Raw genomic sequence first — 46,040 nt, 5'->3', positions numbered from 1 at the left:
GGACGTCCGCGAGCTGCTCATCGCGAACCTCGGTGTCGTCGTGTCGTGTTGCCATCGTTGCTCCATCGGCTCGAGCGAACCCGGTCCGACCCCCCGGCGGGCAGACGGTACGGAGGTCCATCACCGCACCTTTTCTGCCCGGCCACGTACCCTGCGGTGCACCAGATCAACCACGTGGCCGACATGCCGGCGAGGTGGTCCGGCAACGGGGCTGGGTACACGGTGCGGCGTGGAGTACGCCACGGGACCGGCGGATCGCGCCGGTCGACGACAGCGATGGAGGATGCGGACATGCGGGCGATCCGGGTGGGTGCGACCGGCGGACCGGAGGAGTTGCAGCTGTGCGATGTGGACGACCCGACGCCGGGTGCGGGGGAGGTGCTGGTCCGCGTGGCCGCCGCAGGCCTGAACTTCATCGACGTGTACCACCGGACCGGCAGATACCCGCTCGACCTGCCGACCGGCATCGGCCTCGAAGGGGCCGGCGTCGTCGAGGAGGTCGGCGCCGGCGTCACGGAGTTCGCTCCGGGTGACCGTGTCGCGTGGGCGAACGAGCTCGGCTCCTACGCCGAGCTCCAGACCGTGCCGGCCCACCGGACCGTCGTGGTGCCCGACGACATCGACGTGAAGGTCGCCGCGGGGGTCATGCTGCAGGGCATGACCGCGCACTACCTGGTCACCAGCACCTTCGCGCTGGGCAGCGAGCACACGGCGTTGATCCATGCCGGTGCCGGCGGCGTCGGCCAGCTGCTGGTCCAGCTCGCCTCGCGTGCCGGTGCGCGCGTGCTTGCGACCGTGTCGACTGCTGAGAAGGCCGAACTGGCGGCCGCCGCAGGAGCCGACGATGTCATCCGCTACACCGAGGTCGACTTCGCTGAGGAGGTCGAGCGCCTGACCGACGGCGGCGTCGACGTGGTGTACGAGTCGGTCGGCAGGGCGACGTTCGACCGGAGCCTCACCTGCCTGCGCCCCCGCGGGTACCTGGTCTTGTATGGCCAGTCCAGCGGGGCGGTCGAACCGTTCGATCCGCAGCGGCTGGCCGCCGGTGGGTCGTTGTTCCTGACCCGGCCGACCCTGTTCCACTACATCTCCACCACGGAGGAGCTGCGGTGGCGGGCCGGCGAGCTGTTCGACGCGATCGTCGACGGCGGTCTGACGGTGCGCATCGATCGCGAGCTGCCGCTGGCCGATGCGGCCGATGCCCACCGCTACATCGAGGGTCGTGGCACGCGGGGGAAGGTCCTGCTCGTGCCGTGACGCGGGCGCGTCGGGGTCTGGGCGTTCGAGACGTTGGGTACGCTGCCGTCCGCCGAGCCGGACGTCGAAGGAGTTCGTGACGTGATCTCAGGCAGCGACCGCGGGTCGTCGCAGGGTGCGACCTACGCAGAGCAGTTCCGCCGCAGCATCGATGATCCGGAGGGGTTCTGGCGGGAAGCCGCTGAGCTGATCACATGGGACACCGAGCCAGGCACAGTGCTCGACACCAGCGACCCGTCGCACCCACGCTGGTTCGCAGACGGGCGGCTGAACACCTGCCGCAACGCCGTCGACCGCCACCTCGGCGCCCGTGGTGACCAGCTGGCGATCGTCCACGACTCGCCGGTGACCGGCGGCATCACCCGCCTGACATACCGCGAGCTGCACGACCAGGTCGCGACGTTCGCCGGGGCGCTGCGCAACCTCGGGGTGGGGACCGGCGACCGCGTCATCATCTACATGCCGATGGTGCCGGAGGCCGCGGTCGCGATGCTGGCCTGTGCCCGGATCGGCGCCGTGCACTCCGTGGTGTTCGGCGGGTTCGCGCCCCGCGAGCTGGCCGTGCGCATCGACGACGCCAGGCCCACGGTCCTGGTCGCCGCGTCCTGCGGCATCGAGCCGTCGCGTGTCATCGAGTACATGCCGATCGTCAACAAGGCACTCGACATGGCGACCCACCAGCCCGACGCCTGCGTCGTGCTCCAGCGCGACACCGCACCGGCTGAGCTGACCGACGGCCGTGATCACTCGTGGGTCGATGTGATGGCGGCCGCCGAGCCGGTCGACTGCGTGACGCTCGCAGGCGATGACCCGCTCTACATCCTCTACACGTCCGGCACGACCGGCAAGCCCAAGGGCGTGCTGCGTGACAACGGCGGTCACGCGGTCGCCCTGCGCTGGAGCATGCCGAACATCTACGACACGCATCCGGGCGAGGTGTACTGGGCGGCGTCGGACGTCGGCTGGGTCGTCGGCCACTCCTACATCGTCTACGCGCCGCTGCTGACGGGCTGCACGACGATCATGTACGAGGGCAAGCCGGTCGGCACCCCCGATGCTGGTGCCTTCTGGCGGGTCATCGCCGAACACGGCGTGCACACGCTGTTCACGGCGCCCACCGCGTTCCGGGCGATCAAGAAGCAGGACCCCAAGGGGGAGCACCTCGAGGGCCATGACCTGTCGCGTTTCCGGGCGCTGTTCCTCGCGGGGGAGCGCACCGACCCCGACACCTACGACTGGGCAACGGACCTGCTCGACCGCCCGGTGATCGACCACTGGTGGCAGACCGAGACCGGATGGCCCATCGTGGCCAACCCGATCGGCATCGAGCAGCTGCCCATCAAGCCGGGCTCGGCAGCCGTGCCGGTGCCGGGCTGGCAGGTGGAGGTGCTCGACGAGAAGGGCCGGCAACGGGCCGCGGGGGAGGAGGGCGCGATCGCGATCGCCCTGCCGCTGCCGCCCGGCGCGCTGCTGACCGTGTACGGCGACGACGAACGCTACGTCGCCGAGTACCTGTCGACCTATGACGGCTACTACCTGACCGGCGACGGCGGCTACATCGACGACGACGGCTACGTGTTCGTCATGGGACGTACCGACGACGTCATCAACGTCGCCGGCCACCGGCTGTCGACCGGCGCGATGGAGGAGGTGGTCGCGTCGCACGCCGACGTCGCCGAGTGCGCGGTCATCGGCGTGGCCGACCAGATGAAGGGCCAGCTACCGGTCGGCTTCGTGGTCCTGAAGGCCGGCGTCGACGCCGACCACGACCGGCTGCGGACCGAGCTCGTCCAGATGGTACGCGACGAGGTCGGCGCGGTCGCGGGGTTCCGCGACGTCCGGGTCGTCGACAGACTGCCCAAGACGCGATCCGGCAAGATCCTGCGACGGACCATGCGCAACATCGCCGACGGCAAGGACTATGCGACGCCCTCGACGATCGAGGACGCTGATGCGCTGGCGACGATCGAGCGGGCTGTCGGCCGTTCCTGACCACCCTCGCGCCGCCGCCGCGCCCGGCCGGATGGGCGAGGTGCAGGCCCGACAGCGCGTGTGCGAAGATGTACACGGGGCATCCTCCTACTGCACTCGAGGACGGGCGGAGGCGGCGTGAGGTTGAGCAGTGCTGCGGGAACGCACGTCGGGTTGATCCGCCCGCAGAACGAGGACAGCTACCTGTGCGCGCATCCGGTCTACGCGGTCGCAGACGGCCTCGGCGGCCACGCGGCGGGGGAGGTCGCCTCGGCGCTCGTGGTCGAACGCCTCGGTGAGCTCACGTTCGATGAGGACACCACCGCCGACGCAGCGCAGCAGGAGCTCGCGGAGGCCGTACGTGACGCCAACCGCACGATCCACCGCTCTGCCGCCCAGGACCCACAGCGGGCCGGCATGGGCACGACCGTGACCGCCGCGGTCGCGGTCGGTGCGACGGTGTGCTTCGCCCACGTCGGCGACAGTCGCGGCTACCTGCTGCGTAGCGGCGAGCTGTCACAGATCACCGAGGACCACACGCCGGTCCAGCGTGCGGTGCGCGCGGGCGTGATCTCCGCCGAGGAGGCGCAGCACCACCCGAGCCGGCACGTGCTGGCGCAGGCCGTCGGGCTCGACGTCGACGTCGAGGTCGACACACCGCGGGTCGACCTGCAGGCCGGTGACCGGATCGTGCTGTGCACCGACGGCATGACCGATCCGATCCCGGACGTCGACATCCCCGGCGTCATCGGCGACGCCGACACCCCGGACGCCGCCGTCAAGGCGCTGATCGACGCGGCCCTGCAGCGCGGCGGGCCCGACAACGTCACGGTCGTCGTCCTCGACGCCACGGCGTGAGCACCGTGACCACGTCGCGCAGCCGGTCGGGTGGCAGGCGGCGTGGTGGACGGGGGGCCCGTCGGACCGACGACGGGCACGGCTGATGCCGGCGCGCGGCCGGACGTCGCTCGTCGAGCGCGCGGCCGCGCTCGGCGTGACCGACCAGCGCGTCCTCGACGCCATGGCCCGGTTGCCCCGGGTGGCGTTCGTGCCGCCGAGCGCCCGGCTGATCGCCAACCGCGATGCGCCGATCCCGATCGGGCACGGACAGACCACGTCGCAACCCACGTTGATCGCACACATCGTCGCGTCGCTCGAGCTCGGCCCGAACGACCGGGTGCTCGAGGTCGGGACCGGCCTGGGATACCAGACCGCACTGCTCGCACTCGTCGCCGGCCAGGTCTACAGCATCGACCGCTTCACCGACCTGGTCGAGAGGGCCCGCGGCAACCTCGCCTCGCGCCAGATCCACAACGTGGTCCTCACCGTTGGTGACGGGACCCTCGGCTGGCCCGAGCACGCACCGTTCGACGCCATCGTCGTGTCCGCCGCGTTCGCCGAGGTGCCGCCGCCGCTCGTCGAGCAGCTGGCCGAGGGCGGGCGACTGATCCAGCCGCTCGGTGAGCAACGCGGCGACGACCTGGTGCGCTACGTCAAGCGTGACGGTGCCCTGGTGGTCGACCGACACCTCGGTGCGGCGCGCTTCGTGCCCCTGCGCGGCACGCACGGCCTCGCCGACGACTGACCCATCGCGGGCGTTCGATCGCCGGGGCGAGTCGGCTGCGCGCTAGCCTGACGGCCATGCCCGTGCTGGTGACCGGAGCCGAGCACGGCCTCGGTGCCGCCGTGACGGAGCAGCTGCTGGCGGCCGGCGGTGAGGTCCGTGCCTTCCTCGACGCGACCTCCGTCGGCGACGACGTCGCCGCCGCACTCCGCGCGCGTGGCTGCAAGGTCGCCGTGGGTGAGCTCGACGATGAGGGGCACATGGAGGCGGCACTCGCGCAGGTGCACACCGTCGCGCACTGCGTCGTCGGACCGCTGGAAGATCCGGCCGCGCAGGTCGCGGACGCCGCGACGCTCGCGAGTGCGCTGCTGGGGGCCGGCGTGCGGCGGCTGGTGTGGGTCCGCGAGCTCGCCGCCGACCCGGCGAATCCGTACCTTGCTGCTCTGGACGAGATCGACGATCTGTTCGAGGACCTGCCCGTCGAGACCGTCACGCTGTCGACCGCTGTGCGGTACGGGCCCGCCGACCCGCTCACCAGGCGGCTCGCCGCAGGGTGGGTGCCGGCCACCGCGGTCGACCTCGACACGCCGCACGCGCCGATCCACCTCGGCGACGTGGCCCGCGCGGTCATCGCAGCCGATCGGCAGCGCGCCGCGGCCGCAGACCTGCACATGCGCCTCGGCCTGGTGGGACCCGAGGCGATGTCGCTGGGTGAGCTGCTCGCGCGGCTCGGGGCCCCTGCCGAGGAGCCTGCGGCGCGGCGGGCCGACGCCGCGCCCGCGTGGCTGACCGACTGGCTGTCGCACGCTGCCGTCGCGCCGCCCGACGGTCCCGCGCCCATGAACGTGGCGCGCGGCGCGATCCACCTCCCGACCCCGGCGGCGCGATGACGCCGTGTTAGCGCTGGCATCGCAACGGGGTACACGCACACGGCGTGCCCATCGAACCCAAGGCGGTCCGCAGTGAACGACGAGTACCACTGGTGTCATAGGCACAACCGGGTTGAGGCCAGCGGTGAGACGTGCCCGGAGCGCTACCTGCTCGGTCCCTACCCGACGGCCGCCGCCGCCCGCAACTGGAGGCAGCAGCGCGACGCACGCGAGGATCGTTGGGAGGCGCAGGACGAGGCCTGGGAGGGCGAGTGATGGCCGACGGCGGTGAGCGGCGGATCGGTGACCACGTCGTGCTGTCGCGGTCCGGCGACCGCGTGGTGACCGTGCGGATCGATCGCCCGCCTGTCAACGCGCTGAACTTCCAGGTGTGGGATGAACTGCTGGAGGCTGCGACAGAGCTGGCGACCGACACCGAGGCCCGCGCGGTCGTCCTGTGGGGTGGCGAGCGCGCGTTCGCAGCGGGCGCGGACATCAAGGCGATGGCCGACGAGTCGTTCCAGAGCTTCGCTTCGCGCGCCGCGCGGCTGCAGGAGGCCCTGCGGGCGGTCGCGCAGCTGCCCCAGGTCGTGATCGCGGCGGTGACCGGCTACGCCCTGGGCGGAGGGTGCGAGCTGGCGTTGACCGCGGACTTCCGCTTCGCCGCCGCGGACGCCAGCCTGGGCCAGCCCGAGATCCTGCTCGGCATCATCCCCGGTGCCGGGGGAACGCAGCGCCTGCCGCGCCTCATCGGCGTCCAGCGCGCCCGCGAGCTCGTGTACACCGGTCGGATCGTCGAGGCCGCCGAGGCACTCGACATCGGCCTCGTCGACAGGGTGTGCTCCGCGGACGAGGTCTACGATGCGGCGCTCGAGCAGGCGCGGACCTACGCCCGTGGTCCGTTCGCCCTGCGGTTGGCCAAGCAGGCCATCGATCAGGGCATGGAGCTCGATCTCGACGCCGCACTGCGTCTGGAGTCGGCCCTGTTCACCGCCTGCTTCGCGACCGACGATCGCGAGATCGGCATGCGCGCGTTCATCGAGCACGGGCCCGGCAGGGCGGAGTTCACCGGCCGCTGACGCCGTTCAGCGGGGTCTCAGGACGCAGAACTCGTTGTCCTCCGGATCGGCGAGCACGACCCACGTCACAGCGTCGGCCTGGCCGACGTCGGCGGGCCGGGCACCAAGCCCCCGCAACCGCCCCACCTCTGCGTTCTGGTCATCGTCTGCGGAGGGTGCGATGTCGAGGTGCACCCGGTTCTTGCCGGGCGTCGGATCGGCGACCGCGACCAGGTCGAGCGCTGGCGGCCGTTCGTCGGGATGGCACAGGGTGGCGACCAGATGGCTCACCGCCCGGATCTGCCAGCCGCTGGCGGCTGCCCAGAAGCGGGCGAGGCGGCCCGGGTCCACCGCGTCCACGACGACGGCTGCGAGGGTGCCAGGCTCGTCGAAGCGCGAGTCCGGGGCCAGGACGCAGAACTCGTTGCCCTCGGGGTCGGCGAGCACGACCCAGCTGACGTCGCTCTGCCCGATGTCGGCGTGCCGCGCGCCGCGGGTGATGAGGCGCTCGACGATGGCGTCCTGGTCCGCGGTCGTGGCGCTGGCCAGGTCGAGGTGAACGCGGTTCTTCCCCACCTTCGGCTCCGGCACGGGCACGAAGACCAGCCCGACGTCGGCCTCGAGGCCGCCGGCCGGCTCGACCGCCGCCTCCCGGTCGTCGGTGTGCACGACCGACCAGCCCAGGGCCTCGGCCCACCACCGGGCCTGCGCGGCGTGGTCGGTGGAGTCGATGACCACGGAGTACAGCCGTGTCCCCATGCGCGCAGCCTCGCACCGTGGCCGGGTGACATGCAACCGCGCATGGGCGTCCCGCGCACGCGGCGACGAGCTAGGCTGCCCGACCATGGAGCACCGGGAACTCGGTGGGACGGGCCGGACCGTCTCGCGGATGGGCATCGGCCTCGCCGCGCTCGGGCGCCCGGCCTACATCAACCTCGGGCACGCCGACGACCTCGACGGCGACCACGACGTCGACGCGATGCGTCGCGGGACCGCCGAGGTGCTCGACGCCGCGTGGGATGCGGGCATCACCTACGTCGACGTGGCGCGGTCCTACGGCCGGGCCGAGGAGTTCCTGGCGTCGTGGCTGGACGGCCGCGACAGCGACGAACGGCCCGTGATCGGGTCGAAGTGGGGGTATGCGTACACGGGTGGGTGGCGGCTGGATGCCGACACCCATGAGGTCAAGGACCACTCCCCGGCCATGTTCGAACGTCAGCTGGCTGAGACCCACGCGCTGCTCGGACCGGCCGTCGACCTGTACCAGGTGCACTCGGTGACACCCGACAGCGGGGCGCTCGACGACCCCGACCTGCTCGACGCGCTGGCTCGGCTCCGCGACGCTGGGACCGCGGTCGGTGCGAGCCTGTCGGGTCCACGCCAGGCCGATGCGCTCGCACGGGTCCTGGCGGTCGAACGCGCCGGCGTCCGCCTGTTCTCGACCGTCCAGGCGACCTGGAACGTGTTGGAGCCGTCGGCGGGCGCGATGCTGCGGACCGCCCACGAGGAGGGCGTCGGCGTGATCGTCAAGGAGGCGGTCGCCAACGGGCGTCTGACGCCACGCGGCCACGAGGAGGCGGTCCGCGGGGTGCTCGACCCGATCGCCGCACGGCATGGCGTGACCGTCGACGCGGTCGCGCTGGCCGCGATCCTGGCCCAGCCATGGGTCGACGTCGTGCTGTCGGGCGCTGCGACCGTCGAGCACCTGCGGGCCAACCTGTGCGCGTTCGACGTCTCGCTGAGTGAAGGCGAACGCGATGCGATGGAGGGCCTGAGCGAACAGGCCGGCGCCTACTGGGACCACCGTGGTGAGCTGCCATGGGCGTGACGACACCATCGTCGCATCCGGGCGTGGGCGGCACGCGACGCGACATGTTACCGTCGGGTAACCACGACAGCCGGAGGAGCTGTGAGGATCATCTGCCCAGTCAAACGGGTACCGGACACCGCCGCGACCAAGCGGGTTGATCCGGACGATCACACGGTGGATCGGGACCGTTCGGATCCCGTGCTCAACGCCAACGACGAGTGGGCGATCGAGGAGGCGCTGCAGATCGCCGAGCGCACGCCCGACACCGAGATCGTCGCGCTGTGCATGGGCCCGGACGAGGCGGGGTCGACCGTGCGCAAGGCGCTGTCGTACGGCCTGGACGGTGCGATCCAGATCACGGATCCTGCGCTGTCGGGGTCGGACGCCGCCGCGACGGCGCGGGTGCTGGCAGCCGCGCTCGCGGGTCAGGAGTTCGACCTGATCCTGATGGGCAACCAGTCGTCGGATGCGCGCACCATGCTGGTGCCGGCCATGCTGGCCGCCCACCTCGGGCTGCCGGCGTTGACGTTCGCACGACACCTGGAGATTGACGGCGATGTCGTCACCGCGCACCGCGAGACGCCTGCGGGCTACCAGGTGGTGCGGGCGACCGCGCCGGTGGTGGTGTCGGTGGTCGAGGCGATCAACGAGCCGCGCTATCCGACGTTCAAGGGGATCATGGCGGCCAAGAAGAAGACGATCGACGTGCGCGACCTGGCTGCGATCGATGTCCCGGCGACACAGGTCGGCCTGGACGGGTCGGCCACGGCCGTCGTGGACATCGCTCCGCGGCCGCCGAAGGACGCGGGCCGCATCGTCGCCGATGACGGGTCCGGCGAGGTGGGCGCGAAGGCCTTCGCCGACTGGCTGGTCGAGCAGAAGATCCTGTAGGAGGCAGCCGTCATGACGACGCTGGTGGTGGTCGAGCACGACGCGGGGACCCTCGGCAAGGTCTCGGGTCAGATCCTTACGGCGGCGCGTGGGCTGGCCGACGACGTGCACGCCGTGGCATGGGGGCCGGGTGCGGCCGACGTCGCCGACCAGGTGGGTGCGTTCGGCGGGTCGACGGTGCACGTGTTCGACGATCCCGTGGTGACGGCATACGCGACGCGCCCGCAGGCTGCGGTGGTGGCAGCGGCGCTCGACGCATCCGGAGCCGAGACGCTGCTGTACCCGGCGGATCCGTTCATCACCGACGTGGTCGCGACGGTCGCGGTCGCCCGAGAGGCGGGCGTGATCACCGACGCGGTCGATCTCGCCTCCGACGACGCGGGCGGCCCGGTCGCGACCAAGGCCATCTTCGGCGGTGACATGATCTCGAGGTGCCGGGTCAAGCCGGGCCGGCTGGCATGCATCGGCGTCAAGGCGAACGCGTTCGCGGGGGAGGCCGCCGGAGGTGGCCCCGCCGAGGTCGATGTGCTCGACGTGGCGGTGGACGACGCGGCGCGGGCGATGGAGGTCGTGGAGGTGGTCGAGCAGTCCTCCGGAGACCGTCCGGAGATGACCGAGGCGTCGATCATCGCGGCGGGCGGTCGGGGCCTGGGCGACGCCGAGGGGTTCCGACTGATCGAGCGGTTGGCGGATGCGTTGGGCGGTGCGGTGGGTGCGTCGCGGGCCGCGACGGACGCGGGCTGGTACCCGCACCAGCACCAGATCGGGCAGACCGGCAAGACGGTGGCGCCGCAGCTGTACATCGGGTCGGGCATCTCGGGTGCGATCCAGCACCGGGCGGGCATGCAGACCTCCCAGCTCATCGCCGCGATCAACACCGATGGTGATGCACCGATCTTCTCGATCGCCGACTTCGGCGTCGTGGGGGACCTGCACAAGGTCATCCCCGCACTGATCGACGAGATCGAGCAACGCACCAGCTGAGCGTGGACGCCGCGCCGATCGTCCGACGCGTCCGCAACCACGAGCACGACCGCGTGGCCGAGCTCACCGTCGCAGCGTACGCGCAGCTCGGGCTGGACGTCGGGCCGTACCGGGACGAGCTGGTCGACGTCGCCGGACGCGCGGCGGCGGCGGAGGTGCTCGTGGCGGTGCGGGACTCCCACATCGTCGGCGCCGTGACCTACGTGCCGGACCGCGACAACGCCTACGCCGAGTTCGACGACGCCGACGGGGCCGGGATCCGCATGCTGGCGGTGGACCCGGCTGCGCAGCGCGCCGGCGTCGGTGCCGCGCTGGTCGACGCGTGCATCGTCAGGGCGATCGCGACCCGACGCGGCAGGATCGTGCTGCACAGCACGGCCGAGATGACGTCGGCCCAGCGCCTCTACCGGCGGCTTGGGTTCCTGCGTGCACCCGACCGCGACTGGCGTCCACAACCCGACGTCGAACTGCACGGCTACGTCCTCATGATCGACACTGTCGGCGGGGCGGGCCGAGCGCGTAGCGTGGGAACATGATCTACCTGGACCACGCGGCGACGACGCCGCTCGCGCCGCAGGTGCTCGCCGCGATGCTGCCGGTGCTCGAGGACGGCTACGGCAACCCGTCGTCGGTCCACCAGGCCGGACGCGCCGCCCGTGCGGCCGTAGAGCGCGCCCGCGAGCAGGTCGCGATCGCGCTCGACGTCCATCCGCTCGACGTCCTGTTCACCTCGGGTGGCACCGAGTCCGACAACCAGGCGGTCAAGGGGATCGCGTGGGCGGCCCACGACGCCGGACGCGGCAACCACCTGGTGACCACGGCGATCGAGCATCATGCCGTGCTCGACTCGGTCAGCTGGATGCGTGACGCCCAGCGCTTCGAGGTGACCGTCGTCCCGGCCGGCGCCGACGGCGTCGTCGATCCCGACCGCGTGGTCGACGCGGTGACCGATCGCACGGTGCTCGTGTCGGTCATGGCCGCCAACAACGAGCTCGGCACGGTGCAGCCGCTGGACGTCATCGGGCCGGCGCTCGCCGGGCGGGACGTGTGCCTGCACACCGATGCCGTGCAGGCGTTCGGCCGGACGCCGCTGCGCATCGACGACTGGCACATCGGCGCCCTGTCCCTGTCGGCGCACAAGTTCAACGGTCCCAAGGGCGTCGGGGTGCTCGTGCTGCGACGCACCGTGCCGGCCACACCGGTCCTGCACGGCGGTGGACAGGAGCGTGGGGTGCGGTCGGGGACGTTCAACGCCCCCGCGATCGTCGGGTGTGGTGCGGCGGCCGAGCTCACGATGGCCGACGTCGATGTCGAGGTGCCGCGGCTGCGTGCGCTGCGCGACATGCTCATCGACGGGCTGTGCGTCATCGACGGCGTCACGCTGAACGGATCCCCGACCGCCCGCCTGCCACACAACGTCCACCTCGCGGTCGCCGGCTGCGACGGCGAGGCGCTGATGGCGGCGTTCGACGCCGGCGGGGTGTGCGCGTCCGCCGGGTCGGCGTGCCAGTCGGGCGCGGCCGCGCCCAGCCACGTGCTGGAAGCGATCGACGCGGCGGCCGACAGCGCGCACGTCCGCCTGACCTGCGGACGGACGACGACGCCCGACGACGTCGAGCGCGCGATCCCGATCATCCGCGACGCGATCAAGCACCTCCGCGATCACGGCGGGGGCTTCGTGTAGGCGCGCTGCGGTGCCGATTCGGCACGGTTGGCCTGATCGGGCCGGATCGGCACTGGAACATGCGTTCGATCAGTGTCAAGATGGTGGCATGCGTGGTGATCGGGTCGAGATCGTGGTCGACACCGGAGACGGGGTCCAGACCTTCGACGTCGTCGCCACGCGCGCGGGGCGGCGGGTCGATGTGTCGACGAGCCGCAGCGTCGTGGAGGTCGTCGAGCTGACCCGCGGCGGCACGGTGGTGCGCACCGCACGGTTCATGGCCAGTCGCGTGATCGCCCTCGTCGAGCATCCTGCGAGCGAGCAGCGACGCCCCGCTCCCGCGTCCGACGACGCGCTGACGCTCGCGCTGCCCGAGACGGGCTGACGCACGGCGGCGCGATCGCCGTGCCCTCCGGGCACCTCGGCCATCGGTCGGCGATGTCCGTGCCGGCCGGCACGCGTATCGTGAGGTCATGCGCATGCTCGTGGCGATGTCGGGCGGCGTCGATTCGTCGATGGCCGCGGCGCTGCTCGTGGAGCAGGGCCACGACGTCACGGGCGTTCACCTGAAGATGGCCGACACGCCGTCGGGTCTGCCCGGTAGGGGCTGCTGCACGCTCGACGATGCGCGGGACGCCCGTCGCGTCGCCGACGTCCTCGGCATCCCCTACTACGTGTGGGACCTGTCCACCCCGTTCCGGGCCAGGGTGGTCGACGACTTCGTCGCCGAGTACGCCGCGGGGCGCACACCCAACCCCTGCGTGCGCTGCAACGAACGCGTGAAGTACGCCGCGCTGCTGCAGCGGGCCCGCGCGATGGGCTTCGACGCCCTGGCCACCGGGCACCACGTGCGCCTGCGTCACGTCGAAGGTCGCTGGCGCCTGCACCGGGCCGCCGACCGGGACAAGGACCAGACGTACGTCCTGTACATGGCGACCCAGGAGCAGCTGGCCCACACCTGCTGGCCGGTCGGGGAGCACACGAAGCCCGCGCTGCGACGCATGGCGTCCGAGCGCGGGCTGATCACGGCGCGCAAGCCCGACAGCCACGACATCTGCTTCATCCCGTCCGGCGACGTGTCCGGCTTCCTGCGGCCGCGGCTGGGCAGCCGTCCCGGGCCGGTGATCGGTCCCGACGGCCGCGAGGCGGCCCGTCACGACGGCGCCTACCGGTTCACGATCGGCCAGCGACGGGGGCTGGGCGTCGCCGGCAGCGCCGAGCCGCTGTACGTCACCGCGATCCGCGGCGACGACGTGCACGTCGGTCCCCGAACGGCGCTCGAGACCGTCGCGGTGCGCGCCACCGATGTGTCGTGGGTCGCCGGCGCGCCGCCAGGCCGGGACGGCCTCGCCGCCCAGGTCCGCTACCGGTCCCGCCCGCTGCCCGCCATGGTGACGCCGGACGGCGACGGGGTGCGCGTGGACTTCCACGCTGAACGGCCCGTCGGGGTGGCGCCCGGACAGGCGGTCGTGGTCTACGACGGCGACGAGTGCCTGGGTGGCGGCACGATCGCGGCGGCGGCGCCCGCGCAGGCCACGACCGTGAGGGCGTCCTCGTCATAGGCGGCGCGCACGGTCGGTGCGCGACGCAGGTAGCGGGCGATCGCCTCGGGACCGAGGCGGTGGGACTCGGCCAGGCCGGCGGCGATCGTGCGCAGGTACACGGGCGCCGGCGCCGCGCGTCGCGGCAGCGTGTCGGACGTGAACGTCACGATCGGCTCGCCATCGATGCGACCGCAGCACAGGACCACCGGGTAGTTGCCGCCACCGGCACGCACCGGCGTGCCGGGTGGCAGGGCGTCGATGTCGGTCGGCAGGACGTCCCCGCCGTTCTCCTGGGCGTGGACGTCGGCGAACTGACCGGCGCGCAGCCGGTACATGCGTGCCAGGGTCCGCCCCCGCGCCGTCACGTCGACGAAGGCCATGCCGCCACCCCACGTGCGTGACGCACCGCCGAAGCGCAGCCGCCAGGGCAGGTGGAAGGGGCGGTCGTCGGTCGGGAGCGTGCGGTCGCGCGCGCCCGGGTAGCGGCGGCGTCCGCCGGCCGGCGTGCCGCCGTGCAGGTAGCGCTCGAACCGGCGCCGGGACAGGTTCGAGCCGTAGCTGGCGTACCACACGTGCGTTGGCATGTCTCCCCGTAGTGTGCCGCACCGCCGCTCCGGGAACCGGCTTCGCCGGGCCGAGACGTCGCAGGGCCTGGTCTTGCCGACGGCTGTGGACCGGCTCCGCCGGACGGTGACCTGCTCGCGGCGGCTCGTCCCTCGCTCCGCTCACAACGGCCCAGGCAGGCTCGCACGCTCGCCGCACAACTAGAATCCCGGCGATGGCTGACGCCGATCTGCGCCGTGAGGTGGCCGAGCTGCGGTCCGAGCTCGAACGTCACCGCTACCGCTACTACGTGCTGTCGGATCCCGAGATCCCCGATGCCGCGTTCGACGACATGCTCCAGCGCCTGCGCACCATCGAGGAGCGGCACCCGGAGCTCGACGACCCCGCGTCACCGACCCACCGGGTCGGTGCGCCGCCGTCCGGTGCGTTCGCCACGGTCCGTCACGAGCAGCGGATGCTGTCGCTGGACAACGTGTTCGATGCGGATGGCCTGCTCGAGTGGAGCGAGCGCGTCGAGCGCAACCTCGAGGGGACGACGCCCCGCTGGACCTGTGAGCTCAAGATCGACGGCGTGGCGATCAGCGTCCGCTACGAGCGCGGGATCTTCGTGCGGGCCGTGACCCGCGGTGACGGTGACACGGGGGAGGACGTCACCGCCAACGTCCGGGAGGTCTCCGGCGTCCCCGTCGTGCTCGACCTCGACGACCCACCCACGGTGCTCGAGGTTCGCGGCGAGATCCACTACCCTGTCGCGCAGTTCAACGCCATGAACGAAGCGCGGGAGCAGGCCGGGGAGCCACGGTTCGCCAACCCGCGCAACGCCGCATCGGGTGCGCTGCGCCAGAAGGACCCGCGCATCACCGCCGAGCGGCCCCTCGCCCTGATCTGCCACGGCATGGGCATGACCGAGGGCCTCGACGTCGACAGCCACCAGGCCCTCCTGGCGCTCCTGGCCGAGGCAGGGCTGCCGGTCGCCGCCGAGACGCGGACCGTCGACACCGTCGACGAGGTGGTCGCGTTCATCGAGCACTGGGGGGAGCACCGCCACGATCCCGACTACGAGATCGACGGCGTCGTCGTCAAGGTCGACGACTTCGGCCACCAGCGGCGGTTGGGATCGACCAGCAGCGCCCCCAGGTGGGCGATCGCCTACAAGTACCCGCCCGAGGAGCAGCAGTCGCTGCTGCTCGACATCGAGGTCAACGTCGGACGCACCGGCAAGGTGACCCCGTTCGCCCGGTTCGAGCCGGTGCTGGTCGCCGGGTCGACCCTGCAGCTGGCCACGCTGCACAACGAGGATCAGGCCCGCGCCAAGGACGTGCGCCCCGGCGACACGATCGTTGTCCGCAAGGCGGGCGACGTGATACCCGAGGTGGTGGGCTACGTGCCGGCGCTGCGGCCGCCGGAGGTCGAGGCGGCCGGTCCGTGGCAGATGCCCACCACCTGTCCCTTCTGTGATCAGCCGATCGAGCGGCTCGAAGGTGAGGCCGCCAGCTACTGCTCCAACATCGACTGCCCGAACCGACTGCTCGAGTCGATGGCGCACTACGCGGGACGGGGCGCGCTCGACATCGACGGGATGGGCTACGAGACCGCCAGGATCCTTCTGGAGACCGGGCTGGTCACCAACCTCGCCGATCTGTACCGCCTTGACGCCGACGACCTGCGGGCACTCGACGGCTTCGGTGACAAGAAGGTCGCCCTGCTGCTCGACGGGATCGAACGATCCAAGGAGCAGCCGGTCGAGCGTCTGCTCATCGGGCTGAACATCCGCCACGTCGGTGGGACGACCGCGCGGCTGCTGGCCCGCGCCTTCGGTGATCTGCAGACCCTGCGATCCGCCGACGCTGGGACCATCGCCGCGGTCAACGGCATCGGGCAGATCATCGCCGACGCGATCGTCGCGTTCTTCGCCAACCCACGCAACGCCACGTTGGTCGACGACCTGATCGAGTGTGGCGTGCGCACGACCACTGACCGGGTCGAGGTCGAGCGCACCCTCGAGGGATGGACCGTTGTGCTGACGGGCGGTCTGGAGGGCTTCACCCGCGACGAGGCGAAGCGCGCCGTCGAGGACCGCGGCGGCAAGGTGACATCGAGCGTGTCGAAGAAGACGTCGGTGGTCGTCGTGGGCTCCGATGCCGGGTCGAAGGCCGACCGGGCGCGCGAACTGGAGCGCCCCATCGTGGACGAGGCAGCGTTCGTTGCGCTGCTCGAGACCGGCGAGCTGCCCGACACCGCCGACGACGTCCCGGCTGCGGGGTGAGTGGCAGCCAGCGGCCGCGACGCGGTAGCGTCGGGACCTCCACACCCGCTCACCGCTACCTCGGGCAGGCGACCCAACCCATGAGTCTGAGCATCGATGACGTCCGCCACGTCGCGAACCTGGCGCGCGTGGCGCTCGACGACGACCACCTCGAGCAGTTGCGGAGCCAGCTCGAGCGCATCCTCGGCTACGCCGAGCAGATCGGCGAGGTCGCGACCGAGGACGTCCCACCCACGAGTCACCCGTACCCACTGACCAACGTCTGGCGACCCGACGAGGTCCGCCCCTCCCTCACGCCGGACGAGGCCCGCTCCACCGGCCCCGCGATCGAAGACGGCCGGTTCCGCGTGCCCCGGATCATCGACGAGGACGCGTGATGGTTGACGATCGGACGCTGGTGGCCGGTGACGCCGCGGCGCTGCTGGGGCTGCTGACGGCCGGCGAGGTGACCGCGGAGCAGGTCACCGAGGCCCACCTGGCCCGCGTCGCCGAGCACGATCCGGCGGTGCACGCCTTCCTCGACGTGCTGGCGGACACCGCGCTGGACCACGCCCGCGACATCGATGCACGGCGCGTGCGGGGCGAGCCGGTCGGTGCGCTGGCCGGCGTGCCGGTGGCGCTCAAGGACGTGTTGTGCACCCGCGGGCTGCCCACGACGTGCGGTTCGCGCATGCTGGAGGGGCACCGCCCGCCGTACGACGCGACGGTCGTCTCTCGCCTGCGCGATGCCGACGCGATCGTGATCGGCAAGACGAACATGGACGAGTTCGCGATGGGCTCGTCCACCGAGAACTCGGCGTTCGGCCCCACGCGCAACCCGTGGGACACCGACCGCGTGCCCGGTGGGTCGTCGGGCGGGTCCGCCGCCGCGGTCGCCGCGCACTTCGCGCCGCTGGGCATCGGCACCGACACGGGCGGGTCGATCCGTCAGCCAGCGGCGCTGTGCGGTGTCGTCGGCATGAAGCCGACGTACGGCCGGGTCAGCCGGTACGGGCTGATCGCGTTCGCGTCGTCGCTCGACCAGGTCGGTCCGTTCGCGCGCTCGGTGACCGACGCGGCGCACCTGTACACCGCGATCGCCGGGCACGACCCCATGGACTCCACGTCGATCCCGATCGACGTCGGCGACGTGCTGGCTGCCCTCGACGGTGGCGTCCAGGGCCTGCGCGTGGGCGTCGTGTCGGACGCGCTCGGCGACGGCGTCGAGCCGGGCGTGGCGGCACGGGTCCGCGAGGCCGCGCAACTGCTGGGCAAGCTGGGTGCCGACATCGTCGACGTGACGCTGCCGCACGCGAGGTACGGCATCGCGGCGTACTACCTGATCGCGCCGAGCGAGGCGTCGAGCAACCTCGCGCGCTACGACGGCGTGCGCTACGGCCTGCGGGTCGACGGTGACACGACCGAGGCGATGATGGCAGCCACCCGCTCGGCGGGCTTCGGACCCGAGGTGCTGCGCCGCATCATGATCGGAACCTACGCCCTATCGGCCGGCTACTACGACGCGTACTACGTCAGCGCGCAACGGGTGCGGACGCTGATCATCCGCGACTACATGGCGGCATTCGAGCAGTGCGACGTCGTGCTCAGCCCCACGTCGCCGTCCGCGGCGTTCCCGATCGGCGCCAAGGCCGACGATCCGCTGGCGATGTACCTCAACGACGTGTTCACGGTGCCCGCCAGCCTGGCCGGCCTGCCCGCGCTGTCGATGCCCGCCGGCCTCGACGACACCGGTCTGCCGGTCGGTGCGCAACTGGTCGCACCGCTGCTCGATGAGGCGACGCTGTTCCGGGCCGCCCGTGGGCTCGAGGCAGAGCTCGGTTTCGACCCGGTGGCGCGCGGTGCGAACGCGGTGCATCCACCCGTGGCACCTGCAACGAATGGTTGAGCGAGCGCGGCCGTCCGTCGCGGGTCCTGCGCAGCCGTGGTGCGCAGTGGCGGCGCGGGTGGCGACGCGCGGATGACGAAGGCGATGCGCATGAGCACCATCGAGCAGGCAGTCGACTACGAGGCCGTGATCGGTCTGGAGGTGCACGTCGAGCTGTCGACCGCGACCAAGATGTTCTGCGGCTGCGCCACCGAGTTCGGTGGTGAGCCCAACACCCGCACATGCGCCGTGTGCCTGGGCCAGCCCGGATCGCTACCCGTTCCCAACGCGCGCGCGATCGAGTATGCGATCCGCCTGGGGCTGGCGCTGAACTGCGAGATCATCGACCACAGCCAGTTCCACCGGAAGAACTACTTCTATCCGGACATGCCCAAGAACTACCAGATCTCCCAGTACGACGTGGCGATCTGTGAGCGCGGCCACCTCGACCTCGACGTCGGCGGCGGCACGATCCGCGTCGGCATCCACCGCGTGCACATGGAGGAGGACACCGGCAAGACCGTCCACGTGGGCACGTCGGGACGCATCCACGGTGCCGACTACAGCCTGGTCGACTACAACCGCGCGGGCATCCCGCTGCTGGAAGTCGTCTCCGAGCCGGACCTGCGCTCGGCCGAGCAGGCGCAGGCGTACCTGACCGAGCTGCGCGCCATCGTGCTGGCGCTCGGCATCAGCGACGCCAAGCTCGAGGAGGGCTCGATGCGGTGCGACGCGAACATCTCGCTGCGTCCGCGGGGACACGCGGTGTTCGGCACCCGCGTCGAGGTCAAGAACCTCAACTCGGTGCGATCCTTGGGCCGCGCCGTCACCCACGAGATCGAGCGGCAGACCGATCTGCTGCGAGGCGGCGTCGCCGTCACGCAGGAGACCCGGCACTGGAACGAGGACGCGGGAACCACGTCGACGCTGCGCGCCAAGGAGGAGGTGTTCGACTACCGCTACTTCCCGGACCCCGATCTGGTCGCGGTCGAGCCGTCGTCCGAATGGGTCGAGCAGCTGCGCGACGCACTGCCCGAACTGCCAGCCGCAGCGCGGGCGCGTCTGCGGACGCACGGTCTGGACGCCGTGCGGGCCGCCACCCTGGTCTCGGTCGGGCTCGCCGAGGTGTTCGACGCGGCTGTCGACGCGGGAGCACCCGTCGACGATGCGGGGAAGTGGCTGACGAACGAGGTGCTCGGCTGGAGCAACGAGCACGACGTCGAGCCGGGTGCGTTGCCGCTGCGCGGTGACGACCTGGCAGAGCTCGTGACGATGGTCGGCGACGGGACGCTGTCGACCAGGCTCGCGCGGCAGGTGCTCGACGGCGTGCTGGCGGGCGAGGGAGGACCCCGCGAAGTCAGTCGTGCCCGCGGGCTCGAACAGGTGTCGGACACCGGCGAGCTGGAGCGCATGGTGGATGACGCGATCGCCGCGCAGCCCGACGCAGCGCAGCGCGTGCGCGACGGCAACCACAAGGCGATCGGTGCGCTGGTCGGTGCTGTCATGAAGGCCAGCAGAGGCCAGGCGAACCCCGCGCTCGTCAACGAGCTCCTGCGCGCCCGGCTCGTCGACGGCGCCGCGTCGGCGTCAGGGCAGGCCTAGCATTGCCAGTCACACGCCGCGTCGAGGAGACGGCATGAGGCGACGGGACCGCGCGCCGGACCGATCCGATGGTTGACACCACATCGGCGCTCGACGCCGCCACGGACGCGCTGACCGTGGTACGCGAACCCGTCGACGCGCTGCTCGCGGAGTTCCTCGGAGTCCGCGAGCGCGAGCTCGTGGCGCTGGACGCGCGACTGCGTCCGGTGGCCCGGTCGATCACGTCGCTGGTGCTGTCGGGCGGCAAGCGCATGCGACCCGCGTTCGTGTACTGGGGGTACCGCGCCGGCGGCGCTCCCCACACCTCCGACGTGTGGTACACGGCGGCCGCGTTCGAGCTCCTGCAGAGCTTCGCGTTGATCCACGACGACGTCATGGACCGCAGCACGCGCCGAAGGGGTCAGCCTGCGGTGCACGTCGCCCTCGCCGCACAGCACCGGGCGACCGGTCTCCGTGGTGACGACGACTGGTTCGGCATCGGCGCGGCGATCCTGGCGGGTGACCTCGCGTTCGTGTGGGCCGACGAGCTGTTCGACGCCGCGCCACTCGACACCCGGAGCATGCAGCGTGCGCGGCGGGTGTTCACCGACCTGCGCACCGAGCTGATGTCCGGGCAGTACCTCGACCTGGTCCTGGCGGCCACGCCGGACGCCCGTCCCGACCAGGCGGGCACGGTGGCACTGCTCAAGGCCGGTCGCTACACGGTCACCCGTCCACTGCAGCTGGGTGCAGCCATCGCCGGGAGCGACCCCGTGCTCGACACGGCGCTCGTGGGCTACGGAGACGCGGTCGGTGTCGCGTTCCAGCTGCGCGACGACGTGCTGGGCCTCTTCGGCGATCCGGAGGACACGGGCAAGGGTGTGCTCGACGACCTGCGCCAGGGCAAGCGCACGATGCTGATGCTCACGGCGCTGCAGGCCGCTGAGCCCGCACAGCGCGTCGTGCTGGAGGGTGCCCTCGGCAATCCGCACGCCGACACGGCGATGGCGGACGACGTGCGCACCGTCGTCGCCGAGAGCGGTGCGTTGGCGACCATCGAGCACCGCATCGAGGTCCACCACGATGAGGCGCTGCGCGCCGCCGAGCAGATCGACGACCCCGCCCGCGGGGCCTTGATGCAGCTGGCCGCCCGCGCGCTGTTCCGCGATGCCTGAGCGCAGCCCTCGCGCCGCCGACGACCGGATCGTCGTCGTCGGCGCCGGACTCGGCGGCCTCGCCGCGGCGGTCCGCCTGGCGGTGGCGGGTCGCGCCGTGACCCTGCTGGAGCGGGCGGACGTGCCGGGCGGCCGCGCCGGACGCGTGACGCGCGCCGGGTTCACGTTCGACACGGGACCCTCGGTGCTGACGATGCCCGGGTTGATCGCGGAGCTGTTCGAGCTCGCCGGCGAGGACATGGCCGACCATTTGCAGCTCGAGCGCCTCGATCCGGCGTACCGGGCGCGCTTCCACGACGGCTCGCAGTTGCACGTGCGGGGCAGCGTGGAGGCGATGCGCGAGGAGGTCGCGTCCGTCTGCGGCGTGGCCGAGGCGGACCGGTTCGTGGCCTTCGCCGACCACCTGCGGCGCCTGTACGAGGCCGAGTACGACCACTTCATCGACACCAACTTCGATTCGGTGCTCGACCTGGCGCGACCGGCCGTGATCGCGCGCCTCGTGCGCCTCGGCGGATTCCGGCGGCTGTTCCCCCTGGTCGCCAGCCATCTGCGCGACTGGCGCCTGCGGCGCCTGTTCACGTTCCAGGCGATGTACGCCGGCATGAGCCCCTACGAGGCGCTCGGCGTCTACGCCGTCATCGCCTACATGGACAGCATCGCGGGTGTGTACTTCCCGGCCGGTGGCATCCACGCCGTGAGTCGCGCGTTGGCCGATCTGGCGGTCCGCTGCGGGGTCGACCTGCGCCTGGGCACGACCGTGCGCGATGTGGAGGTCCGCGGGGGGCGGGCGACGGCGGTCGTGACCGCTGACGACGAGCGGCACGCCGCCGGCACCGTCGTGCTGAACCCCGACCTGCCGATCGCGTACCGTGATCTGCTCGGCCCGCGGCACACACCCCGGCGCATCAACCGCCTGCGCTACTCGCCGTCGTGCGTCGTCGTGCACCTGGGACTGGCGGACCCGCTCAAGGACGCCGCGCACCACAACATCCACTTCGCCCGGGACTATCGTGCGTCGTTCGACGATCTGCTCGCCGGACGGATGCAACGCGACCCCTCGTGGTTCCTCACGGTCCCGACGGCCGGCGACCCGTCGATGGCTCCCGACGGCGGCGCGGTCGGCTTCTACCTGCTGCCCGCGCCGAACCTGCACGGCGACCCGTTGGACTGGGACGCGCAGGGTCCGCGCGAGGTGCAGGCGGCCGTGCGCCGCCTGCAGGAGGCTGGATACGGCACACCGGAGGTCGTGGTCAGCGAGGTCGTCACGCCGGCCGACTGGCGACGCCGGGGCATGGCCGCCGGCACGCCGTTCGCAGCGAGCCACCACTTCGGCCAGACCGGACCGTTCCGGCCGCGCAACGTGGCGCCGACGGTCGACGGTGTCGTCTTCGTCGGGTCGGGCACCGTCCCCGGCGTCGGCGTGCCGATGGTGCTGGTGTCGGGCAGGTTGGCGGCCGAGCGCGTGCTGACCGGGCGTGCGCGAGGGTGCGCGTGACGGCGCGGGTCGACGGCGTCGGCGGTGAGCGGCCGGGCAGCGGTGGCGGGCCGGGCTACCACCACCCTCCCCCGTCGACGGAGATCGTCGCGGACGGCGCGCCGGCCGGGAGCCCGGTTGATCTGGACGCCAGCTACGAGCTGTGTCGGCGACTGAACGCCGCGCACGGTCGCACGTACTACTTCGCCACGCGGTTCCTGCCACGCGATCGCCGTCACCACGTCCACGCGCTGTACGGCTTCGCCCGCTACGCCGACGACCTGGTGGACCACTTCGACCTCGGATGGTCCGCCATGCAGCGGCGGGCCGCGCTCGAGCAGTGGAGTGACGGGTTCCTGGCGTCACTGGCGGTCGGCCACAGCGACGACCCGGTGCTCAAGGCGGTCATCGCCACGGTCACCGAGCTCGGCATCGATCACGACGATCTGCGGGCGTTCCTGCGGTCGATGGCGATGGATCTGACCGTCACGCGCTATGAGACGTACGACGATCTGTACACCTACGTCCACGGGTCGGCAGCGGTGATCGGCGCGATGATGCTGCCGGTGCTCGGTGCCCGCCACCCGGATGCCCGTGACCGTGCGATGGATCTCGGCATCGCCTTCCAGCTGACGAACTTCCTGCGCGACGTCGCCGAGGACTGGGACCGTGGCCGCATCTACCTGCCGTTGGAGGACCTCGATCGCTTCGGTGTCACCGAGGAGCACTTCGAGCGCCGTGAGGTCACACCCCAGTTGCGCCGCCTGCTGGCGTTCGAGAGCGACCGCACCCGCACGTTGTACCGTCGCGCCGAGCAGGGATGGGGGATGCTGGAGCCGCGCAGCCAGGCGTGCATCCGCATCGCGCACCGCCTGTACGGCGAGATCCTCGACCGCATCGAGGCCGCCGACTGGCAGGTGTTCAGCCGTCGCGCGTCGGTGCCGATGACGCGCAAACTCGCCGTCGCGGCCCGGGAGGTCGTCCGCCGCCCGCGACCGGTGCCGCCGACCGCCTGACGGGCCCGCACGCGCCGGGCGTCGCCGACTCGGTGCCGCGTCGGGGTCGCCGAGGGGGTGGCGTCAGTCGCTGTCGCCCGCGCCCAGGCGTTTGCGTGTGGCCGCGGTGATGCCGGTGGCGTCCAGGCCCAGGTCCGTGTGGATCTGGCCGGCGCTGCCGTGATCGACGTAGGCATCCGGGGTGCCGAGGTGCAGCAGGCGGGGCACCGTGCCGGAGGCGTCGCGGTCGGCCAGCATGCCGGCCAGGTACGACCCGGCGCCGCCATGACGCACGCCGTCCTCGACGGTCACCACGAGGTCGTGGCGCGCGGCGTCGTCGAGCATCGCCGGGTCCGCCGGCTTGACCACACGCACGTCCCACACGGTGGCCGACACGCCGTCGGCGGCCAGTTGGTCGGCGGCCCCCGTCGCTGCGGGCACCATCTTGCCGACCGCGAGGAAGCACACGTCCGTGCCGCCGCGGATGCGGCGTGCCATGAGGCCCCGCCCGACCTGATCGTCGGGCACCTCCGGCGCCGTGCCCTTGGGGAACCGCACCAGCGCGGGTCCGTCGAGCGTCACGGCGTCGGCCAGCATCTGTCGCAGCTCACCCGCCGACGAGGGCGCGAACACCGTCATGCCCGGTACGCGCAGGCTGAGCGCGAGGTCGAGCACGCCGTGGTGCGACGGGCCGTCCGGTCCGGTGATGCCGGCCCGGTCGAGGGCGAACACGACGGGTTGACCGTGGAGGCCGACATCCAGGTTCATCTGGTCGAACGCGCGTGACAGGAACGTCGAGTACACGGCGAACACGGGACGCAGCCCCGTCATCGCCATGCCGGCGGCCGCGGTGACCGCGTGCTGCTCGGCGATGCCCACGTCGATCACCCGCTCGGGGTGGCGGCCGGCCAGCGGCAGCAGACCGGTTGAGCCGGGCATGGCGGCGGTGAGCGCGACGAGGTTGTCGTGACGCTCCGCGAGATCGACCATCGCGTCGGAGAACACCTGCGTGTAGGTCGGACCACTGCCGCGACTGGCGCTCTTGCCGGTGGTCGGATCGAAGGCAGAGACGTCGTGCAGGCGCTTCTCGACATCGGTCTCGGCCGGTGCGTAGCCGCGGCCCTTCTGCGTGCGGACGTGCACGACGATCGGGCCGTCGAACGTCGCGGCATGGCGTAGCGCCTGCTCGACCCGTGCGATGTCGTGCCCGTCGATCGGCCCGGTGTAGCGGACGTCGAGGGCCTCGAAGAACGCGTGCGGCTCGAAGACCTCCCGCAGCGCGGCACCGATGCTGTTGATGCCCTGCACCGCCAGGTCACCGCCCGCGATCGCGCGCAGACGGTCGTCGAGCACCCGGCGGGCGTGCACGTACGACGGGTTCAGCCGCAGCCGTGCCAGATGTTCACCCAGCCGCGAGATGGTCGGCGCGTAGGACCGGCCGTTGTCGTTGAGCACGATGATCACGCGCCGGCCGCTGTGGCCCAGGTTGTTGAGCGCTTCGAACGCCATGCCACCCGTCAGGGCTCCATCGCCGATGACGGCGACGACGCGCCGATCGACGCCGCGCAGCGCGAAGCTGGTCGCCATGCCGTGTGCGTAGCTCAGGATCGTCGATGCATGGCTGTTGCTCACCCAGTCATGCTCGGACTCGCTGCGCGATGGATAGCCCGACAGCCCGCCGCCCTGCTTCAGGGCGTCGAAGCCCGACTGCCGGCCCGTCACGATCTTGTGGACATACGCCTGGTGGCCCGTATCCCACAACACGACGTCGTGGGGGGAGTCGAACACCCGGTGGACGGCCAAGGTCAGTTCGACCGCGCCGAGGTTGGATCCCAGGTGACCGCCCGTGCGCGACACCGCGTCGACGATGAAGTCGCGGATCTCGGTCGCCAACTGCTCCAGTTGACCGGCGTCGAGCCCGCGCAGGTCATGTGGCGTGCGGATGGTCTCCAACAGCATCGATGGCCCTCCCGGGGCTGCGTCAACGCTCCACGCTACCGCGCGGTTCGGCGACGTCGCGGCGGTCGACCCAGGCGAAAACCAGCCCGTTGTGACCATCAGAAGGCCAAAAGACGAGCTCGCTCATACGGTCTCCGGAGGCCGGACTAGTGCGACTCACGCAGTGTGCGCGCAGGCCGCTCGTCCTGAGCAGTTGTTTACGGGTTGCGCATCGAGTTGTGAAATCGGGGTGGGTACGTTACACGAGTAGCGATAGGTCGACTACTGAGGGTAGTCGTTGTGCGTCGCTCCGACTGTTCAGTCCGCAACACAGCAGCTACAGGAGGTGACCCCATGAAGCGTGGCAAGCAGGCATGGTAGAGGTCCCACGAGCAATCTTCGAGGTCGCCGCCTTCCGTCCGAGGCGGCGACCCTTATCGTTGTGGAGGTAGCTCCCCTAGGCAATCGACAACGTCGCCTGGCTCGCAGCCGCCGGTCGCCGGGCCGCGATGGTCGACGGAGACTGTCCACCACGTGACCGACCACGACCTATCGCCCCCGTACTCTCCACCCCCCACCACATCGGTGCAGGGGTCGGCGATGTTGTCGCGGGTGGTCGCCGGTGTCCTGCTCGCCGCGTGCGTGGCAGTGGTCGCGTTCGAGCCACCCAGCTCCGACGTGCTGCTCTCAGGCCTGTTGTGGGTACCGCTGTTCGCAGCGGCCACGATGACGCGCATCAGCCTCCTGCCGCAGCTCGAGGTGACCGCCACGCTCTCGTCCATCGTCATCGTCGCGGCCGCCCTACTGCTGCCCGCGAGTGCTGTCGTGCTGTTCGCACTGGTCGGCCTGTTGAGCCGTGAGGAGCTCAACGGTCGGGCGACGCTGGCGATGGCCCTGTTCAACCGGTCTCAGATGGCGCTCGCAGGGGCCCTTGTCGCGTGGGCGGTCACGCCACTGGTCGACGACGGTGCCGCGTGGCGTCTCATCGTTGCGGCGGCCCTTGGCTTCGTGGTCTTCGAGGTCTCCAACGACCTGTTCATCGCGCTCATGCTGACGGTGAGACGCGGTCTGTCCCCGCGCACGGCGTTGGCCGGCACCGTCAATCCCATGCCGAAGTTCGCCCTGAACGCGGCGGTTTCCGCGCCGTTGTCGCTGCTGCTTGCTGTGCTGGTGCGCGATGTGGGGTTCTGGTCGGTCGTCCTGCTGGCGGCGCCACTGTGGCTCAGCCACCGCGCGCAGCAGTCGGCACGGGAGGCACAGGACCGCGCCGAGGAGCTGGCGGTGCGTGTGCACGAGCTGGAGATGCTCAACCTGCTGAGCACCGATCTGCTCAGGATCCGCACGCACGACACGGTCGAACCCACCGCCGAGGCGGTGCTGCGGGCGACCGGCCGGCATACGGTGCGCGTCGACCGCTCCGGTGAGGCAACCGGTGCGACGGTCGTCCCGATCGCTGGTTCGGAACCGGCGGTCATCGCGGTCTCCGAGTCCGTCGACGGGCCGACGCGGGCGGGGCTGGAGGCTGCGGCCTCGCTGATCGGCCTGACGTGGAGTCGGCTCGACCTCGAACGTGAGCTGGCGGAGACCGAGCGTGCGCGGACGGCGCTGACGGGCCGGATCCTCGAAGAGGGCACGCGGGAGCGCAGCCGCATCGCGATGTCGGTGCACGACGATGTCCTGCCGCTGTTCGCCGCGGCGCAGATGCAGATCGACAACGTCGGCATGCTCATCGAGATGGGTCAGCTGGATCGCGCCAGCGTCATCATCGAGAAGGCGACGACCGGCGTCAGCGACGGGATCTGCACGCTGCGTGACACGCTCGAGGATCTGCGCCGCAGCACGCTGGTGCCCGGGACCCTGGCCGACGGGCTGCGCAAGCTGATCGCCGACCTGCAGGCGCGCACGGGCATCCGTGCCAGCGTGGTGGCACCGTCGAACCTGCCCGATCTGCCCTTCGCCGTCGAGCTGCTGACATACGAGACCGTGCGCGGCTGCCTGGCGAACGTCGAGAAGCACGCCGAGGCGACCAAGGTGCAGGTCGAGTTCCAGCTCGACGAGGGTAGGCTGGTGGTACTCATGCAGGACGACGGTCGGGGCTTTGACGCGACGCGGGTCGGGACGCGTAGTCACGGGCTCGCGCTGATGCGGCAACGCGCCGAGCTCGCGCGGGGCAGCTTCGACATCTCCGGTGTACATGGAGCCGGCACGACCGTGCGTCTCGAGGTGCCGACGTGGTGACGTTCGCCGCCCCGGTCATCGATCCGCCCGCGACCGGCAGAGCGGTCATCCGCATCGTCATCGCCGAGGATCACGGCGTGGTCGCGGACGGGATCGCCACCATGCTGTCGTTCGAGGACGACATGCAGGTCCAGGCCATCGTCACGTCGGGTGAGCAGTTGGTCGAGGTCGTGCTGGCCCAGCGGCCGGACCTCGCACTCGTGGACGTGAACCTGATCGGCATGGACGGGCTGACCGCGGTACGCCAGATCCTCGAGCACGACGTCCCGACGCGGATGATGGCGCTGACGATGTTCATCGACCACGACACCGTCACACGCGCCGTGGCGGCCGGCGTCGCCGGGTACCTGCCGAAGAACGTGCGCCGCAGGGAGCTCATCCAGGCGGTGCGCGCGGTGGCGGCGGGCAAGGGCTTCCTGCACCCTGACGTGACACGGCCGTTCCTGGAACGCGTCGGTCCGCTGGCGATCCACGCCGGCATCGAGCCGCTGACGCACCGCGAGCAGGAGGTGCTCGAGGTCATGGCGACCGGCGGCACGACGCGTGACATCGCCGATGCGCTGTGCATCAGCGAGGAGACGGTCAAGAGCCACCTCTCGCGCATCTACGCGAAGCTGAAGGCGGACGACCGCGTGCAGGCTGTGGTGACCGCGATGCGCCACGGCCTGGTGCGCTGAGCCCGTCCCGGCCGGCCGCGGGCGCGCCCGGACGGGTGCTCACAGGCAGCGGTCTCCCGACCTGGCGCTGGGCCCGCGGGTGGCGCCATCGATGCACGCCGATGGCGGAGACAGATGCACCGGCTGCGGGGGGAGGGGGCGGGAACCCGCCCCCCGCATGGTGCCTTGCGGTGGGCACCACTGTACTCGATTCCGCGCCAGTGGGAAGGGTCCCGGGCCTTGACGTGCGCACTGGACGCTCGGCCACGTCGGATTGTGGCGCCTGACGATGCGTGTGCAGCCCATGACTGGGTGTTGATCGCGACGCCGTCATCGGCATGCTCCCGGCCTGCACTGGCCGAAGCCTCCGGACTACGGTCGGTGTGGGTTGCAATGCGCAGCTCGACGGCGCACACTGCTGATGACGTGACCGTCACGCCGTCGGCGTGCGACTGCGAGGACGAGGACATGAGCCGGTACCGCGATGACCGCCTGCGGCTCGCCGCGCTCGTACGTATCGCGCGCCCGGTCGGAGGACGGTAGTCAGCACAGCGACGATCAGCCAGCAGCCCTCCGCCGACCAGGCGAAGGGCTTTTTCATCGCCCGCACGGTCCTGGCCTCGACGTCGATTCGACAGCATCAGGCCGCAGGTCCGTGGTACCAGGCTCCGCAAAGATGTGAGAAGGGTCAGCGCCCATGCAGATGACCGGTGCACAGGCAGTGATCGCGACCTTGGAGGCCGAAGGCGTGGACGTCATCTTCGGCCATCCCGGAGGTGCGATCCTGCCGGCGTACGACCCGTTGCTCGACTCGTCGATGCGTCACGTGCTGGCGCGTCACGAGCAGGGCGCGGGGCACATGGCCGAGGGGTTCGCCCACGCGACCGGACGGGTCGGTGTCGTCATGGCGACGTCGGGTCCGGGCGGGACCAACCTGGTCACCGCGCTGGCCGACGCGCACATGGACTCGGTCCCGATCGTCGCGATCACGGGCCAGGTCGCACGCCCGGCGGTCGGTGGCGACGCGTTCCAGGAGGCTGACATCACAGGCATCACCATGCCGGTGACCAAGCACAACGAACTCGTCGCTGACCCGGCCCGCATCGCCGGGGCGATCAAGGAGGCGTTCCACATCGCCTCGACCGGTCGGCCCGGCCCGGTGCTGGTCGACCTTCCCAAGGACGTGCTCGTCGAGACCTTCGACTACCGCTATCCCGATCAGCTCAGCCTGCCGGGCTACCGCCCGACCGTCCGCGGACACAGCAGGATGGTCCGTGAGGCCGCGCGGGAGATCCTCGCCGCACGGCGCCCCGTCATCTACGCCGGCGGCGGCCTGATCAGGGCCGAGGCCCACGACGAGCTGCGCGCGCTCGCGGAACTGCTGCGGCTGCCGGTCGTGACGACGCTCATGGCTCGCGGCGTGTTCCCGGACGACCACCCGCAGCACCTCGGCATGCCCGGCATGCACGGGCACTGGACCGCCATCACCGCGCTGCAGCGCGCAGATCTGCTGATCGCCCTGGGCACCCGGTTCGACGACCGCGTGACCGGCGACCTGTCGAGCTTCGCGCCGGACGCGCGGGTGATCCACGTCGACATCGATCCGGCGGAGATCGGCAAGAACCGCGAGCCCGACGTGCCGATCGTCGGTGACGCGGGCGTGGTCGTCAGCCAGATGACCGAGGCGGTCAAGCGCCTGCAGGCCGATGGCGCCGAGGCCGCCGTCCTCGACGAGTGGTGGCGGCAGCTCGACGCCTGGCGCACCGACCATCCGCTCCGGTGGGACCAGCAGCCCGACGGGCCGCTCAAGCCGCAGACGGTCATCCAGGCGATTGGCCGAAAGCTGGACGGCGGCGGCATCGTGGTGAGCGGTGTCGGCCAGCACCAGATGTGGGCCAGCCAGCTGATCCGCTACCGCACGCCCCGCACCTGGATCAACTCCGGCGGACTGGGGACCATGGGGTTCTGCGTCCCCGCCGCCATCGGCGCGAAGGTCGGCCGGCCCGAGGTCCCCGTCGTCGCGATCGACGGTGACGGCAGCTTCCAGATGACCCTGCAGGAGCTCGCGACGGCGAGCACCGAACGGATCCCGGTCATCTTCTGCGTCATCAACAACGGGGTGCTGGGCATGGTCCGCCAGTGGCAGGAGCTGTTCTACGAGCAGCGCTACTCGCAGATCGATCTCGGTGCCGAGGTCCCCGACCTCGTCAAGCTCGCCGACGCCATGGGCTGTGTGGGCTACCGCTGCGAGCGCGCGGAGGACGTCGACCAGACGCTGGACAAGGCGTTCGCCGTCGGGGACGCACCTGTGCTGGTCGACTTCCGCGTCGACCCGACCGAGAAGGTCTTCCCGTTCGTGCCGGCCGGTGGCAGCAACGACGACGTGATCGAGTCGCTCGAGGAGTGGCATCGGCGTCAGGACCTGCCCAAGGGCGGCGCCGGCGAACCCGGTGGCGCAGGCCTGCCGATGGTCCCGCCCTCATAGTCGTCGACGGTCCACAGGAGTCACAGACATGAGCATGCACACGCTGAGCGTCCTGGTCGAGAACAAGCCGGGCGTGCTCGCGCGCGTCGCCGGGTTGTTCAGCCGCCGGGGCTTCAACATCGAGTCGCTGTCGGTCGGCACGACCGAGTCCCCGCACGTCTCACGTATGACGATCGTGGTCGACGCCGAGCACTCGCCGCTCGAGCAGGTCACCAAGCAGCTCAACAAGCTGATCAACGTCCTCAAGATCGTCGAGCTGTCGCCCGCGGAGGCGGTGCAGCGGGAACTTCAGCTGATCAAGGTCGCCGCGACCGGCACGACACGCAGCGAGATCATCGAGATCGCCGACGTCTTCCGCGCGAAGGTCGTCGACGTCGACGTCGAGTCGGTCACCGTCGAGGTGACCGGATCGGTCGACAAGCTCGGGGCGCTGGTCCGGTTGCTCGAGCCCTACGGCATCCGCGAGCTCGTGCGATCCGGCATGATCGCGCTCGGGCGCGGTTCCCGCAGCATCACCGAGGGCCGCACCCTGCGCCTGCAACGCTCCGCCTAGTCCCGACCTGTCACGAACGGAAAGTAGAGAGAGCCGATGGTCCAGATCCACTACGAGGACGACGCCGCCCTCGACACGCTCGCCGACCGCATCGTTGCCGTCCTCGGCTTCGGCTCGCAGGGCCACGCCCACGCCCGCAACCTCACCGAGTCGGGTGTGGCCGTCATCGTCGGCCTCCACGAGGGATCGTCGAGCGCGGGCCGCGCCCGCGATGCCGGGCTCGAGGTCACCTCGGTGGCCGACGCGGCCAAGCGTGCGGACATCGTGATGATGCTGATGCCCGACACCGTGCAGCCGGAGGTGTACCGCGCGGAGGTCGAGCCTGGCCTGGTGGAGGGCAACGCGCTGTTCTTCGCCCACGGGTTCAACATCCACTTCGGGCAGATCGTCCCGCCCGTGGGTGTCGACGTCTGCATGGTGGCGCCGAAGGGCCCCGGGCACCTCGTGCGACGGACCTTCACCGAGGGCACCGGAGTACCGGCGCTCATGGCGGTGCACCAGGACGCCACCGGCAACGCCCACGCGCTGACGCTGGCCTACGCCAGAGGCATCGGCGCCGCCCGTGCCGGCGTGCTGGAGACCACGTTCGCCGAGGAGACCGAGACCGACCTGTTCGGCGAGCAGACCGTGCTGTGCGGCGGCGTGTCCAGCCTGGTCCAGAAGGCGTTCGAGACGCTGACCGAAGCCGGCTACCAGCCCGAGATCGCCTACTTCGAGTGCCTCCACGAGCTCAAGCTGATCGTCGATCTGTTCTACGAGGGTGGTCTGGCGCGCATGCGCTACTCGGTGTCGGACACTGCGGAGTACGGCGACTACTCGCGTGGCGGGTATGTCGTCGATGCCGGCGTCAAGGAGCGGATGCGCGAGACACTGACCCGGATCCAGGACGGCTCCTTCGCCCGCGAATGGATACTGGAGAACGCAGCGGGCAGGCCCAGCTTCAACGCGCAGCGACGTCGCCAGGCGGACCACCCGATCGAGGAGGTCGGTCGCACGCTGCGCTCGATGATGAGCTGGCTGCCCGACGAGGACGACTGAGCGTTCGGCCGCGACGCGTGGGGAGACCGGGATCCGGTACCCACTGTTTCCCCGCCGCGTGATCGGAGCGCCCGGGACGTGCTGACTACGCTGCGCTCATGCGTGCACCGATCTCGTCGTCATTGCGGACCGGGGCGCCGACCCTGTCGTTCGAGTTCTTCCCACCGAAGACCGATCAGGGCCGGCGCACCCTGTGGCGCACCATCGACGACCTCGCCGAGCTGACACCCGACTTTGTCTCCGTCACCTACGGGGCCGGTGGCTCGACGCGCGACCGGACGCGCGGGATCGTCGAGCACATCCGCGACCGCACCGACCTGCGGCCGGTCATGCACCTGACGTGCGTCGGAGCGACGCGCGGCGAGCTGACGGCGGTGGCGCACGACCTGGCGGAGCGGGGCATCACCGACGTGCTGGCGCTGCGGGGCGACCCGCCCGACGGACCGGCGGGGGAGTGGACCGCGGTCGCCGGCGGGTTCCGGTACGCGTCCGAGCTCGTCGCGCTGCTGCGGCACCAGGGCGGGTTCGAGGTCGGCGTCGCGGCGTTCCCCGAGGGGCACCCGGCGTCGCCGTCGCGGGAGGCCGACGTCGCACACCTCGCTGCGAAGTGCGCCGCCGGCGCGTCGTACGCCATCACCCAGTTCTTCTTCGACGTCAAGCAGTACATCGCGCTGGTCGACGAGTTGCGGGCGATCGGCTGTGACACGCCGGTCGTGCCCGGGCTCCTGCCGGTGACGAACCCCGCGCAGACACGCCGCTTCGCAGCGGCCGCGGGCGCCACGATCCCTGCGGAGCTGGATGCGGCCTTCCGTGCCGTCGAGGACGACCCCGCAGCCGTGCGCGCGCTCGGCACGTCCCGTGCGATCGCGCTCGGTCGTGACCTGTTGGCCGCCGGCGCGCCCGGCCTGCACGTGTACACGCTGAACCGCGCGGCCGTGACCCGCGACCTGTGCGAGGCGCTGCGGGCGAGCGGCGCGTTCGATACACGCGGACCCGGCGCCGGCCGTCTCCGCAGGCCTTTGTGAAACCTGGCACGAACTGTCTACTCTGGATTCTGATCCCACCTCAGCGAGGTCCTGTCATGCGTGTGCTCGTCGCCGACAAGTTGTCCGCGGCCGGAGTCGCGGCGCTCGAGCGGTCCCACGACGTCGACGTCCGCCCCGGGCTGTCCGGCGCCGAGCTCGTCGAGATCGTCGGCGCCTACGACGCCGTGGTGATCCGTTCCGCCACGACCATCACCGCCGAGGTCATCGCCGCTGCCGACCGCCTGAAGGTCATCGCGCGAGCGGGCATCGGTGTCGACAACATCGATATCGAGGCGGCCACGGCGCGGGGCATCCTGGTCTGCAACGCCCCGCAGTCGAACACGATCAGCGCCGCGGAGCACACGATCGCCATCCTGCTGTCGCTCGCGCGTCGGGTTCCGGCGGCCGACTACAGCCTGCGCGCCGGAGGGTGGGAGCGCAGTGCGTTCCAGGGTGTCGAGCTGCACGGACGGACGCTCGGCGTGATGGGACTGGGCCGGGTCGGCACGCTCGTGGCGCAGCGGTGCGCGGCGTTCGGGATGCGGCTGGCCGCCTACGACCCCTACGTGTCCACCGAGCGAGCAGATCAGCTGGGCATCCAGCTCGTGGGCTCGCCCGCGCAACTGTGCGAGATCGCCGACGTGGTCACGGTCCACCTCCCGCGGACCTCCGACACCGTGGGCATCGTGGGCGCGGCGGAGCTGCGCGCGCTCGGACCGGACGGGATGCTGGTCAACACCGCGCGCGGGGGCATCGTCGACGAGGACGCACTCGCGACGGCACTGGCCGACGGAACCCTGGGCGGCGCGGCACTGGATGTGTTCTCGACCGAGCCGCTCACGGCGTCGCCGCTGTTCGACCTGCCCAACGTCGTCGTGACCCCGCACCTGGGCGCGTCGACCAAGCAGGCACAGGACAAGGCCGGTGTGATGGTCGCCGAGGCGGTCGATCTCGCGCTGCAGGGTGAGTTCGTCCCGAGCGCGGTCAACCTGCAGGTGTCGACCACGGTCACCGATCACGTGCGCGCGTTCATGGGTCTGACGACCACGCTCGGTCGGCTGTTCACCGCACTCTACGAGGGCGTCACCAGCTCGATCACCGTCGAGTACCGCGGCCGGATCGCCGACGAGGACACCAGTGCGTTGAACCTCGCCGCGCTGACCGGCCTGCTCAGCGATGTGGTCGACGAGCCCGTCACCTACGTCAACGCGCCACTGACCGCGGAGGAGCGCGGATTGAAGCTGACCACGATGACGTCGTCGGCGCCGCGGGACTACGTGTCGCTCGTCCGCCTGACCGCCAACGGCGACCACGCCGTGTCCGGCACGGTCGTGGGCCCGAACAACAAGGAGCGGATCGTCGAGCTCTGGGGCTTCGAGGTCGACATGGAGCCCAGCGACCACATGTTGTTCTTCCGCTACGTCGACCGGCCGGGCGTGATCGGCACGATCGGCGGGCTGCTCGGTGCCGAGAACATCAACATCGCGACGATGCAGGTCGGGCGGCACGAGATGGGTGGCGACGCGCTCATCGCGATGACCACCGATTCGGCCGTCTCGCCGGCCATCGCCAGGCGCATCGCGGACGCGATCGGCTCGACGCAGGCGCGCACGATCAGCCTGCCGCACGTCTGACAGACCCCTCTCCGGCCCGGGCGACGCCGCGGCCGCGGGCCACGCGCCACACATCCAACCGGCGCGTCCCGCGCGCGACCGGGCGGTCGGCGTCCAGCGACCGCCGTTCCCACGCCTGTCGTCAACCGCCCGGTGGACGTGAGAGAATGCGCCGACCCCTTGACCGACCACGACGACACAGGAAGCACACGTGAGCGCCGTTCCGATCGCCGTCATGCCAGAGGGCACCCGTGGCTACATCGTCGACGCGGTCCGTGACGGCGGCGGTGACGTCGTCGACCTGCCCGATGCCCGGGCGCTGGTGTGGACCGATCCCGACGACCCCCACGCGTTGACCGACGTCCTGACGCATCACAGCGGCATCGAGTGGGTGCAGCTGCCGTGGGCCGGCGTCGAACCCTACGCAGAGGCGGGTGTGTTCGACCACGACCGCGTGTGGACCTCCGGCAAGGGCGTCTACGCCGAGCCCGTCGCCGAGCACGCGCTGGCCCTGGCGCTGGCGGGTCTGCGGGAGCTGCCGCGCTTCGCGCAGGAGGTGACCTGGACGTCGCAGGCGGGCATCAGCCTGCTCGGCGGCGCGGTGACCATCTTCGGTGCCGGGGGCATCACGTCCGAGCTGGTCCGTCTGCTGCAACCGTTCGACTGCTCGATCACGGTCGTGCGTCGCACGGCCGGGCCGATGGAGGGCGTCGACCGGGTGCTGGCGTTCGACCACCGGTACGAGGCGCTCAAGGGCGCGGACGTCGTCGTGCTCGCGCTCGCGCTCACGCCGGAGACGGTCGGGGTGATCTCCCGGGTCGAGTTCGAGCTGATGGAGCCGCACGCCTGGCTGGTGAACGTCGCGCGCGGCGCGCACGTCGTGACCGAGGATCTCGTGGTCGCACTGCGCGAGGACGTGATCGGCGGTGCAGCACTGGACGTCACGGATCCCGAGCCGCTGCCCGACGGCCACCCGCTGTGGCGGCTGCCGAACTGCCTGATCACGCCCCACACGGCGAACACCGAGGACATGGCCAAGCCGCTGCTGTCGGCCCGCATCGCCGACAACGTCCGCCGCTTCGCCGCCGGCGAGGAACTGATCGGTACCGTCGATCCGGACGCCGGCTACTAACGCCGCGGGTCAGCCGATGCCCGACGGGTGGACGGCGGTGCCGAGTCCGCCCGCGGATCGCAGGCCGACGCGCCCCTCGAACCCAGGCAGCGGACGGCGGTAGGCGCACAGGTCGCAGTTCATGCGGGGGTCGCCGTCGATGGTCTCGCGGTAGCGGGCGACGACCACGTCGGCGACCAGCGGATCGGGTCCGAAGCGACCCGCGTCGGCGATCTCCAGGCCATCGGCGATCGCCGTGTCCGCCCAGCCATCGACGCGACGCTCGAGCAGCCCGGCCAGCAGCGACCACGAGAAGCGCACGACCCGGCGCACGCCGGCGCGCTGCAGCCGCTCGAACAGCGCGTCTGCCCTCGGCCAGGTCACGCCCGCGTACGCGATCTCGGCCCACCGGTGTCCGGTCAACTCGGCCAGCAGCCTGGCCGCCTTCGCGAGGTCGCCGTTGGCGTCCGGGTCGCTGGAGCCGGCGCCGGTCACGACGAGCACCTCGTCGGTCCGGTCGCCGTCTGACACCGCGTCGATCCTCTCGCAGGCCAGATCGAACAGCGTCGGATGCAGGCCGAGCACGCGTCCGTGCACGACCTCGACGTGCGCCAGTTCGGCGCGCACCCGTGCCACCGCCTCCGGCACATCGGTCTTGGCGTGCCCCGCGCCCAGCACCAGGAACGGCACGGTCACGATCCGTCCGGCGCCGTCGTCGACGAGGCGGGCCGCCGCCGTCGTGGCGTCCGGTTCGGCGAAGTCCTCGAGCCACGCGGCCTCGACCGGCGCGTCGACGCGCTCGCGCACGTGTCCCACGAGCGTGGCCATCTCGGTCGCACCGGCGGGATCGCGGGTTCCGTGGGCGATGAGCAGCAGGGCGGGCTGGGGGTGGGTGGTCACGTGATCATCCTCGCGGTCGTCAGTCCTCGGTCGCGGCGATCGTTCAACAAGGTTTCGCACGCCGGACGGATCTCGTACCCTTGTGACAAGCGCTGCGGTCAACGGACGCGACCCGCCCGGTGGCCGCGTCGGGGCCGATGCGCACCAGCAGGCTCCGATCTCGCGCTCCGACGACGTGTGTGGCACGGCGATCCCGGCCGCACGGACCGAAGGAGTCGCCATGGTTTCTGATCCATCCACCCCCGATCCTCGCACGCTGCTGCCCACCGGGCCGCCGATCAGGCTGCTCGATGTCGACGGCACGTACACCGAAGATCCCGACTGGCCGATCGACCTCGATGACGAGCAGTTGCTCGGGCTGTACCGCGCGATGGTCATCGCGCGTCAGGTCGACACCCAGGCCATCACGCTGCAGCGGCAGGGCCAGTTGGGCGTCTACGCCTCGCTGCGTGGCCAGGAGGGCGCCCAGATTGGCAGCGCCTTCGCGCTGGCTCCCCAGGACTGGGTGTTCCCCTCGTACCGCGAGCTCGGTGTCGCCGTCGTGCGGGGCGTCGATCCCGCCGACCTGCTACGGGTGTACCGCGGCACGTGGCACGGCACCCACGATCCCACCAAACACCACTTCGGTCTGATCTCCATCCCGATCGCGACGCAGGCGCTCCACGCCGCCGGGTTCGCGATGGGCGCCCGCCTCGACGACGCCGACTGCTGCGTCGTCAGCTACATGGGTGACGGGGCCACCAGCGAGGGCGACGCGCACGAGGCGTTCAACTTCGCCGCGGTGTTCGCCGCACCGTGTGTCTTCTTCATCCAGAACAACCAGTACGCGATCAGCGTGCCGCTGACCCGTCAGACGGCGGCGGCCAGCATTGCCCACAAGGCCGTCGGCTACGGCATGCCCGGCTACGTGTGCGACGGCAACGATGTGCTGGCCAGCTACGCGGTCACCCGACGCGCGCTGGAGCACGCGCGGGCCGGCGACGGGCCGGTGCTTATCGAGGCGATCACGTACCGCATGGAGGCCCACACGACGTCGGACGACCCGACGCGCTACCGGGACGACGACGAGCTCGAGCATTGGCGGGCGCGGGACCCGATCTCCCGCTACGAGGCCTTCCTGCGCGACCGGGGTCTGCTCGACGACGACGTCGCCGAGACCGTCAGCAAGGCGGCCCGTGCCGAGGCACAGGCGGTGCGGTCGGCCATCTACGACGAACCGCACGGCGATCCGCTCGAGCTGTTCGATCACGTGGCGTCCGAGCCGACCCAGCAGTTGGCCGCCCAGCGGTCCCTGCTCGCCGCCGAGCTGGCGGGGGAGCGGTCCTGATGGCGGCGGTCACCATGGCAGGGGCGCTGAACCGCGCGCTGCACGACGCGATGGACGATGATGACCGTGTGGTCGTGTTCGGCGAGGACGTCGCCGCCCTCGGCGGCGTGTTCCGCGTGACCGACAGGCTGATGGAGCGCTTCGGCGAGGGCCGCTGCTTCGACACGCCGCTCGCCGAGTCGGGCATCGTGGGCACGGCGATCGGGATGGCCATGTACGGCTACCGGCCCGTCGTCGAGCTCCAGTTCGACGGGTTCAGCTACCCCGCCTTCGAACAGATCACCTCACACCTGGCCAAGATCCCGAACCGCTCGCGCGGAGCGGTGCAGCTGCCCGTCGTGGTGCGCATCCCGTTCGGCGGCGGCATCGGAGCGGTTGAGCACCACTCGGAGAGCCCGGAGGCGCTGTACGCGCACACGGCGGGCCTGCGGATCGTGACGCCGTCGACGCCGTCCGACGCCTACGGGCTGCTGCGGGACTCGATCGCCTCGCCGGATCCGGTGGTGTTCTTCGAACCGAAGCGGCGGTACTGGTCCAAGGAGGATGTCGACCTGCCGGTCTCGACAGAGCCCATGGGGACGGCGGTCGTACGGCGACAGGGGACCACCGCGACGCTGATCGCATACGGCCCCACGGTCGCGACCTGCCTGGAGGCCGCAGACGCCGCAGCGGAGGAGGGCTGGGACCTGCAGGTCGTCGACGTGCGGACGCTCGTGCCGCTCGACATCGCGACGATCGCCGCTGCGGTCGAGCAGACCGGTCACGCGATCGTCGTGCATGAGGCCAGCGTGTTCGGCGGCATGGGGGCCGAGATCGCCGCCGAGGTCGTGGAGCAGGCCTTCTGGACGCTGGAGGCGCCGGTCCTGCGGGTCGGTGGCTTCGACATCCCGTACCCGCCGGCGCAACTCGAGCACTACCACCTGCCCGACGTCGATCGCGTGCTCGACGCCGTCGAGCGCAGCCTGAGCTACTAGGAGGCCGTGCGATGACGACCAGACAGGTGCAGATGCCCGATCTCGGAGAGGGCCTGACCGAGGCGACCATCGTCACGTGGCTCGTCGCGGTCGGCGACGAGATCGCCGAGGACCAGGTCGTGGCCGAGGTCGAAACCGCCAAGGCCACCGTCGAACTCCCGACGCCGTTCGCCGGTACGATCACCGATCTCCATGCCACCGAGGGCGAGGAGGTCGAGGTCGGTACCGCCGTGCTGTCGGTGGACACCGACGGCGAGGGGACCGCGGAGCGACTGGCCGGGGAGGACGCGACGCCAGCCGCGGGGGACCAGCTCGCACGGGCCGCCGACAACGGTGCGGAACCGTCGACGTCGTCGGCGGCGGGCGACGACGCGAGCGGCAACGTGCTGGTGGGGTACGGCACCGGCCGTGGACGCAGCCGACGCCGGCGCACGCGCGCACGCCACGACGGCAGCGCCAGGCCCACGAGCCGGCCGCGGGCCAAGCCGCCGGTGCGCAAGCTCGCGAAGGATCTCGGCGTCGACCTTGGGCAGGTGCACGGCACCGGGCCGGAGGGTCGGATCACGCGCGACGACGTGCACGCCGCCGCGAACGCGTCGGGCGCGGCGGCCGACACGGCGGCGCCGGCCGACGTGGCATCGTCGGCGGCCGCCGGTGTGGGCACACCGACCGACGCCGACGCCGCAGGGACCGCCGATGCCGGCCGCCGCGAGGCCGTGACGGGGGTGCGCGCGCGGATCGCCGATCACCTCTCGGTCGCCTGGCGCGAGATCCCCGCAGCGTCGTGCTGGGTCGACGTCGACGCGACCGCCATGCTGGCGCTGCGGGACGAGCTCGTGGCCGATCACCCCGCTGTGCGCGTCACACCGCTCGCGGTGATCCTGCGGGCCTGTGCGGTGGCGCTCGGGCGCGTGCCACAGCTCAACGGCAGCTTCGATGCCGAGGCCCGCGAGATCGTGTACCACGAGCGGATCGACCTGGGGGTGGCGACGCAGACCGACCGGGGCCTGCTGGTACCTGTCGTCCGTGACGCGGGTCGGCGCTCGATCCTCGAGCTCGCGGCCGAGGTGACACGCGTCGCCGGGGCTGCCCGGGCGGGTGAGCTGCCGCCCGCCGAGCTGGTCGGCAGCACGTTCTCCGTGTCGAACTTCGGTGCCTTCGGCATCGATGGTGGAGGACCGATCGTCAACCACCCGGAGGCCGGCATCCTGGGTGTCGGCCGGATCACGGATCGTCCGTGGGTGGTCGACGGGGCGGTCGTGGCGCGTCCGGTCCTCAACCTGTCGTTGACCTTCGACCACCGGGTGTGTGACGGCGCGGAGGCGTCGGCCTTCCTGCGGCTCGTCGCCGACCTCGTCGAGCGCCCGACGCGCCTGCTGGCGTACTAGCGCCGGTCGAACGGCGGGGACCGGGCGCACGTCCCCCGGTCCGGCGCCGGCCCGGCAGGTATCGTTCGCAGGGTTTCACCCGTGGTGAGGAGGACCCGATGACCCACGCCGAGCTGCACGCCCGCCACCAGGCTGTCCTTCCATCGTGGTTGGCGCTGTACTACGAGGAGCCGATCGCGCTGGAACGCGGCGAGGGGCGCCACGTGTGGGACGCCGAGGGCACCCGTTACCTCGACTTCTTCGGCGGCATCCTCACGACGATGACCGCGCACGCGCTGCCCGAGGTCGTCGAGGCCGTTCGCGTGCAGGCGGGCCGCATCATGCACTCGTCGACGCTGTACCTGATCGAGTCGCAGATCGAGCTCGCCGAGGAGATCGCGGCGTTGGTGCCGATCGACGACGCGAAGGTGTTCTTCACGACGTCGGGAACCGAAGCCAACGAGGCGGCGCTGCTGCTGGCCTGCACCGCGCGACACAGCAACCAGATCCTGGCGATGCGCAACAGCTACCACGGCCGGTCGTTCGCCGCGATGGCCATCACCGGCAACCGCGGCTGGTCGGCCTCGAGCCTGTCGCCGGTGCAGACCAGCTACGTCCAGGGGGCGTATCGCTACCGCAGCCCCTGGCGCGACCTCTCCGACGACGAGTACATCGCCACCGGTGTGGCCGATCTGATCGATGTGCTCGACACCACGACGGCCGGCGACGTGGCGTGCCTGATCGCCGAACCGATCCAGGGCGTCGGCGGGTTCGCGCATCCACCGGACGGCTTCTACGGGGCGCTCGCCGAGGTGCTCGCCGACCGCGGCATCCTGTTCATCAGCGACGAGGTACAGACGGGCTGGGGCCGCACGGGGGAGCACTTCTGGGGGTTCGAGGCGCACGGCGTCGTCCCCGACGTCGTGACGTTCGCCAAGGGCATCGGCAACGGGTTGGCGCTGGCAGGCGTCGTCGCTCCGGCCGCGTTGATGGACGGTGTGGCGGCGAACTCGATCTCGACGTTCGGCGGCAACCCGCTGGCGACGGCGGGCGGCCTGGCCAACCTGCGGTACCTGGTGGCGAACGATCTGCAGAGCCAGGCGCACAAGACCGGCGCCCAGCTGCGCGCCGAGCTCGTCGACGGGTTCGACGGTGTGCCGGGCGTCGCGGACATCCGCGGCAAGGGGTTGATGCTGGGGATCGAGCTGGCCGACGCCGACGGCAGGCCCCGACCCGCGATGGCGACCGCCGCGCTCGAACACTGCCGCCGCGCCGGTCTGCTGGTCGGCAAGGGCGGGCTGTACGGCAACGTGCTCCGCGTCGCGCCGCCCCTCACCATCACACCCGATGAGATCGCCGAGGGCGGTCGGGTGTTGATCGACGCCGTCAGCGCAGCGAGCGGCTGACGTCGCCGTCGTCGGCGGCAACCGCGCGGCGTGCCAACCGCAGCAGCGCGGCGGCCCGGCCCCGTTCCGTCTCGGTGAACCGGTAGTCGCGCCGCAGCACGAGCACCTCGTCACCGGCGTCGAGCACGAGCGTGCGCGGGTCCTCGGTCACCGGTGCGTGCGCCGGGTCCCGCAGTTCGGCGACCCTGGCGCGCAACATGCCGCCGATCAACGTCGTGACGCCGCGCCTCGCCTCGGCGCTGCCGTCGAGCAGCGACTCGATGCCGATCGACAGACGCGTGACGGCGTCACCGGGCTGCCCGCGCGACGGTCCCGCGTGGATCACGCTGACCCCATCGAGCGACGACAGCCTGTCGAGAAGCGTCGGAATGCGGTCGCCGTCGAGGATGATCTCGAGATCGTCGAGTGCGCGTCCATCCGCGTGCTCGACGACGTCGACGGCGTGGATGTCGCCGCCGACCGCCGAGATGGCGCTCGCGAGCTTCGCCAGCGCTCCCGGACGGTCCGGCAGCGCGCACCGCAGCATCAGTTCCATAGTGGAAGTGCAGCTTAGGTCACGCCGACCGTGTCTGCTGTCACAAGGTCATGTCGTTGCCGTGTCGCGTCGTCACCCGCGCCCGTCCTGGTTGCCGCCGGACGTGCTCGGCTCGACCAACGGCGCATCCCGCAGCAGCGATGTCTCGTCCAGCACGATCTGCTTGATCAGCAGGACCTCGGTGCCTGCGCCCTCCTGGACGCGGAAGTCGGCCTCGTCCATGAGCATGCGCATCAGCGCCAGCCCCCGGCCACCCTCGGCGAGCGCGCCCGCCATGCGCTGTCGCCCGTTGACCTGGAACCCGTTGCCGCTGTCAGCGATCGTGACACGTGCCGCCTCGCGGTTGAGCTCGAACGTCACGCGGTAGCGATCGGTCGAAGTCGCGTGGCGTACGACGTTGGCGCACCCCTCGGTCAGCGCCAGTTCGACGTCAGCCGCGCACGAGCGTTCGACGCCGACCTCGGCCATCGCACTGGCGACGATGCGCCGGACCGCCGAGACGCTCTCACGGTCACGCGGCAGCGCCAACGAGATCTCGATGTGCACGCACATGCCTCCCGGCGTACTTCGCTGTACAAGTGGGCTCTCGATCAGTCAGGCCGACGGTACCCAAGGTCATCAGGCGCCATGCGCTGTGTATCGTCCGCCCCATGGACCTGACCGTCGCGGTGATCGGCGCCGGCCGCTCCGAACCTGCAACCGATGCCACCGCCGAGGAGGTCGGCTCGCGCCTGGCGCAAGCCGGCGTCGTCGTGGTGTGCGGTGGCCTGGGGGGTGTCATGGCGGCGGCGTGCCGCGGCGCAAGGGCGGCTGGTGGGCGCACGGTCGGCATCCTGCCGGGCACGACCGCGCGGGAGGCGAACCCGTGGGTCGACCTCGCGCTGCCGACCGGCCTGGGGGAGGCGCGCAACGTGCTGGTCGTGCGCGCGGGGAGCGCGGTCATCGCCGTCGGCGGCGGCTTCGGCACGTTGTCGGAGCTGGCGTTCGCCCGCAAGCTCGACGTCCCGGTGGTCGGTCTGGACACCTGGCGGCTGCCCGATGACGGCATCGTCCACGTCGACGCCCCGGAGGAGGCCGTGCGCGAGGCGCTCGCGGCCGCCCGGCGCGGTTGAGCGCACATCGTGCGTCACCTGGTGGCCGAGCGCCACGTGCGGTCGGATCCCGGGCCGTTCGTCGCGGTGAGTTGACACCGGCGTCGTGACGGCGTAGTAGTAGTGGCCGTGCAGATCTCCCAGCTCGACCTCGTAGCGCGCCCGTCCGGCGCGATCTTCGAGCTGCTGCTCGCGGGCCTTCTCGGCCTCCTCATTCTTTGACGCCGCGGGGCGGACCCTCACCCAACCCCCCGCGGAGTGCAACGTCCGGGTCTCATACCCGCCGCACACGTCACGTGCCTCATGTAGCGAAGCGGTAGGCACACGTCACGTGCCTCATGTAGCGAAGCGGTAGGCACACATGAATGAGGAGACCCCCCATGGCCCCCAACGCCGTACAGATCTTCGACACGACCCTGCGCGACGGTGAACAGGCGCCCGGCATCTCGTTGGGCGTCAAGGAGAAGCTCGAGATCGCCGAACAGCTGTGCCGCCTGCACGTCGACACGATCGAGGCCGGGTTCCCGATCACGTCGCATGGCGACTTCGACGCGGTCAAGGCGATCGCCGAGGACGTGGGTACCGAACCGGACGCGCCGGTCATCGGCGCGCTGGCGCGGTGCGCGCGCGGCGACATCGACCGCGCGGCCGCCGCGCTCAAGGGCGCGGCCCGCTCCCGCATCCACGTCTTCCTGTCCACGTCGGAGATCCATCGACGCGCGATGCTGCGAGCCTCGGAGGACGACATCCTCGCGTCGACCGCCGAGTCCGTCCGGCACGCACGCAGCTACACCGACGACGTCGAGTTCTCACCGCAGGACGCGACGCGCACCGACCACGACTTCCTGAGAAGGGTCGTCGACACGGCCGTGGCGAACGGCGCGACGACCGTGAACATCCCCGACACGGTCGGCTACGCCCTGCCGCACGACTTCGGTGTGCTGATCGCCGAGATCGTCCGCCGGGTGGGCGACGACGTCATGGTCAGCGTGCACTGCCACAACGATCTGGGTCTGGCCGTGGCGAACTCGATCGAGGCCGTGCGCAACGGTGCGCGGCAGATCGAGGTCGCCGTCAACGGCATCGGCGAGCGCGCGGGCAACTGCTCGATGGAGGAGGTCGTCATGGCACTGGCGACCCGCTCCGACCTGCTCGACCGGTCGACGCAGGTCGTGACGCGGGAGATCGCGCGCACCTCCCGGCTGGTCACCGCGCTGACCGGCTACCCCGTGCAGTTCAACAAGGCCGTCGTCGGTCGCAACGCGTTCGCGCACGAGTCGGGCATCCACCAGCACGGGGTGCTGCAGGACCGCCTGACGTACGAGATCATGCGCGCGGAGGACATCGGCCTGACCGGCGCCCAGATCGTCCTGGGCAAGCACTCGGGCCGCCACGCGTTCGCCACCCAGCTCGCCGAACTCGGCTACGAGCTGGACGACGGCGAGCTGGCGCGCGCGTTCACCCGCTTCAAGGAGCTGGCCGACCGCAAGGTCGAGCTGACCGACGTCGACCTCGAGGCGATCGTCGCCGACGAGGTGTCAGCCAGCGCAGACGATGGGTTCGTACTGGAGTCCCTGCAGGTCTCCGGCGGCACCGCGACGGCACCAACCGCCACGGTCCGTGTCCGCAGGACCGCCGACGACGTCACGATCGACGAGTCGGCGATGGGAGACGGCATGGTCGATGCTGCCTGCGGCGCGATCCGCCGCGCAGTTGGGATCGAGGCGAAGTTGGTCACCTTCAACGTCGCCGCTGTCACCGGGGGGATCGACGCCCTCGGTGACGTGACCGTGCAGGTCGAGGTCGACGGCAGGCGCATCAGTGGCCGCGGCGTGTCCACGGACATCGTCGAGGCCAGTGCACGCGCGTTCCTGTCGGCCATGAACAAGTCGGTACGCCTGCGCCACCGTGCGCGGACCGTGACCGACACGCCCTAGTCCGCACCGGGCGCCGCGCGCGGCCACCACGGCGCGCGCGGCGCCGGCGCCTGACAGCAGCACCGACCTGACGTACCCGCACCACCGGCAACGATCGTGAGGACCATCGCCATGACCACCACCGCCGAGACCATCGAGACCACACCCGCCCCCGACCCCGGCGACGTGCTGCCGGCGAGCACGCCGGACACCGGTGTGCTGGTCGGTGGTGACCTGGCGCAGCGCATGCTCGCCAGCGCGCGCTGGCGCCAGTGACGGGCGCGGCGATGCCGGACACCCCGAGGACGCTGGTCGACAAGATCGTCGACGCCCACGT

The 46,040-nt window shown here is 71.2% G+C and carries 43 protein-coding genes (1 of these 43 only partly in view); 37 read left to right on the top strand and 6 right to left on the bottom strand.

Going from position 1 to position 46,040, the window contains the following annotated elements:
- Window positions 1-291 precede the first annotated feature (291 nt).
- The 7 genes from VFZ70_10950 to VFZ70_10920 all read left to right on the top strand — a co-directional run bounded on the left by VFZ70_10950 (window position 292) and on the right by VFZ70_10920 (window position 6,740).
- Window positions 292-1,257 (top strand): quinone oxidoreductase, encoded by a 966-nt coding sequence (locus VFZ70_10950; GenBank protein ID HEX6256313.1) that lies wholly within the window; start codon window positions 292-294, stop codon window positions 1,255-1,257.
- A gap of 81 nt (window positions 1,258-1,338) precedes the next feature.
- Window positions 1,339-3,249: a propionyl-CoA synthetase gene (locus VFZ70_10945; protein ID HEX6256312.1), complete on the top strand. Its 1,911-nt coding sequence runs from the start codon at window positions 1,339-1,341 to the stop codon at window positions 3,247-3,249.
- Window positions 3,250-3,366: 117 nt separating this feature from the next.
- Window positions 3,367-4,086 carry a Stp1/IreP family PP2C-type Ser/Thr phosphatase gene (locus VFZ70_10940; protein ID HEX6256311.1) on the top strand — a complete coding sequence of 240 codons (720 nt, stop codon included), beginning with the start codon at window positions 3,367-3,369 and terminating at the stop codon, window positions 4,084-4,086.
- Window positions 4,087-4,171: 85 nt separating this feature from the next.
- Window positions 4,172-4,813: a protein-L-isoaspartate(D-aspartate) O-methyltransferase gene (locus VFZ70_10935; GenBank protein ID HEX6256310.1), complete on the top strand. Its 642-nt coding sequence runs from the start codon at window positions 4,172-4,174 to the stop codon at window positions 4,811-4,813.
- A 56-nt stretch (window positions 4,814-4,869) separates the two neighbouring features.
- Window positions 4,870-5,682, top strand: a complete 813-nt coding sequence (locus VFZ70_10930) for an NmrA family NAD(P)-binding protein (protein ID HEX6256309.1) — start codon at window positions 4,870-4,872, stop codon at window positions 5,680-5,682.
- A gap of 72 nt (window positions 5,683-5,754) precedes the next feature.
- The gene (locus VFZ70_10925; protein HEX6256308.1) at window positions 5,755-5,937 is read left to right on the top strand and encodes a hypothetical protein; all 183 of its coding nucleotides are present in this window, start codon (window positions 5,755-5,757) and stop codon (window positions 5,935-5,937) included.
- Complete coding sequence (locus VFZ70_10920; GenBank protein HEX6256307.1) at window positions 5,937-6,740, top strand: enoyl-CoA hydratase-related protein; 804 nt, start codon at window positions 5,937-5,939, stop codon at window positions 6,738-6,740. Before VFZ70_10925 ends, VFZ70_10920 begins: the two co-directional genes overlap by 1 nt.
- Window positions 6,741-6,746: 6 nt before the next feature.
- Here VFZ70_10920 and VFZ70_10915 read toward each other — a convergent pair whose 3' ends face one another.
- Entirely contained in the window at window positions 6,747-7,478 is a 732-nt protein-coding gene (locus tag VFZ70_10915) for a VOC family protein (protein HEX6256306.1), read from the bottom strand.
- Window positions 7,479-7,563: 85 nt separating this feature from the next.
- On the opposite strand from VFZ70_10915, the gene VFZ70_10910 reads away from it, so the two are divergent.
- The 7 genes from VFZ70_10910 to mnmA all read left to right on the top strand — a co-directional run bounded on the left by VFZ70_10910 (window position 7,564) and on the right by mnmA (window position 13,629).
- Window positions 7,564-8,547 (top strand): aldo/keto reductase, encoded by a 984-nt coding sequence (locus VFZ70_10910; GenBank protein ID HEX6256305.1) that lies wholly within the window; start codon window positions 7,564-7,566, stop codon window positions 8,545-8,547.
- A gap of 156 nt (window positions 8,548-8,703) precedes the next feature.
- On the top strand, window positions 8,704-9,420 hold the full coding sequence (locus tag VFZ70_10905; GenBank protein HEX6256304.1) for an electron transfer flavoprotein subunit beta/FixA family protein: 717 nt from the start codon (window positions 8,704-8,706) through the stop codon (window positions 9,418-9,420).
- A gap of 12 nt (window positions 9,421-9,432) precedes the next feature.
- A complete protein-coding gene (locus VFZ70_10900; protein ID HEX6256303.1) occupies window positions 9,433-10,404 on the top strand; it encodes an electron transfer flavoprotein subunit alpha/FixB family protein in 972 nt (323 codons plus the stop codon).
- A gap of 2 nt (window positions 10,405-10,406) precedes the next feature.
- Window positions 10,407-10,940, top strand: a complete 534-nt coding sequence (locus VFZ70_10895; protein HEX6256302.1) for a GNAT family N-acetyltransferase — start codon at window positions 10,407-10,409, stop codon at window positions 10,938-10,940.
- On the top strand, window positions 10,937-12,088 hold the full coding sequence (locus tag VFZ70_10890) for a cysteine desulfurase family protein (protein ID HEX6256301.1): 1,152 nt from the start codon (window positions 10,937-10,939) through the stop codon (window positions 12,086-12,088). Before VFZ70_10895 ends, VFZ70_10890 begins: the two co-directional genes overlap by 4 nt.
- Window positions 12,089-12,176: 88 nt before the next feature.
- Window positions 12,177-12,452, top strand: a complete 276-nt coding sequence (locus VFZ70_10885; protein HEX6256300.1) for a hypothetical protein — start codon at window positions 12,177-12,179, stop codon at window positions 12,450-12,452.
- A gap of 94 nt (window positions 12,453-12,546) precedes the next feature.
- Complete coding sequence (gene mnmA, locus VFZ70_10880) at window positions 12,547-13,629, top strand: tRNA 2-thiouridine(34) synthase MnmA (protein ID HEX6256299.1); 1,083 nt, start codon at window positions 12,547-12,549, stop codon at window positions 13,627-13,629.
- Here the strand turns inward: mnmA and VFZ70_10875 are convergent.
- On the bottom strand, window positions 13,542-14,195 hold the full coding sequence (locus VFZ70_10875) for a hypothetical protein (GenBank protein HEX6256298.1): 654 nt from the start codon (window positions 14,193-14,195) through the stop codon (window positions 13,542-13,544). The two genes, mnmA and VFZ70_10875, sit on opposite strands and share 88 nt — an antisense overlap.
- A gap of 194 nt (window positions 14,196-14,389) precedes the next feature.
- Here VFZ70_10875 and ligA point away from each other — a divergent pair, with 194 nt between their 5' ends.
- The 7 genes from ligA to VFZ70_10840 all read left to right on the top strand — a co-directional run bounded on the left by ligA (window position 14,390) and on the right by VFZ70_10840 (window position 23,551).
- On the top strand, window positions 14,390-16,441 hold the full coding sequence (gene ligA, locus VFZ70_10870; GenBank protein HEX6256297.1) for an NAD-dependent DNA ligase LigA: 2,052 nt from the start codon (window positions 14,390-14,392) through the stop codon (window positions 16,439-16,441).
- An 80-nt stretch (window positions 16,442-16,521) separates the two neighbouring features.
- Window positions 16,522-16,818, top strand: a complete 297-nt coding sequence (gene gatC / locus VFZ70_10865; protein ID HEX6256296.1) for an Asp-tRNA(Asn)/Glu-tRNA(Gln) amidotransferase subunit GatC — start codon at window positions 16,522-16,524, stop codon at window positions 16,816-16,818.
- Window positions 16,818-18,326 (top strand): Asp-tRNA(Asn)/Glu-tRNA(Gln) amidotransferase subunit GatA, encoded by a 1,509-nt coding sequence (gene gatA / locus VFZ70_10860; protein HEX6256295.1) that lies wholly within the window; start codon window positions 16,818-16,820, stop codon window positions 18,324-18,326. Before gatC ends, gatA begins: the two co-directional genes overlap by 1 nt.
- A gap of 90 nt (window positions 18,327-18,416) precedes the next feature.
- Window positions 18,417-19,907, top strand: coding sequence for an Asp-tRNA(Asn)/Glu-tRNA(Gln) amidotransferase subunit GatB (gatB, locus tag VFZ70_10855; protein ID HEX6256294.1), 1,491 nt, complete (start codon window positions 18,417-18,419; stop codon window positions 19,905-19,907).
- A gap of 68 nt (window positions 19,908-19,975) precedes the next feature.
- Window positions 19,976-21,061 carry a polyprenyl synthetase family protein gene (locus VFZ70_10850; GenBank protein ID HEX6256293.1) on the top strand — a complete coding sequence of 362 codons (1,086 nt, stop codon included), beginning with the start codon at window positions 19,976-19,978 and terminating at the stop codon, window positions 21,059-21,061.
- Window positions 21,054-22,556: a phytoene desaturase family protein gene (gene crtI / locus VFZ70_10845; GenBank protein ID HEX6256292.1), complete on the top strand. Its 1,503-nt coding sequence runs from the start codon at window positions 21,054-21,056 to the stop codon at window positions 22,554-22,556. Before VFZ70_10850 ends, crtI begins: the two co-directional genes overlap by 8 nt.
- Complete coding sequence (locus VFZ70_10840; protein HEX6256291.1) at window positions 22,553-23,551, top strand: phytoene/squalene synthase family protein; 999 nt, start codon at window positions 22,553-22,555, stop codon at window positions 23,549-23,551. Before crtI ends, VFZ70_10840 begins: the two co-directional genes overlap by 4 nt.
- Before the next feature lie 63 nt (window positions 23,552-23,614).
- On the opposite strand, the gene dxs is transcribed toward VFZ70_10840, so the two are convergent.
- Complete coding sequence (gene dxs / locus VFZ70_10835) at window positions 23,615-25,489, bottom strand: 1-deoxy-D-xylulose-5-phosphate synthase (protein ID HEX6256290.1); 1,875 nt, start codon at window positions 25,487-25,489, stop codon at window positions 23,615-23,617.
- Between the two features lie 579 nt (window positions 25,490-26,068).
- Between dxs and VFZ70_10830 the strand changes: the two genes are divergently transcribed.
- From VFZ70_10830 to VFZ70_10795, 8 genes are all read left to right on the top strand, one after another.
- Window positions 26,069-27,706 (top strand): ATP-binding protein, encoded by a 1,638-nt coding sequence (locus VFZ70_10830; protein HEX6256289.1) that lies wholly within the window; start codon window positions 26,069-26,071, stop codon window positions 27,704-27,706.
- Window positions 27,700-28,383 (top strand): response regulator transcription factor, encoded by a 684-nt coding sequence (locus tag VFZ70_10825; GenBank protein ID HEX6256288.1) that lies wholly within the window; start codon window positions 27,700-27,702, stop codon window positions 28,381-28,383. The genes VFZ70_10830 and VFZ70_10825 overlap by 7 nt, the downstream gene beginning before the upstream one ends.
- 676 nt (window positions 28,384-29,059) lie before the next feature.
- Window positions 29,060-30,847, top strand: coding sequence for an acetolactate synthase large subunit (locus VFZ70_10820; protein HEX6256287.1), 1,788 nt, complete (start codon window positions 29,060-29,062; stop codon window positions 30,845-30,847).
- Between the two features lie 28 nt (window positions 30,848-30,875).
- On the top strand, window positions 30,876-31,400 hold the full coding sequence (gene ilvN, locus VFZ70_10815; GenBank protein HEX6256286.1) for an acetolactate synthase small subunit: 525 nt from the start codon (window positions 30,876-30,878) through the stop codon (window positions 31,398-31,400).
- Window positions 31,401-31,436: 36 nt separating this feature from the next.
- On the top strand, window positions 31,437-32,438 hold the full coding sequence (gene ilvC / locus VFZ70_10810; GenBank protein HEX6256285.1) for a ketol-acid reductoisomerase: 1,002 nt from the start codon (window positions 31,437-31,439) through the stop codon (window positions 32,436-32,438).
- Between the two features lie 98 nt (window positions 32,439-32,536).
- Window positions 32,537-33,463, top strand: a complete 927-nt coding sequence (gene metF / locus VFZ70_10805; protein HEX6256284.1) for a methylenetetrahydrofolate reductase [NAD(P)H] — start codon at window positions 32,537-32,539, stop codon at window positions 33,461-33,463.
- Between the two features lie 56 nt (window positions 33,464-33,519).
- Window positions 33,520-35,097: a phosphoglycerate dehydrogenase gene (gene serA, locus VFZ70_10800; protein HEX6256283.1), complete on the top strand. Its 1,578-nt coding sequence runs from the start codon at window positions 33,520-33,522 to the stop codon at window positions 35,095-35,097.
- A 190-nt stretch (window positions 35,098-35,287) separates the two neighbouring features.
- Window positions 35,288-36,208, top strand: a complete 921-nt coding sequence (locus tag VFZ70_10795; GenBank protein HEX6256282.1) for a D-isomer specific 2-hydroxyacid dehydrogenase family protein — start codon at window positions 35,288-35,290, stop codon at window positions 36,206-36,208.
- Window positions 36,209-36,217: 9 nt separating this feature from the next.
- On the opposite strand, the gene VFZ70_10790 is transcribed toward VFZ70_10795, so the two are convergent.
- The gene (locus VFZ70_10790) at window positions 36,218-37,087 is read right to left on the bottom strand and encodes a sirohydrochlorin chelatase (protein ID HEX6256281.1); all 870 of its coding nucleotides are present in this window, start codon (window positions 37,085-37,087) and stop codon (window positions 36,218-36,220) included.
- 220 nt (window positions 37,088-37,307) lie between these two features.
- Between VFZ70_10790 and pdhA the strand changes: the two genes are divergently transcribed.
- The 4 genes from pdhA (at window position 37,308) to VFZ70_10770 (ending at window position 42,161) form a co-directional block, all read left to right on the top strand.
- Window positions 37,308-38,414, top strand: coding sequence for a pyruvate dehydrogenase (acetyl-transferring) E1 component subunit alpha (gene pdhA, locus VFZ70_10785; GenBank protein ID HEX6256280.1), 1,107 nt, complete (start codon window positions 37,308-37,310; stop codon window positions 38,412-38,414).
- Complete coding sequence (locus VFZ70_10780; GenBank protein HEX6256279.1) at window positions 38,414-39,388, top strand: alpha-ketoacid dehydrogenase subunit beta; 975 nt, start codon at window positions 38,414-38,416, stop codon at window positions 39,386-39,388. Before pdhA ends, VFZ70_10780 begins: the two co-directional genes overlap by 1 nt.
- Before the next feature lie 11 nt (window positions 39,389-39,399).
- The gene (locus tag VFZ70_10775) at window positions 39,400-40,776 is read left to right on the top strand and encodes a dihydrolipoamide acetyltransferase family protein (protein ID HEX6256278.1); all 1,377 of its coding nucleotides are present in this window, start codon (window positions 39,400-39,402) and stop codon (window positions 40,774-40,776) included.
- A gap of 98 nt (window positions 40,777-40,874) precedes the next feature.
- Window positions 40,875-42,161 carry an aspartate aminotransferase family protein gene (locus VFZ70_10770; GenBank protein HEX6256277.1) on the top strand — a complete coding sequence of 429 codons (1,287 nt, stop codon included), beginning with the start codon at window positions 40,875-40,877 and terminating at the stop codon, window positions 42,159-42,161.
- Here the strand turns inward: VFZ70_10770 and VFZ70_10765 are convergent.
- Together VFZ70_10765 and VFZ70_10760 are read right to left on the bottom strand one after the other, a co-directional pair.
- Window positions 42,142-42,696, bottom strand: a complete 555-nt coding sequence (locus VFZ70_10765; GenBank protein HEX6256276.1) for an ACT domain-containing protein — start codon at window positions 42,694-42,696, stop codon at window positions 42,142-42,144. The genes VFZ70_10770 and VFZ70_10765 overlap by 20 nt on opposite strands.
- 72 nt (window positions 42,697-42,768) lie before the next feature.
- Entirely contained in the window at window positions 42,769-43,242 is a 474-nt protein-coding gene (locus VFZ70_10760) for an ATP-binding protein (protein HEX6256275.1), read from the bottom strand.
- A 104-nt stretch (window positions 43,243-43,346) separates the two neighbouring features.
- Between VFZ70_10760 and VFZ70_10755 the strand changes: the two genes are divergently transcribed.
- From VFZ70_10755 to leuC, 4 genes are all read left to right on the top strand, one after another.
- Window positions 43,347-43,808, top strand: coding sequence for a TIGR00725 family protein (locus VFZ70_10755; GenBank protein HEX6256274.1), 462 nt, complete (start codon window positions 43,347-43,349; stop codon window positions 43,806-43,808).
- A 359-nt stretch (window positions 43,809-44,167) separates the two neighbouring features.
- Complete coding sequence (locus VFZ70_10750; protein HEX6256273.1) at window positions 44,168-45,724, top strand: 2-isopropylmalate synthase; 1,557 nt, start codon at window positions 44,168-44,170, stop codon at window positions 45,722-45,724.
- 111 nt (window positions 45,725-45,835) lie between these two features.
- On the top strand, window positions 45,836-45,979 hold the full coding sequence (locus VFZ70_10745) for a hypothetical protein (protein ID HEX6256272.1): 144 nt from the start codon (window positions 45,836-45,838) through the stop codon (window positions 45,977-45,979).
- A gap of 11 nt (window positions 45,980-45,990) precedes the next feature.
- Window positions 45,991-46,040, top strand: partial view of a 3-isopropylmalate dehydratase large subunit gene (gene leuC, locus VFZ70_10740; GenBank protein ID HEX6256271.1) — the start only. It continues 1,393 nt past the right edge of the window; 50 of the gene's 1,443 nt are visible here — the first part of the coding sequence; its start codon is at window positions 45,991-45,993; its stop codon lies beyond the right edge, outside the window.

Source organism: Euzebyales bacterium (assembly GCA_036374135.1).
GTDB lineage: Bacteria > Actinomycetota > Nitriliruptoria > Euzebyales > JAHELV01 > JAHELV01.
The sequence above is the reverse complement of the archived record's forward strand: the minus strand, read 5'-3'. Positions and strand labels throughout refer to the sequence as shown.

Bases quoted from the DNA above. Each gene is read 5' to 3' on its own strand.
- VFZ70_10910 (HEX6256305.1), top strand. From the start codon at position 7,564: ATGGAGCACCGGGAACTCGGTGGGACGGGCCGGACCGTCTCGCGGATG.
- VFZ70_10890 (HEX6256301.1), top strand. From the start codon at position 10,937: ATGATCTACCTGGACCACGCGGCGACGACGCCGCTCGCGCCGCAGGTG.
- VFZ70_10770 (HEX6256277.1), top strand. From the start codon at position 40,875: ATGACCCACGCCGAGCTGCACGCCCGCCACCAGGCTGTCCTTCCATCG.
- ilvC (HEX6256285.1), top strand. From the start codon at position 31,437: ATGGTCCAGATCCACTACGAGGACGACGCCGCCCTCGACACGCTCGCC.
- VFZ70_10885 (HEX6256300.1), top strand. From the start codon at position 12,177: ATGCGTGGTGATCGGGTCGAGATCGTGGTCGACACCGGAGACGGGGTC.
- gatA (HEX6256295.1), top strand. From the start codon at position 16,818: ATGGTTGACGATCGGACGCTGGTGGCCGGTGACGCCGCGGCGCTGCTG.
- crtI (HEX6256292.1), top strand. From the start codon at position 21,054: ATGCCTGAGCGCAGCCCTCGCGCCGCCGACGACCGGATCGTCGTCGTC.
- VFZ70_10920 (HEX6256307.1), top strand. From the start codon at position 5,937: ATGGCCGACGGCGGTGAGCGGCGGATCGGTGACCACGTCGTGCTGTCG.
- ilvN (HEX6256286.1), top strand. From the start codon at position 30,876: ATGAGCATGCACACGCTGAGCGTCCTGGTCGAGAACAAGCCGGGCGTG.
- VFZ70_10950 (HEX6256313.1), top strand. From the start codon at position 292: ATGCGGGCGATCCGGGTGGGTGCGACCGGCGGACCGGAGGAGTTGCAG.
- pdhA (HEX6256280.1), top strand. From the start codon at position 37,308: ATGGTTTCTGATCCATCCACCCCCGATCCTCGCACGCTGCTGCCCACC.
- VFZ70_10820 (HEX6256287.1), top strand. From the start codon at position 29,060: ATGCAGATGACCGGTGCACAGGCAGTGATCGCGACCTTGGAGGCCGAA.
- VFZ70_10830 (HEX6256289.1), top strand. From the start codon at position 26,069: ATGTTGTCGCGGGTGGTCGCCGGTGTCCTGCTCGCCGCGTGCGTGGCA.
- mnmA (HEX6256299.1), top strand. From the start codon at position 12,547: ATGCTCGTGGCGATGTCGGGCGGCGTCGATTCGTCGATGGCCGCGGCG.
- VFZ70_10750 (HEX6256273.1), top strand. From the start codon at position 44,168: ATGGCCCCCAACGCCGTACAGATCTTCGACACGACCCTGCGCGACGGT.
- VFZ70_10745 (HEX6256272.1), top strand. From the start codon at position 45,836: ATGACCACCACCGCCGAGACCATCGAGACCACACCCGCCCCCGACCCC.
- ligA (HEX6256297.1), top strand. From the start codon at position 14,390: ATGGCTGACGCCGATCTGCGCCGTGAGGTGGCCGAGCTGCGGTCCGAG.
- VFZ70_10915 (HEX6256306.1), bottom strand. From the start codon at position 7,478: ATGGGGACACGGCTGTACTCCGTGGTCATCGACTCCACCGACCACGCC.
- VFZ70_10765 (HEX6256276.1), bottom strand. From the start codon at position 42,696: ATGGAACTGATGCTGCGGTGCGCGCTGCCGGACCGTCCGGGAGCGCTG.
- VFZ70_10935 (HEX6256310.1), top strand. From the start codon at position 4,172: ATGCCGGCGCGCGGCCGGACGTCGCTCGTCGAGCGCGCGGCCGCGCTC.
- VFZ70_10875 (HEX6256298.1), bottom strand. From the start codon at position 14,195: ATGCCAACGCACGTGTGGTACGCCAGCTACGGCTCGAACCTGTCCCGG.
- VFZ70_10900 (HEX6256303.1), top strand. From the start codon at position 9,433: ATGACGACGCTGGTGGTGGTCGAGCACGACGCGGGGACCCTCGGCAAG.
- VFZ70_10850 (HEX6256293.1), top strand. From the start codon at position 19,976: ATGGTTGACACCACATCGGCGCTCGACGCCGCCACGGACGCGCTGACC.
- VFZ70_10755 (HEX6256274.1), top strand. From the start codon at position 43,347: ATGGACCTGACCGTCGCGGTGATCGGCGCCGGCCGCTCCGAACCTGCA.
- gatC (HEX6256296.1), top strand. From the start codon at position 16,522: ATGAGTCTGAGCATCGATGACGTCCGCCACGTCGCGAACCTGGCGCGC.
- metF (HEX6256284.1), top strand. From the start codon at position 32,537: ATGCGTGCACCGATCTCGTCGTCATTGCGGACCGGGGCGCCGACCCTG.
- VFZ70_10780 (HEX6256279.1), top strand. From the start codon at position 38,414: ATGGCGGCGGTCACCATGGCAGGGGCGCTGAACCGCGCGCTGCACGAC.
- gatB (HEX6256294.1), top strand. From the start codon at position 18,417: ATGAGCACCATCGAGCAGGCAGTCGACTACGAGGCCGTGATCGGTCTG.
- dxs (HEX6256290.1), bottom strand. From the start codon at position 25,489: ATGCTGTTGGAGACCATCCGCACGCCACATGACCTGCGCGGGCTCGAC.
- serA (HEX6256283.1), top strand. From the start codon at position 33,520: ATGCGTGTGCTCGTCGCCGACAAGTTGTCCGCGGCCGGAGTCGCGGCG.
- VFZ70_10775 (HEX6256278.1), top strand. From the start codon at position 39,400: ATGACGACCAGACAGGTGCAGATGCCCGATCTCGGAGAGGGCCTGACC.
- VFZ70_10930 (HEX6256309.1), top strand. From the start codon at position 4,870: ATGCCCGTGCTGGTGACCGGAGCCGAGCACGGCCTCGGTGCCGCCGTG.